Origin of the sequence: Pseudomonas sp. OTU750018 (assembly GCF_011636575.1) — a bacterium.
Lineage (GTDB): Bacteria > Pseudomonadota > Gammaproteobacteria > Pseudomonadales > Pseudomonadaceae > Aquipseudomonas > Aquipseudomonas peli.
This window is the reverse complement of record NZ_JAAPAU010000004.1, coordinates 54,068-111,738: the sequence shown is the minus strand read 5'-3', so window position 1 is coordinate 111,738 and position 57,671 is coordinate 54,068. Positions and strand designations below refer to the sequence as shown.

At 62.5% G+C, this 57,671-nt stretch carries 44 protein-coding genes, 1 pseudogene and 2 riboswitches (2 of these 47 running past the window's edge); of the genes and pseudogenes, 22 read left to right on the top strand and 23 right to left on the bottom strand.

Annotation, left to right across the window (positions count from 1 at the left end):
* From HCI85_RS19280 to HCI85_RS19270, 3 genes are all read right to left on the bottom strand, one after another.
* On the bottom strand, positions 1 to 8,390 hold the 5' portion of the coding sequence (locus HCI85_RS19280) for a leukotoxin LktA family filamentous adhesin (RefSeq protein WP_167147244.1). The gene continues 11,122 nt to the left of window position 1, outside the view; only the first 8,390 of its 19,512 coding nucleotides appear in the window; it begins with the start codon at positions 8,388 to 8,390; the stop codon falls past the left edge of the window.
* 125 nt (positions 8,391 to 8,515) lie between these two features.
* Complete coding sequence (locus tag HCI85_RS19275; RefSeq protein WP_167147241.1) at positions 8,516 to 9,232, bottom strand: response regulator transcription factor; 717 nt, start codon at positions 9,230 to 9,232, stop codon at positions 8,516 to 8,518.
* Between the two features lie 60 nt (positions 9,233 to 9,292).
* On the bottom strand, positions 9,293 to 11,971 hold the full coding sequence (locus HCI85_RS19270) for an ATP-binding protein (protein ID WP_167147238.1): 2,679 nt from the start codon (positions 11,969 to 11,971) through the stop codon (positions 9,293 to 9,295).
* 183 nt (positions 11,972 to 12,154) lie between these two features.
* Here HCI85_RS19270 and HCI85_RS19265 point away from each other — a divergent pair, with 183 nt between their 5' ends.
* A complete protein-coding gene (locus HCI85_RS19265) occupies positions 12,155 to 12,925 on the top strand; it encodes a sulfite exporter TauE/SafE family protein (RefSeq protein WP_167147235.1) in 771 nt (256 codons plus the stop codon).
* Positions 12,926 to 12,928: 3 nt separating this feature from the next.
* Here HCI85_RS19265 and HCI85_RS19260 read toward each other — a convergent pair whose 3' ends face one another.
* Complete coding sequence (locus HCI85_RS19260; protein WP_167147232.1) at positions 12,929 to 13,921, bottom strand: AraC family transcriptional regulator; 993 nt, start codon at positions 13,919 to 13,921, stop codon at positions 12,929 to 12,931.
* Between the two features lie 172 nt (positions 13,922 to 14,093).
* Between HCI85_RS19260 and HCI85_RS19255 the strand changes: the two genes are divergently transcribed.
* The 7 genes from HCI85_RS19255 (at position 14,094) to HCI85_RS19225 (ending at position 18,702) form a co-directional block, all read left to right on the top strand.
* On the top strand, positions 14,094 to 14,948 hold the full coding sequence (locus HCI85_RS19255; protein ID WP_167147229.1) for a MaoC family dehydratase: 855 nt from the start codon (positions 14,094 to 14,096) through the stop codon (positions 14,946 to 14,948).
* Positions 14,949 to 15,061: 113 nt separating this feature from the next.
* Positions 15,062 to 15,823: a hypothetical protein gene (locus HCI85_RS19250; protein ID WP_167147226.1), complete on the top strand. Its 762-nt coding sequence runs from the start codon at positions 15,062 to 15,064 to the stop codon at positions 15,821 to 15,823.
* A gap of 76 nt (positions 15,824 to 15,899) precedes the next feature.
* Positions 15,900 to 16,220 (top strand): nucleotide pyrophosphohydrolase, encoded by a 321-nt coding sequence (locus tag HCI85_RS19245; RefSeq protein WP_167147223.1) that lies wholly within the window; start codon positions 15,900 to 15,902, stop codon positions 16,218 to 16,220.
* Complete coding sequence (locus HCI85_RS19240) at positions 16,213 to 16,962, top strand: methyltransferase (RefSeq protein ID WP_167147220.1); 750 nt, start codon at positions 16,213 to 16,215, stop codon at positions 16,960 to 16,962. Before HCI85_RS19245 ends, HCI85_RS19240 begins: the two co-directional genes overlap by 8 nt.
* A gap of 29 nt (positions 16,963 to 16,991) precedes the next feature.
* Positions 16,992 to 17,585 carry a DUF4136 domain-containing protein gene (locus HCI85_RS19235; protein WP_167147217.1) on the top strand — a complete coding sequence of 198 codons (594 nt, stop codon included), beginning with the start codon at positions 16,992 to 16,994 and terminating at the stop codon, positions 17,583 to 17,585.
* Between the two features lie 24 nt (positions 17,586 to 17,609).
* Positions 17,610 to 18,173: a DUF4136 domain-containing protein gene (locus tag HCI85_RS19230; protein WP_167147214.1), complete on the top strand. Its 564-nt coding sequence runs from the start codon at positions 17,610 to 17,612 to the stop codon at positions 18,171 to 18,173.
* 40 nt (positions 18,174 to 18,213) lie between these two features.
* Complete coding sequence (locus HCI85_RS19225) at positions 18,214 to 18,702, top strand: GNAT family N-acetyltransferase (protein WP_167147210.1); 489 nt, start codon at positions 18,214 to 18,216, stop codon at positions 18,700 to 18,702.
* Between the two features lie 5 nt (positions 18,703 to 18,707).
* On the opposite strand, the gene HCI85_RS19220 is transcribed toward HCI85_RS19225, so the two are convergent.
* Complete coding sequence (locus HCI85_RS19220) at positions 18,708 to 19,607, bottom strand: LysR family transcriptional regulator (protein WP_167147206.1); 900 nt, start codon at positions 19,605 to 19,607, stop codon at positions 18,708 to 18,710.
* 99 nt (positions 19,608 to 19,706) lie between these two features.
* Here HCI85_RS19220 and HCI85_RS19215 point away from each other — a divergent pair, with 99 nt between their 5' ends.
* From HCI85_RS19215 to HCI85_RS19205, 3 genes are all read left to right on the top strand, one after another.
* A complete protein-coding gene (locus tag HCI85_RS19215; RefSeq protein WP_167147204.1) occupies positions 19,707 to 20,579 on the top strand; it encodes an MBL fold metallo-hydrolase in 873 nt (290 codons plus the stop codon).
* A complete protein-coding gene (locus HCI85_RS19210; RefSeq protein ID WP_167147201.1) occupies positions 20,570 to 21,268 on the top strand; it encodes an SDR family oxidoreductase in 699 nt (232 codons plus the stop codon). Before HCI85_RS19215 ends, HCI85_RS19210 begins: the two co-directional genes overlap by 10 nt.
* Before the next feature lie 61 nt (positions 21,269 to 21,329).
* On the top strand, positions 21,330 to 21,779 hold the full coding sequence (locus HCI85_RS19205) for a DMT family transporter (RefSeq protein WP_160089286.1): 450 nt from the start codon (positions 21,330 to 21,332) through the stop codon (positions 21,777 to 21,779).
* Here the strand turns inward: HCI85_RS19205 and HCI85_RS19200 are convergent.
* Positions 21,776 to 22,729, bottom strand: coding sequence for an SdiA-regulated domain-containing protein (locus tag HCI85_RS19200; protein WP_167147198.1), 954 nt, complete (start codon positions 22,727 to 22,729; stop codon positions 21,776 to 21,778). The two genes, HCI85_RS19205 and HCI85_RS19200, sit on opposite strands and share 4 nt — an antisense overlap.
* 439 nt (positions 22,730 to 23,168) lie before the next feature.
* Here HCI85_RS19200 and HCI85_RS19195 point away from each other — a divergent pair, with 439 nt between their 5' ends.
* On the top strand, positions 23,169 to 24,656 hold the full coding sequence (locus tag HCI85_RS19195) for a SulP family inorganic anion transporter (protein WP_167147195.1): 1,488 nt from the start codon (positions 23,169 to 23,171) through the stop codon (positions 24,654 to 24,656).
* A 146-nt stretch (positions 24,657 to 24,802) separates the two neighbouring features.
* Positions 24,803 to 25,924: a GGDEF domain-containing protein gene (locus HCI85_RS19190; protein ID WP_167147192.1), complete on the top strand. Its 1,122-nt coding sequence runs from the start codon at positions 24,803 to 24,805 to the stop codon at positions 25,922 to 25,924.
* A 33-nt stretch (positions 25,925 to 25,957) separates the two neighbouring features.
* Here HCI85_RS19190 and HCI85_RS21395 read toward each other — a convergent pair whose 3' ends face one another.
* The 3 genes and pseudogenes from HCI85_RS21395 to pbpC all read right to left on the bottom strand — a co-directional run bounded on the left by HCI85_RS21395 (position 25,958) and on the right by pbpC (position 30,434).
* Positions 25,958 to 26,686: a methyl-accepting chemotaxis protein gene (locus HCI85_RS21395; protein ID WP_428835340.1), complete on the bottom strand. Its 729-nt coding sequence runs from the start codon at positions 26,684 to 26,686 to the stop codon at positions 25,958 to 25,960.
* A gap of 141 nt (positions 26,687 to 26,827) precedes the next feature.
* Positions 26,828 to 27,844, bottom strand: a pseudogene (locus HCI85_RS21390) (HAMP domain-containing protein); the annotation flags it as partial.
* 208 nt (positions 27,845 to 28,052) lie between these two features.
* On the bottom strand, positions 28,053 to 30,434 hold the full coding sequence (gene pbpC / locus HCI85_RS19180) for a peptidoglycan glycosyltransferase PbpC (RefSeq protein WP_167147186.1): 2,382 nt from the start codon (positions 30,432 to 30,434) through the stop codon (positions 28,053 to 28,055).
* Positions 30,435 to 30,572: 138 nt separating this feature from the next.
* Between pbpC and HCI85_RS19175 the strand changes: the two genes are divergently transcribed.
* The gene (locus HCI85_RS19175) at positions 30,573 to 30,866 is read left to right on the top strand and encodes a hypothetical protein (protein ID WP_090377189.1); all 294 of its coding nucleotides are present in this window, start codon (positions 30,573 to 30,575) and stop codon (positions 30,864 to 30,866) included.
* Between the two features lie 193 nt (positions 30,867 to 31,059).
* Here HCI85_RS19175 and HCI85_RS19170 read toward each other — a convergent pair whose 3' ends face one another.
* The gene (locus HCI85_RS19170) at positions 31,060 to 35,982 is read right to left on the bottom strand and encodes an alpha-2-macroglobulin family protein (protein ID WP_167147182.1); all 4,923 of its coding nucleotides are present in this window, start codon (positions 35,980 to 35,982) and stop codon (positions 31,060 to 31,062) included.
* A gap of 389 nt (positions 35,983 to 36,371) precedes the next feature.
* Between HCI85_RS19170 and HCI85_RS19165 the strand changes: the two genes are divergently transcribed.
* The 8 genes from HCI85_RS19165 (at position 36,372) to HCI85_RS19130 (ending at position 48,145) form a co-directional block, all read left to right on the top strand.
* Complete coding sequence (locus tag HCI85_RS19165; protein ID WP_167147893.1) at positions 36,372 to 37,742, top strand: MATE family efflux transporter; 1,371 nt, start codon at positions 36,372 to 36,374, stop codon at positions 37,740 to 37,742.
* Positions 37,729 to 38,757: a sensor domain-containing diguanylate cyclase gene (locus tag HCI85_RS19160; RefSeq protein WP_167147179.1), complete on the top strand. Its 1,029-nt coding sequence runs from the start codon at positions 37,729 to 37,731 to the stop codon at positions 38,755 to 38,757. Before HCI85_RS19165 ends, HCI85_RS19160 begins: the two co-directional genes overlap by 14 nt.
* A 28-nt stretch (positions 38,758 to 38,785) precedes the next feature.
* Positions 38,786 to 39,241, top strand: coding sequence for a DUF2214 family protein (locus HCI85_RS19155; RefSeq protein WP_167147176.1), 456 nt, complete (start codon positions 38,786 to 38,788; stop codon positions 39,239 to 39,241).
* A gap of 102 nt (positions 39,242 to 39,343) precedes the next feature.
* Positions 39,344 to 39,589: an exodeoxyribonuclease VII small subunit gene (locus HCI85_RS19150; protein ID WP_090255704.1), complete on the top strand. Its 246-nt coding sequence runs from the start codon at positions 39,344 to 39,346 to the stop codon at positions 39,587 to 39,589.
* Positions 39,586 to 40,473, top strand: a complete 888-nt coding sequence (ispA, locus tag HCI85_RS19145) for a (2E,6E)-farnesyl diphosphate synthase (protein WP_167147173.1) — start codon at positions 39,586 to 39,588, stop codon at positions 40,471 to 40,473. The genes HCI85_RS19150 and ispA overlap by 4 nt, the downstream gene beginning before the upstream one ends.
* Positions 40,474 to 40,585: 112 nt before the next feature.
* Positions 40,586 to 43,873: a carboxyl transferase domain-containing protein gene (locus HCI85_RS19140; protein ID WP_167147170.1), complete on the top strand. Its 3,288-nt coding sequence runs from the start codon at positions 40,586 to 40,588 to the stop codon at positions 43,871 to 43,873.
* Positions 43,874 to 43,958: 85 nt separating this feature from the next.
* Complete coding sequence (gene dxs, locus HCI85_RS19135; RefSeq protein WP_167147167.1) at positions 43,959 to 45,854, top strand: 1-deoxy-D-xylulose-5-phosphate synthase; 1,896 nt, start codon at positions 43,959 to 43,961, stop codon at positions 45,852 to 45,854.
* 66 nt (positions 45,855 to 45,920) lie between these two features.
* Positions 45,921 to 46,134, top strand: a riboswitch (cobalamin riboswitch).
* A 100-nt stretch (positions 46,135 to 46,234) separates the two neighbouring features.
* Positions 46,235 to 48,145, top strand: coding sequence for a TonB-dependent receptor (locus HCI85_RS19130; protein ID WP_241693819.1), 1,911 nt, complete (start codon positions 46,235 to 46,237; stop codon positions 48,143 to 48,145).
* 38 nt (positions 48,146 to 48,183) lie between these two features.
* Here the strand turns inward: HCI85_RS19130 and HCI85_RS19125 are convergent, their stop codons facing one another.
* The 13 genes from HCI85_RS19125 to nrdR all read right to left on the bottom strand — a co-directional run.
* The gene (locus tag HCI85_RS19125) at positions 48,184 to 48,981 is read right to left on the bottom strand and encodes a cobalamin-binding protein (protein WP_167147164.1); all 798 of its coding nucleotides are present in this window, start codon (positions 48,979 to 48,981) and stop codon (positions 48,184 to 48,186) included.
* Positions 48,981 to 49,397 carry an MFS transporter gene (locus tag HCI85_RS19120; protein ID WP_090255718.1) on the bottom strand — a complete coding sequence of 139 codons (417 nt, stop codon included), beginning with the start codon at positions 49,395 to 49,397 and terminating at the stop codon, positions 48,981 to 48,983. Before HCI85_RS19120 ends, HCI85_RS19125 begins: the two co-directional genes overlap by 1 nt.
* Positions 49,394 to 50,014 (bottom strand): GTP cyclohydrolase II, encoded by a 621-nt coding sequence (gene ribA, locus HCI85_RS19115; protein ID WP_090255721.1) that lies wholly within the window; start codon positions 50,012 to 50,014, stop codon positions 49,394 to 49,396. Before ribA ends, HCI85_RS19120 begins: the two co-directional genes overlap by 4 nt.
* A 112-nt stretch (positions 50,015 to 50,126) precedes the next feature.
* Positions 50,127 to 50,774: a retropepsin-like aspartic protease family protein gene (locus HCI85_RS19110; protein ID WP_160089314.1), complete on the bottom strand. Its 648-nt coding sequence runs from the start codon at positions 50,772 to 50,774 to the stop codon at positions 50,127 to 50,129.
* Positions 50,775 to 50,791: 17 nt separating this feature from the next.
* Positions 50,792 to 51,520, bottom strand: coding sequence for a substrate-binding periplasmic protein (locus HCI85_RS19105; RefSeq protein ID WP_167147161.1), 729 nt, complete (start codon positions 51,518 to 51,520; stop codon positions 50,792 to 50,794).
* Between the two features lie 16 nt (positions 51,521 to 51,536).
* Positions 51,537 to 52,067 (bottom strand): phosphatidylglycerophosphatase A family protein, encoded by a 531-nt coding sequence (locus HCI85_RS19100; protein ID WP_090255725.1) that lies wholly within the window; start codon positions 52,065 to 52,067, stop codon positions 51,537 to 51,539.
* Complete coding sequence (gene thiL, locus HCI85_RS19095) at positions 52,060 to 53,028, bottom strand: thiamine-phosphate kinase (protein ID WP_167147886.1); 969 nt, start codon at positions 53,026 to 53,028, stop codon at positions 52,060 to 52,062. The genes HCI85_RS19100 and thiL overlap by 8 nt, the downstream gene beginning before the upstream one ends.
* Before the next feature lie 7 nt (positions 53,029 to 53,035).
* Positions 53,036 to 53,527 (bottom strand): transcription antitermination factor NusB, encoded by a 492-nt coding sequence (gene nusB / locus HCI85_RS19090; protein ID WP_169852851.1) that lies wholly within the window; start codon positions 53,525 to 53,527, stop codon positions 53,036 to 53,038.
* A complete protein-coding gene (gene ribH, locus HCI85_RS19085) occupies positions 53,524 to 54,000 on the bottom strand; it encodes a 6,7-dimethyl-8-ribityllumazine synthase (protein ID WP_090255729.1) in 477 nt (158 codons plus the stop codon). Before ribH ends, nusB begins: the two co-directional genes overlap by 4 nt.
* Before the next feature lie 184 nt (positions 54,001 to 54,184).
* Entirely contained in the window at positions 54,185 to 55,279 is a 1,095-nt protein-coding gene (ribBA, locus tag HCI85_RS19080) for a bifunctional 3,4-dihydroxy-2-butanone-4-phosphate synthase/GTP cyclohydrolase II (protein WP_090255731.1), read from the bottom strand.
* A gap of 10 nt (positions 55,280 to 55,289) precedes the next feature.
* Complete coding sequence (locus HCI85_RS19075) at positions 55,290 to 55,952, bottom strand: riboflavin synthase (protein ID WP_090255733.1); 663 nt, start codon at positions 55,950 to 55,952, stop codon at positions 55,290 to 55,292.
* Positions 55,953 to 56,119: 167 nt separating this feature from the next.
* Positions 56,120 to 56,278: riboswitch (FMN riboswitch) on the bottom strand.
* A 100-nt stretch (positions 56,279 to 56,378) separates the two neighbouring features.
* Positions 56,379 to 57,497, bottom strand: coding sequence for a bifunctional diaminohydroxyphosphoribosylaminopyrimidine deaminase/5-amino-6-(5-phosphoribosylamino)uracil reductase RibD (gene ribD, locus HCI85_RS19070; RefSeq protein ID WP_090255735.1), 1,119 nt, complete (start codon positions 57,495 to 57,497; stop codon positions 56,379 to 56,381).
* A protein-coding gene (gene nrdR / locus HCI85_RS19065; RefSeq protein WP_090255738.1) for a transcriptional regulator NrdR crosses the window boundary here: on the bottom strand, positions 57,497 to 57,671 show its end. 290 nt of this gene lie beyond the right edge of the window; 175 of the gene's 465 nt are visible here — the last part of the coding sequence; its start codon lies beyond the right edge, outside the window; it ends in the stop codon at positions 57,497 to 57,499. The genes ribD and nrdR overlap by 1 nt, the downstream gene beginning before the upstream one ends.

Here is a 57,671-nt window from a genome sequence, read left to right as displayed (position 1 = left end):
TCAGTGGTGGTTTCCACAACCTGCACCAGCGCCGAACCGGCTACCGCGCCACCACCTGCCGCAGCGCCCACCAGATTGCTGTGCAGTTCCGTGTTGCCACGGGCGCGAAGCGTAACGGAGCCTGCCTGTACACGGCTGTCGGCCAGTGTATTGGCAGCATTCAATGCCTCGCCGACCCAGGCACGGGTCACCGCCTGATTCAGCACCAGGCCGAAGTTGGCCCCCACACCCACCAAACCACCGGCCAGGGCCAGCGCATTGGCACTGAACTGTTGCAGCGCATCCGCGCTGACCAACAGACTGCCGACCTGCAGCTCACTGCCTTTATCCACCCGTGCTTCAGTGGTGCCTTTGGCAATCACCAGGGTGGCGTTGCCAGCCGTCCCGACAATGCCACCGCCGGCACTGGCCAACAGGCTGCTGGCGAACTGAGTAGACGCCGCCCGCACCTCGGTAGCGGCGCGGCTGGCCAGCAAGGCACCGCTAATAAAGGCGCGGGTTTCACGCTGAATCACCGTGGTGTCCAAGGCTGCCGCCACCGCCGCCACGCCGAGGCTGAACGACGCACTGGCCAGATAGCTGGCGCTCAGCGCATGGCTGGCGGCACCGACCAACACCTGTTGCGCTGCAGCCGCACCGGGTGCCTGATTGATCTGCGCCGACTCGATGCTGGCATGCGTGAGGCCACCGATGACGTTGCTATTGCCCAGGCCCGAGACCGACGCGCTGTAGAGGGGAACAAACGAAATCGAACCGGCCGCGGCCAGTTGACCAATCTGCTGCACCGAACTGACCTGCACCGCCAGACCACGGAACTGCCGCGTACCCAAGCCCAGGTTAGGAATCGGGTTGAACTGCTCCGCATCGCTCCACAGGCGGTCTGTGGCGTTGGGACCATTGAGCAACACGCCGTTATCAATGTTCGCCGCCGCGCCCTGAGCCAGTGCGCTGACCTGCGTCTGAGCGCCCGTGATCCCTGCAGTGGTCTTGTTCTCAATCACGTTGACCGTGGCCGAACCACCGACCGACGCCGTGCCGCTGGCCATAAAGGCACCCGCGGCACCACTGATCTGGTCCAGCGTCCGCGCCGAAACCGTGACGTTGTTCTGCGCGACGACCCAGGCCCCTTGCTCGATAAATGCCCGCGCAGAACTCTGGATCACGTTGGTGGCGGCCGAACCGCCCACCGAGGCAGTACCCGAGATCGCACCACTGATCGACGCCGAACGGATGGTCGAGTTCGAGTGTGCGGCGACAATCAGGTCGCTGAGCAGCCAGCTCTGTGCCGCCTTGCGCCCTTGCACGCGGGCTTCCAGTTGGCTGGCCACGCGATTGACCGAGGTCGCCGCACCGACAGCCGCCGAGCCGCCAGCGGCCGCACCGCCGGACAACGCCGCGATGCTTGAGGTGTCCAACGCCTTGACGGTGACCACGCCGGCCGTTCCCGCACTGCCATCAATCTGCGCGCGGGTCACTGCGCCGATGTTGTTGCTGGCATTGGACAGGGCCACACCACCGCTGCCGCCAATGCTGCCGCTGACCGCCAGGGTGCGAATGGTGCCGGCGCTGGTGGCCAGCACATCGACTGCCGAGGTGCCGGCCGCGATGGTGCTGTCGAGAATCCGCGCAATCCGCTGCTGCTCGATGGTGCTGATGGCGACCGCGCCGGTGCCGGAACCGCTGCCGCCCACCTGTACGTTACCGGCGGCGGTGTAGATGTCCGCCGCTCCATCGGTCACCTTGACCTCTACGCCCTGAGCACCGCTGACGGTGCTGCTGTCCAGACTGGCGCGCTCTTCGCCCTTGATCACATTGATCGCCAGCGACGCACCAACGGCCGCCGAGCCGGCACCGCCGGCACCCACCGCCAGCGAGCGGATACCCGATGCGCCACCACTGCGCAGACTCAGCGCGCCATTGAGCAGCAACTGACTGCCGCTGACTTCAGCAATGCGCTTAGCCAGAATGATGTTATTGGCGTTGGCCACCCCCACCGAGACGTTGCCGGCCCCGCCCACGGTACCGGCCAGGCTCCAGATTTCCCGGTTGCCACGGCTGGCATTGAGCTCAAGACGACCCAGTTCAATGCGGCTACCCGTGATGCTGGCCGTTTCGCTGCCTTCAATCACGTTGCTGGTGGTCGAACCGGAAATAGCCGCCGTGCTGGCACCGGCACCGGAGACGGCGGCGGCGTAAATGGACTGATCCAGGCCGGCAGACAGCGCACCGCTGGCAAAACCACGGATATCACTCTGCGCAATCGAGGCACTGCGCTGGGCGCCAATGCGGTTGACCGAGAACGCGCCACCGACACCGGTATTACCCGAACCGGTCACTTGCCCGGACAGCGAGGCAATCAGCATGCCTTGCCCTTGTGCCGCGTCCAGCGTGAGGCTCTTGCCACTGCCGCTGGTGCGCAGGTAACCGCCACTGACGCCGGCGCTGTCGCTGCCGTCGATGTTGTTGACCACCACCGAGCCGCCAACCCCAGCCGTACTGCCACCGACTGCATTGACCCCAACGCCCCAGATTTCGCCATCCAGCCCCGACAACACGCTGGCCGAACCGCGCAGGTCCACTTCACTGTCATTGACCTCGGCCTTGCGCGTGGCTTCGACCAGGTTGATCGCTACCGCCGAACCCACGCCGGTGTTGCTGCCACTGGCGGCCAGGTTGAAGGCCAGCGACCAGATGCTCGCGCCCAGACCGGCCTGCGTGGTGCGAATGCTCAGGTCATCCGCCAGCACCTTGGCATTGCGCAGGTGTGCCAGGGTAGTGTCGGCAATCCGGTTGAAGGTCATGGCCCCGCCCACGGCAACATTGCCGGAGGTCACGGCCGCTGACAGGGCCGCACTGATGATGCGGCTCTGCTGGGCTGCATCCAGGGTCAGGTCGCCGCCCAGTTCATAGCGGCCTTTTTCCAGCAGCGCTTCAACGCGCTGCTGCATGTCACTGATGCCCACCGCACCGCCCACCGCCGTGGAGCCGCTGCTGCCGGTGATATTGCCCGCCAGCGAATAGTGCCCGCCGCTGCGCTCGGCGCTGATGCGCAGGTTATTGGCTTTGAGCGTGCGATCGCCCATGTCCAGACCCGCCAGCACATTGCCGCGACCAATCAGCGCCGTGGCCGAACCGGAAACCCCCACCTCGGTGCTGCCCGCACCGGAAACCGCAGCCGCCAGCACGTCGGCACTATGCCGCGCGGCAATCGTCAAATCGCCGCTCAAATCGACATTACTGTTGGCCAGTTGAGCAGTGTATTCGCTGCCTGAATACACCAGCGCCATTGAACCGCCCACCCCGGCCTTGCCGCCGGAGGCCCCCAGACTGCCGGCCACCGCCAACACCGCTTCACCGGCGATCTGACCCTCGAACAGGTTGCCGGGACCGTTCTTGCCGTTGAGCAAATCCTTGTCCACTTCACCACTGACCTTGATCGCCGACACGGTATTTCCGCCGCCCAGATCAAGACCGCTCTCCAGCAAGGTGCCTTCGGCGGCCGTGGAAAACAGACTGTCCAACGGCGAAGCGCCGGATAGGCTTTGCGCCGACAGGTTCAGCGCCCCGCCTTGCAGTGAAGACAACAGCGCCGGAGACGTGGCGTTCGGCTTATAAGCGTCGACACGCGACTGAATTTTGTTAGCCAAAACCAGTGTCAGCAGCGAACCGGCACCCGCGCCACTGTCGCTGCCCGTGCTGACGGCACCGCCCAGCGCACCGGCCAGCACCCGTGAGGCGCTCGCCGCCGTGACATCCATGCGGGCGAAATCGCTCGCCTCACTCCCCAGCCATTCCGCCGCCAGGGTATTGGCCAGCACCCCCACCACCAGCGAGCCGCCGGCACTGCCGCCGTTACCCTTGCTGCCGGCAAACGCGCCGCCGCCGAGCATCACCCGTGCGCGGTCGTAGGCGTTGACGGCGATCTGGCCGGGTGCCGCCTGGCGCTGTTGCACCTGGCTGTTCTCCACCAGCGCGCGGGTACGGTTGCCCATGTACGCGGCCGAGCCGGACAGCGAAACCGCGACATTTTTATCGGTACCGGCGGTGGCCACGGACAGACCAAGACCGAGCGCGATCTGATCACCAGCACTGAGGGCCTGCACCTGCAGCAGGTCGTTGCCACGCAACAGCACATTGCCCACCCGCGCATCGGTTTCATTCATCAGGTGGTTGTAGGCCAACGCCCCCGAGAGGGCAGCACTGGATTCACTCTTCTGCTTGCCTGCCAGGGTCAGCGCGCCGGCACCAGAACCACTGAACTGGTGCGTCTGATTGAGGGCCAGCACGTTGACCTTGCTGCCACCGTCGGCGGGGTCACGCGGATCGAGCACGATATCGCCCAGATCCGCCTTGCTGCGCTGACGCGACACATTGAGGCTGGCCGAGCCGGCAGCCGCCAAGGCGAAGCCCTTGCCTGAGCCGCCCGAATCGTCACCACCGCCATCCGGGCCACCACCGGCGTCGCTTTTGCTGAACAGCTTTTTCATGCTGTCCCAGCCACTCGAAATCTTCTGCGGGGCTTCAGTCACCGCATCCTTGATCTTGCCGGCCGCACTGGACAAGGCACTCAGCGCCGGGGTGACATTGATCACACCGACGGTAATCGACTGCAGCAACGCCTGACCAAAGCTGTCGGCCAGCTCTACCGTGGGCTTGCCGATATCACCAGCCTTTTTCGTGCCTTCGTCCTGTTCTTTCTGCTCATCCTTGCCTTTGGCAATGGCTCCGGCAATGGCAAAGGCTCCGCTCTGCCCTGAACTGAGCGCCTGCACATCCAACACGTTGGCCTTCCATAGACCTTTACCGCTGACCTCCAGACCTTGGCCCAACGCTGTGGGTCGCCAGTTCAGGTTATTGCCCACCAGCGCATTGACGTCGGTGGTCAACACATTCAGCGCCAGCCCACCGCCCACCCCGGCGGTGCCGCCCAACGCCACAGCCCCCGCAGCGGTCCACAACCCCAGGCGGTGCTCGGCCTGCACACCAATGCGCTTGGCGTCCATGCTCGCGGTGTTATGAATGGAGGCATTGACCGTCGAGGTGAGGGTATTGGCCACGGCGGCACCATTGGCCGCCGCACTCACCCCATTGCCGGCAGACGGGCTGAGGGCCAGGATCAGGTCATCCTGCAACGCCTGGACCTGGACCCCGCCCGCCTTGACCACCGCCTGCGCGCCGATACCGGCCACGGCCTTGCTGGAGACAGTCTGAATATTCAGCGCACCGCCAAGGGCCGAAGGCTTGGAATTTTCACCCGGGGCCGACTCGCCTCCTACAGCAGTGCCGAAGAGGAACATGCCAATGTTGCCGGCAATGGCCAGTTGACCGAGTTGATTGCCCGCGGTCACCGTGATGGGTTGTGCCCACTCCCAGTTGCGGTTGGCCACCATGGCGCTAGGCGGAATCAGCAAGCCCTGGGCATCACGCAACCCGACCAGGGCATCCAGCGGCCTGCTCTGCCAGGCGAGTTCATCATTGACCAAGGCTTCCAGGCGAACCCGGTCCCCAACCCAGGCGCGGGTATCAATCAAATTAGTCAGCACCGAGATGGAGCCGGTGATCGCCAGCTCATCGGAGGTCCCCTGGGAGTTGGCGTACTGGGTGGAAAACTTACCGGCCAGATCACTCGGCCAGCCCCCCAGGCTCATCATGTTCTTGCCGATGTCACTCAGCGAACTCCAGCGGTCAAAACCGCCGAGACTCAAGGGTTGGATGTATTGAGCGCCCAAGCCAATGCGCTGGGCAGTGATCTGCGCGCCATCACCAACCAGCGCGCGAGTGCCCTGATTCAGGGTGGCAATCGCCACGGCCATGCTCAGCGAATAGTCATTCTGGTCCTCGCCCCTCTTGGAGCCGTTGACGGTGCTGTTGACCAGATTGTGCAACTCGCGAATCTCCTGCAGCGCCGTGAGCCCAAGGTTGCCGCTCAAATTGAGTTGCGTGCTCTGGCCGATGCTGGCCTCGGCTTGCTGATCACTGACCACCAACCCCAGCGAGGCGGCCAAACGGAATTTGCTGTCCGTCGGCTGAGTCGGATTCACGTCCTTGAACTTGCTCAGCACATAATTCTTGATCGGATCGACTGTGCCAATCGCACGAAACTTAAGGAAATCCGCCAGGCCTTTACCGGCCTGCGAGGTCGCCTCATTTTGCTGACGAGAAATCAGGTTAGTGGCGCTGACATCCAGATGACGCGAGCCGCTCAGGTTGGCATTGAAGGCTGCCTGGGTATTGCTGTTGAGCACACTTAAGGCCAGCACGGCACCGCCGGCAGCACCGTTACCCAACGACTTGAACACCGCCTTGTTACGGATCGCTTGCTCGGTCAGCGCCAGCAGGCTGACATCGCCCCGCGTGTTTAGTAGCGCACCGCTGTTGACCTTGGCCGAGGTGGTCAGGCCCGTGTTGGCCATGGCAAAAGCAAAGCCGGTGGTGGTGGCTTGCTTGCCTTCGGCGTCGTGCCCATTGGTGGCTTCCGACTCTACAGTCAGAGTGTTCTGGCTATGCGCCTGCAGTGCGATGCCCTGCTCACCCTTGAGCGTGGCACCCGACTTGACCTCCACGCTGGTGGCGCCGCTGATGCGGCCAAAGGCCATGCCAGCGTTGAACGGAATCAACGATTGCACCACCGGAATGGAGAAGCTCTCCGTTGTCACCGCGCGCGTACTGTCGGCCTTGACCAGCAACTTCTGGCTGGCATGCAGGTTCGCGCCGTCAAGCACTTCAATCTTGGAATCAGCATGACCGATCGAAACGGCCAGGAAGGGAATCAGCGCCGACAGCTCACTCAGGTCGGCGGGGTCTGCACCCAACGCCTTGAGCTGGTCGGGATTGCTCAGCGAGCCAATCCCGGTGATCGGGTCCATGATGTCGCCGATGATCTTTTTCCAGGCCTCTTCATCGCTCCAGCCGTTTTCATTCTTCATCTTCAGAATGTCGGCTTTGATCGCGGCACTGTCGAACAGCGAGCTCAGCAAGCCTGGGTCAACAACCGCCACGGCATTGCTGTTCAGGGCGATATTGCCGCCCTTGAGCGTGCCGGCGACCTTGACGCTGGCATCGGCCGCCGAATAACCGCCCAGTTGCTTGCTGATGGCGGTGGCGCTGACCTTGATGTCACCTTCACGGAAGTCATCGGCGTGGCTGGCATCCAGTACGGCATTTTTCTCGATATTGACGCTGGCAACGCCGCGGTCAGGTGCCAGCAGCGAGTTCGGCTTGGTTTTTAGCGTCTGGGTGATTTCGTCGACGGTCTTGGCATCGCCGCCTTCGCAGAAGGTGCAGGCACCATCACTGATGGCGCTGACCTGAATATCCCCGGAGCGCCCACTGCCGGTGGCCCGCGTATCGACCACAGCACCGCTGCGCACATTGATGGTGCTGCCTTCTAGCGTCACTTTGCCACTGTTTTTGCCGGCCTCGCCCTGGCTGCGCACGCGGGCGGATGCCGTCAGCTCCAGGCTTTGCCCGCCCGAGACCGAAACACTGGCCCCACTGCCATCAGCCATCAGCGCCGCCAGTTCACCGGAGATTACCGCCGAGTCACGGCCGACGATGCGCACCGCACCATCGGCTCGCTGCGCGGCCTGTCCCACGGACAAACCGGCGGTATTGACCGTGCCTTTGAACACGGCATCAGCAACGTCCTTGCCGCCTGCAACGCCAGCCCCTTGAGCCACCACCGCCGCAGCACCAAAGATATTCACCGAGCCTACGGCATTGATCTTGCCCTTGATCTCAACCTTGCCGCGCTCTGCACCCGGCAGATCGGTCAAAACGCCCGCGTCGTTGTACTGGCCGCTCTTCAGGTCGTCGACCAGTTGGCTTGCGCCTTCGGGCGTGACCACACCCACCGCCGAAGACAGCTGCTGCATCTGCTGCGCCGAGGGCGTGGTGATGGTCAAACTGCCGACGTTGATGACGCCGGTGCTGCCCACCACCATGCCATGAGGGTCGGCAAAGATGATGTTGCCGCCAATTCGGTTGCCATCGGTCAGCACACCATTGAGCGTGCCATTGATCACCACCCGTGAGTCATGCACCAGGTTGACCAGATTGCTGGCTCCGCTCGGCACATAGAGGTTTACGGTATTGCCGTTGCCGACCTGGAAATGACTGAAGGAGTTAAAGCCAGTTTGCCCACGCACCGTGCCGGTGGTGATATCCGTAACATTGCCCTTGACCGCAATATTGGTTGCCGTGCCTGGAAGCTGCACCAAGGCATCGCCCACCTGGTAGGTGCCACCGGCCGCAACGATAGTGTTCGTGTCCGCCCAGACCGCAGGCACGCCCATACCGACCAGAATGGCCGCGGCCAGGCGCGTGGGCTGAAACGGTTGCTTGGGCTGTTCACGAAAGGTCGAACGAGGGGCGGGGCGTTTGACCAACATGGCGGACCTCACTGTCACGATTAGAGATATCACGAGTAGTGAATTCTCTGGTTTCGCTATATGTGAGTGCTAGGAAAGGCCATTCACGCTTGTGAACCCTTGTTCACAATTGGCCAGCAAACGACTTACTGACTGATTTCAGCCTCATTGGCCAGGCGGTAACCCTTGCCGTAGACGGTCATGATCAACTGGGGGCGGTTGGGCGAGACTTCCAGCTTGCGCCGCAAGCGCACGATCAGGGCATCCACCGTGCGCACGTCCACGTCTTCAGCATCTTCCTGGCCCCGGCGCAGAAATGTCAGCAGCTCATGACGATTGACCGCATGCCCCCGGCGCTCAATCAACCCGATCAAAACAGCAAACTCGCCCGGCGTCAGGCTGACATCCACGCCGTCCTGATTGACGATATGACGCCGCAACAAGTCGATACGAAAACGCCCCAGGCTCAGGCTGTAGTCAGACTCCCGTTCCCCCCCCCCGCATCGGCGCAGCAGGCTGCGCACCTGGGCCAGCAGAATGCCCAGGTTAAGCGGCTTGGTCAGGTAACAATCGGCTCCGGCCTCCAGCCCCACGACACGGTCGTAATCCTCGTCACGCACCGTCACCAGAATCACACCCAGGTTAGGCTGGTTGCGCCTTAACTGAGCCGTCACAGTCAGCCCGTCCAAATCCGGCAGGCCAATGTCGAGCAGCACCAGCGCAGGTTTAAGGCGCTCCACCATGAGCAGGCATTGCCGGCCGGAGTCGGTGGAATAGACTTCAAACCCCGCGTTCTGCAGATACAGCACCATCATCTCGCGAATCTCTGGCGCATCTTCGACCACTACAAGCCTGTCAATCATTGACCGTGCACTCCCCAAGACTGGCGCGGATTCTGACGCAAAGATCAAACAGTGCGCCAGCTATTCACGATGACCGCCAGACGGCTGCTGTTCTTGCAGGACACGCGCACGCAACAGTTGCAGGTGCCGTTCAATCGCGTGCAGCAGGCCTTCGATCTGATCGGTTTCATGCGTGGCATCAGCAATCCGGGCGAGATTATCCAGGCCGAAGTTCAGGGTGCTGCCGCGCAAACGGTGGCAGAGCACGCGCAGTTGATCGCGCGCCTGCGGGCCTTGTGGCAACTGGGCCAAGGCGTCGTAGGTTTGCTGCAGGGAGTCCACCAGCGTGGGCAGCAAACGATCGAACAGCGCCGGCCCCAACCAACCGCGCAACACCTCCAGTCGCGCTTCGGAGATATCGTCGCACTCGCCGCTGGGCGATGCCGGCAGGGCGTCCCAATCCTCCAGCACGCGGAGCAGGTCATCGCGGCGCAGGGGTTTGGCCAATACGGCACTCAGCCCGGCATGACGCCACTGCGCGGGATCAAGATCGCTGGCATTGGCGGTCAATGCCACCAGTTTTGGAGCGTTTTGCGGATCTTGCTGGCGAATCAGCCGACTGGCGGTCAAACCGTCGATATCGGGCAGGCGCATGTCCATCAAGACCAGGTCGAAGGTGTTTGCGGCACAGGCCTGCACGGCATCCCGACCGGTGCTGACGGTGTGCACAAGACAGCCCCAGCGTTCCAGCAACTCGGCGGTGACCAACCGGTTGATCTCGACATCCTCCACCAGCAACACGCGCAAGCCCTGCAGCAGCGCGGAATCCTCCAGGACCAGCCCGGGCGCTTGCGCATCCGGGAACGGTAAGGCGACATCGATACAGGTTCCACGCCCAGGTGCGCTGTCCAGCGCAATCACAGCGTCCATCAGATCGACCAGCCGGGCGGTGATGTACAGCCCCAGACCAATACCGGGCTCAGCCCGCTGCGCATCCCTGACAAAGGCATCAAAGATATGCGGCTGCAATTCGGTGCGAATACCGGCGCCAGTGTCCTTGACCCTTAGCGCCAGTCCCGCACCCCGTCGCGTGAGAGTAATTTCAACATAGCCTTCTTCGGTGAATTTAAGAGCGTTGCCCAGCAGGTTGTACAAGACCTGCCGCAGCGGTTGCGGATTACCCAGCACATACGCCGGCAGCTGAGGATCACAGCGCGTGAGCAGACTCAAGCCACGTGCTTCGGCTTGTGGCCGGAAGATCGCAGCGCAGTCCTCGATCAATTGCACCGGGGAAAACACTTCGCGCGGCGGCGGCTCCAGCTTTTCAGCGCGCGACAGCAGCATCAATCCGTCCAGCACATCGGTCAGGCTCTGCGCGGCCACCTGCACCGTATCCAGCCGGCGTTGTTGCTCGGATTGCAGACCATCGCGGGCCAGCAGTTGCAAGTGGCCTTGAATGGCCACCAAAGGGGTCCGCAGCTCATGGCTGAGCATGGCCTGCCGTTCCAGTGACTGACGGGCCTCGTGTAGGGCCTGATCGCGCGCCACGGCCAGCGCCTGGGTGCGTTCATCCACACGCGCTTCAAGTGAGGCGTTCAAGCGCTGCAGGTCTTCGCGCAGTTCATCACTGCGACGCAGCGCAGCCGTCACCCGGCTGCCGACCACTAGCCCATGGGAGAGCAAGAAGAGCAAAACGCCCACAGGAATCAGGTTCAGCGTTGGCACGTTCAACGAGTACATCATCAGGTCGTTAACAATGGTCACATCCAGCGCCACCATGCCCAACAAAACCACCGCCGCTCCGGCGCGTTTGCGATAAGTCGCCAGGCACAGGCACCCGAGAAAATACAGCTCGCAAAGCAGCAACCAGAGGGCGCACGGATCACGCAGCAGGGTGAAAAATGACGCTGGCATAAACAACGTAAGCGCGGCCCCCAGTACTCCGACGCCGATCATCACGCGCAGCACACGTAAGGACAGCTCGCTCGGGAACAGCCGCAACAGCAATACCCCGTAAGCAGGCGCGAACAAATGCCCCGAGAGGTATTCAATGCGATAGATCCACAAGGCAGGCAGCTCGAGGTAGTAGTCCAGCAACTCGCCACTGGAAGCTGCACGCATACCAGCCAGCACCAAAATGGCAGCAAACGGCACACCACCCAGAGAACGGGCCGCGCTGCGATCCAGCAACACCATGAACAACGCCATCATCAACGTGGCGCCGACACTCACCAGGTACAAGGCTTGTTGACGGCTGACATCCAAGCGCACGTTATCCAGCGTGCCTGCACGCACGACCATGTCGATACCGCCTTCATGGTGAAAGTGGTTGGACAACTCCACGCGCAGCGCCACGCGGACGTGCCCCATCGGCAAAGGCACGATGGCAGATTGCAAGCGGGCCACCTCATGTTCGGCATTACCGGGGCGACCGCGTTCCAACACCAGCACATCATCGACCCAGACCCGCGCCGCTGATTTGAGATCGTCGAAATACAGCGCTAAGGGTCGCGAATGCTCAGGCAGCAGCACGACCGTACGCAGTTCGATATGACCAAAACCCACCTGTCCCCAGGGCTTGGCTGTGCCCTCCGACCAGGTGAACGGCAGTTGGATCAGGCCTGCTGCACGCTGTGGTTCAAGCCATTGCAATTGCCACTGTCCCGCCAGCACCTGATAGGGCTGCTGGGCGGGCTCCCAATGGCGCAGGTCATTAACGGCCGCGGCCTGACCGTGGGCGGTAAAAAACAGCAGAGCCAAGGCTAAAAATGCATAGAATCCCAGCCTGTACCGCGCTCGTCCGTTCGCCATCGTCGCCTGCCCTGTGCCAAAAAGCCGATTATAGGAACGCCAATACAGTGCCAGGCAATAACGGCGGGCATTAAACAAGACAACCACAGCAGGCGTTGACCCCGTCACCTGCCGTTAACCCGATGAAGCCTTATGCCACTCAACGAAATGCTGCTGTTGCTGCTCGCCGGCTTCGCCGCCGGCGGGATGAATGCCCTGGCCGGTGGTGGCACCTTTTTCTCCTTTCCGGCGCTGCTGGCGGCCGGGTTGCCGCCGGTGACGGCCAATGCCACCAATGCCGTGGCGCTGTGGCCGGCCAGTTTGGCGGGGGCGTGGGCGGCGCGGGCTTCGTTGCGGCCTTTGGGGCGTTATCTGCTGCCTTTAATGGCGGCTGGATTGGCGGGTGGTTTGCTGGGTGGGCTGTTGCTGCTGCTCGGCGGCGACGCGGTGTTTGCCACGCTGATTCCCTGGCTGTTGCTGGCCGCCACCGCGCTGTTTGCCGCCAGCCCCTGGCTGAGTCGCTGGCTGGCCGCGCGCCGTGCCGAGGCCGCGCAACCGCCGCACAGCCCGCTGTCGCTGGGCGCGCACATTGGCGTGTCGATCTATGGCGGTTACTTCGGCGCGGGCATGGGCATTTTGCAGTTGGCGGCGTTTTCCATCGAAGGCCATCCGCTGGCCCGTGCCAATGCGTTAAAGAACCTGATCTCAGCGGTGATCTACAGCGTGGCCACGGCAACCTTTGTCATCGCCGGGCGGGTCAGTTGGTATGAACTGGTGATTCTGCTGGTGGGGGCCACGGTGGGCGGCTATGTCGGCGGCGCGCTGGGCCAGCGCTTGCCAGCCAAGTTCCTACGCATGCTGGTGATTGGGGTGGGCAGCGGCATGACGCTCTATTACTTCTGGGCGACCTATTTCGCCCAGTAGCCATTATGGTTTGCCGCGTTTGCGAAACTCCACAGGCGTTTCACCGACCCAGCGTTTGAAGGCACGGTAGAAGGTGCTCGGCTCGGAGAAACCGGTGCGCTCGACGATCACTTCGATGCGCTCGTCGGTGTTGAGCAGCAGGTCTTTGGCCAACCGGCAGCGGTAATCGGTGACCAGATCGTTGAAGCGCACCCCGGCCATGGCCAGGCGCTCGCGCAGGCGACGGGCCGGCATGTTCAAGCGCGCGGCGACCTGCTCCAGGGTCGCGCCGCTGTCGACCAGCAACTCGCCGATCAACTCACGCACCTTGCGCACCAGGTCCAGCCGTTCAACTTCGGCCAGTTGCCGACGGGCCAGGGACTCGTGCATGCGCAGCAGTTCCGGCGCGGCATGCCGTGAGGTTTTCTCCAGCACCGAGGCATTGAACACCAACGCATAGCGCTCGCTGCCCAGTTGCGCCGGGCAACCGTAGACTTGCTCATAGCGTTCGGCCGGCGCGCCGTCGGCATGCATAAACTGCACTTCGTAGGGGATGAATTCGCCTTCGGTCAAGGCATCGAACAAACGGATCACCGCACCAGCGAGCATTTCCGGGAAGTGCCGGGGCGTGCCCGGAATCAGCCCGAGCACCAGCACCGCACGCTCGCCTTGCACCTCCAGCTTGGCATTCAAGGTGTCAGACAGCAGGCGCACATAGCGCAGGGCATGGCGCAAACCTTCGCCGAAGGTTTCGCTGGAGAGGAACAGGTATTCCAGCAGCAGGCCATGAAAGGCTGGCAGGTGCTGGGCCAGATAGAGGCCCACATGCTCTTCGCCGCATTCATCGATTGCGGCTTTCCAGAACAGTGCTTGAGCCGCGTGGGGGAAGCGCCCAGCAGGCAAACCACCCGGCGGCAGGCCCACCCGCGCCAGCACCCGATCCGGATCGGTACCGCTGGCACGCAGGGCGTCTATCACGGGGCGCATCAGCGCCACGTCGTCAGTCAGGTCACGCATATTGAAGAGTTCTTATTGTGTGCGAGGCGCGGCCATCTTAGGCAGCTTTAGGCCATGCGCTCAAGGCGTGAATGCAGGCAATTGACTGCCCCGCCACATAACCAGGCAGCACGGCCAATGCAGATACAGGCGCGCCATCTAAGCTGCTGCCACCGTTCTGAGGAGTGACCCCATGGCCATCGACTGGCTCGACCTGCCCGCCCCGCCCGCGCTACCTGGTCTTTTTCTGCGCGCCGCCCTGCGCCGCCGTGTGACCGGCCGCAGCCTGCCCGAGCTGGGCGTGCGCTGCCAGGTCACGGTAGACCCCAAGCACCTGGCGCGCTATCGGCAGATCTGCGGCTTTAGTGATGAGCATCGGCTGCCCGCACCCTACCCGCATATTCTGGCGTTTGCCCTGCAAATGCAGTTGCTCACCGATACGCGCTTTCCCTTTCCGCTGCTCGGCCTGGTGCATCTGGAAAACCATATTCGCGTGCTGCGCCCCCTCGGCGGCCTCGGGCCCTTTTCCGTCAGCGTGCAGGTGCAAGACCTGCAGCACCATGACAAGGGCGTGACCTTCAGCCTGATCACCCAGCTGCACGACCAGCTCGGCCTGCTCTGGGAAGGTGATAGCCGTATCCTCTGCCGCGCCCTGCGCCTGGACGGCAAACCGGCCGAACGCGAAACCGAAACGGTACTTGCGCAAACCACACTGGCCCACTGGCGCGCCCCTGCCGATATCGGCCGTCGCTATGCGCGCATCGCCGGCGACTACAACCCGATCCATCTGTTTGCCGCCACCGCCAAGTTGTTCGGTTTTCCCCGCGCCATTGCCCATGGCCTGTGGAACAAAGGCCGCGCCCTGGCCGAACTGGGCGCACGCCTACCGGATGCCGGTTACAGCGTGAGCGTGCGCTTCCAGAAACCGGTGCTGTTGCCGGCCGAGGTGCGTCTGCTGGCCAGCGAGCCCGGCAGCCATGGCCAGTTCAGCCTCATCGGCCAGAATGATCTGAGCCATATGAGCGGCAGTTGGCAGCCGCTGGACTAGGCGCACCGCAAGGCTTGGCGTTTTTGCGGGGGGACGATTATCGTGTCGACTCCTGCGCCCACGCGGTCATGGTTGACCCGCACGGCAACTCCAATGGATCAGAGAGCCTCAGCATGAAAAACACCGCCGCACTTGCCACGTCCTTCGTCCTCGCCTGCAGCGCACTGCAGGCCCATGCCCTGGACGCGTCCGGGCAGCGCTATGTCAATCAGCTGGTGCAGGGCGGCCCGGTGTCGATTCGCGAGGCCGCGCAGAGCATCTACCACAGCGGCTATCGTGACCAGGAAACCCTCGACGTCGCCGCCGAAGTGCTGCTGCAGAAGTACCGCAGCGCCTCTGACAACACCACCTCCGACGCCCTCGCCTGGGTCTGCAAGGCCTTGGCCAGCTCGGGTAACGGCCGCTACAAGCCGGTGCTGAGCGAAGTGGTGGCCAAATCCGACAACCGCAAGCTCGACCGTCATTGCGAGAAAGCCGCTGACAGCCTTAGCGCCGGTGGCGCGCCTTACACCGCAGGCAGCGTCAACCTGGACGCCTACCGCGCCGGCCAGGGCCAAGCGGCTACTAGCACACAAACGCTGACGCCCGCTGCTGCACCAGCGACCGCCGCCCAGGGCAGCGGCTCGTTCAACGATATACGCACCGGTATGAGCATGGATGAAGTCAATGCGCTGCTCGGCGCGCCGACCGCCACCTTCTCGCACCAGACAGGCAAGGCCTGGATCCCGTTCAACTTCAAAGGCAAGGACGTCGCCCGCGTGGTGTCGCTGTACAAAGGCAAGGGGCGCATCACGTTTTCCCAGGAAAGTGTCTATGCCAACGTCTGGCGCGTGCTGGAAGTGACTAACAACCCGAACGAAAGCGGCTACCCATAACCTGCGGTATCGGTTTGCCGGCTTGAAGACCGGCCGGCAAACCCCGAAGCTATGCTCCTCTTTGCTGGAGCGCCTGATGAACCTCGCCGAACTGACCACCCGCATGCACGCCATTCGTGATCACAACGACTGGCGGCCATTCCACAGCCCGAAGAACCTGGCCATGGCGGCCAGCGTGGAAATGGCCGAGCTGGTGGAAATCTTCCAGTGGCTGACCGAAGCGCAGTCCCGCGAACTGCCAGCTGAACAACTGGCCCATGCCGGCCAGGAAATCGGCGACGTGATCCTCTACCTGGTGCTGCTGTGCGGCGAGCTGGGCCTGGATATGGAACAGGTGGTGCGCGCCAAGCTGGCCGACAACGAACGGCGCTTCCTCGGGAGCGCATCCAATGAGTGATCGTCACTTCGACGAACTGGCCACGCGCTTTGCCGAGAAGATCTATGGCGGCGCCAAGGGCGCAATTCGCCTGGCCGTACTCCAGGCTGACCTGGCCGAAGCGCTGCCCGAACGCCCACTGCGGGTGCTGGATATCGGCGCGGGCCTCGGCCATATGTCGCTGTGGCTGGCCGAGCGTGGCCATCAGGTGACGCTGACGGAACCCGCCGAGCCGATGTTGAATGGCGCCCGCGAGCGCTTTGCCGCCGCTGGACAAGACGCCACCTTTATCCAGACACCTTGGCAGGACCTGCTCGGCCAGCTTGAGCAACCCTATGACCTGGTGATCTGCCATGCGGTGCTGGAATGGTTAGCCGAGCCACACAGCATCCTGCCGGTATTGCACCAGCTGTGCGCGCCCGGCGGCTGGTTATCGCTGGCGTTCTACAACAAGGATGCGCTGATCTACCGTAACCTGCTCAAGGGCCACTTCCGCAAACTGCGCAAGGCCGAGTTCGCCGGGGAAAAACAGAGCCTGACCCCGCAGATGCCGCTTGATCCGCGCGAGCTGGCGGCGCAACTTGAGGCTAATTGGCAGGTCGAAAGCCAGAGTGGCGTGCGGGTGTTTCACGACTATATGCCGCAACCCTTCCAGGCCAAGGCCGAGCTGATTGATCTGCTGGAAATGGAGCTGGCCTACCGCCGCCACCCGAGCTTTGCCGGGCTGGGCCGTTATCTGCACTGGATCTGCCGGCCTCGCTGATTGCCCTCTCACTGGAGGCTGAACACTCAATGAAAAGACTGGGCGCATTACTGCTACTTGCGAGCCTCGCAGCCTGCCAGAGCGACAACCCGTATACCGCCGAAAGTAAGCCCCTGCCGCCTGCACCCGCACAGGCGGCCCATGAATTGGATCTCAGCGCCTATCCGGCAAAACCACGCGACTTCGGCCGCTACCGCACCTGGAGCTGGCAACGCCTGCCTGCCGGCACGGCCTGGGCCAGCTCCGAGCAGGTGCAGGAAGCCCTCAGCAATGCCCTCGACCAACGCGGCCTGCGCCCACATCGCGCCGGTAAAACCAGCGACCTCAAGGTCAGCGCCGAGCTGCGCCTGGAGCAACGCCTGCGCCAGGTCACCGAACACTACGGCAGCCAGTACGGTCACAGCCGGTATGGCAACGACTACGGCATGTGGGGCAGCGCGCCGCTGGTGCGCAGCTATACCGAAGAAGTCATGGTGGTGCGCATCGAACTGTTCGACGGCCAGGATGGCCAACCCGTCTGGAGTGCCAGCGCCGAAACCCTTAGCAGCGGCAGCCAGAGTGAACGCGCCGCCGCGCTGCGCAATGCGGTCCAACAGGCCCTGGCGGCGTATCCGCCAAACTGATTGCTGAACCCAAGGAGAGCACCCATGCGTGCATCACTGCTGTTACTGCCCCTGCTGTTGATCCTCAGCGCCTGCCAAACCGCGCAGCTGCAGCGCGACTTCGACCCTAACCGGGATTTTGCCGCCTACCGCAGCTGGAGTTGGCAGGAGCCCGCCGTGCAGTACAAACCCGATGACCCACGCCTGAAAAGCGACCTGACAGATCAGCGCATCCGCACGGCGATCAGCCAACAGCTCGATCAGCGCGGTCTGCGCCCGGCAGCGGCAAACACGCCAGGCGATCTCAAGGTGCAGGTGTGGATGATCGTCGACAATCGCCAGCAGCAGGTCAGTACCCAGCTCGGCGGGGCCTGGGGTGATCCCTGGAGCGGCGGCTTCTGGGGCGGCCCGAGTTACGTGGAAACCCGCACCCTGGACTATCAGGTCGGCACCCTGCAGATCGACCTGCTCGACGGCAAGGATGGCAAACTGGTCTGGCGCGGCAGTACTGAACAGGTGCTGCGCAATCCACATCCCAGCCCGAGCGAGCGCGAGGCCGCGATTCGCCGCAGCGTGGAGGAAGTGTTGAGTCAGTACCCGCCTCAATGAGCAGCCGCGTGCCCACCCCGCTGACCTACAAGGATGTTGCATGAGCCCAACCCCACACCTCAGCCATCGCCCCGCTGCGGCGGCTGATCTGGCCGAGATTGTCGGTTTCCCGCAGAACGCTGATGAACTGTTTTTCTGTTACCCCAAGGCCGACTGGCCGCTGAGCATCGGTCAGCTGGCCGCCGCCATGGCTGAGCGCCGCGACAGTACCGTGGTGCTGCTGGATGGCCGGTTAGCCGGCTTTGCCAACTTCTACCAATGGCACTACGACGACCACTGCGCCCTCGGCAACCTGATGGTCGCCCCCTGGGCCCGTGGCCATGGCGTGGCGCATTATCTGGTGGCGGTGATGGAGCAGCTGGCGCGCGAGCATTACCACGCCAAACGCATGCAGGTGTCGTGCTTCAATGCCAACAGCGCCGGGCTGCTGCTCTACCCCAAGCTCGGTTATGCCCTCAGCGGCGTGGTCGAACGCCGCGACCCCAAGGGCCAGCGCGTCGCGCTGATCCAGTTCAGCAAACCCCTGTAGACCGTTTACAGATCCCAGTCCGGCCGATCCGCCAACCGCTGGATCAGAAAATCCAGCAGCGCGCGCAGCGCCGGCGGCATCTGCCGGCGCGTGCCATACAGGGCGTGAATACCCAATTGCTGTGGCTCGTAGTCAGGCAGCAACTGCACCAGCGCCCCGGAACGCAAATGCGCGCCGACCGAATAGCGCGGCTGCAAACTGATGCCGATATCGGCCAGCACGGCTTCCAGCAGCACCATGGATTCATTGGCGCTGAGGTTGCCGCTGACCGCCACAGCATGCGGCTCACCAGCACGGCTGAACTCCCAGATGCTGCGGCCAAAATAGGCATAACTCAGGCAATTGTGTTGCGTCAGGTCCTCGGGCCGCTGCGGCGTGCCATGCCTGGCCAGGTACGCGGGTGTTGCGCACACCACCGAACGGCACACCGCCAGCTGGCGGGCGATCAGGTTGGGGTCGAGCTGATTGGTGATGCGCAGGGCCAGGTCGATACGCGCTTCCACCAGATTGACCGCCTGGCTGCCCACCAGCAGGTCGACGCTGACCTGCGGATACAGCCGGGTGAAGTCATCCAGCGCGTGCACCAACCAGGCCTGAGCCAGCGACTGGCTACAGGCGATGCGCAAAGTGCCGCGCGGCGCAGCCTCGTCCGTACGGCTGACGCTCTGCATGGCGTCGGCCATGGCCAGCATCTCGCGGCATTGCCCCAGCAGTTGCTCACCGGCACCGGTCAGGCTCAGCTTGCGCGTGGTGCGGTGCAGCAGGCGCGCGCCGACCCAGGTTTCCAGCTCGCCGAGGTAACGCGAGACCATCGCCCGCGACATCTCCAGCGCATCGGCAGCGGCGGTCTGGCTGCCACGCTCCACCACTTCGACAAAGACCCGCGTAGCCGTCAGGCGATCCATAATTAGCCTATTTAACGCAACAAACATGCGCAGATTACGGGGCTTTTTGATCGATTTAAAGCAACTAAGATGAGCTCATTCACTCAACAGGAGTTCCCCATGTCGCTCATCACTCACCTGCGCAGCCTGCTCACCAGCGCCAGCCTGCTGACGCTGGCCACCACCGCCCTCGCCCAACCGCTAACCCTGGACGTCTACAACCCAGGCGACAAGGCCATCTTCCCGGTAACCTCGACGCTGATCAGCGGCGAACGCGAGACCATCCTCATCGATGCGCAGTTCTCCAACCGTGAAGCGCAGGAGCTGGTCGAGCGCATCCAGGCCAGCGGCAAAACCCTGACCATCATCTTTATCAGCCACGGCGACCCGGATTTCTACTTCGGCCTGGACACCCTGACCCGCGCCTTCCCCAAGGCCAAAGTCCTGGCCACACCGCAGACCATCGCCTATATCGAGAAAAGCCGCGAACCGAAGCTGGCCTACTGGGGCCCGATCCTTAAGGACAGCGCGCCGGCCCGCACAGTGGTGCCGCAAGCGCTGCAAGGCGACCATCTGAGCCTGGAAGGCCAGCGCATCGAGCTGATCGGCCATGACCCCAAGCACACCAGCCTATGGATTCCGAGCATCAAGGCGGTGGTCGGCGGCGTGCTGACCTACGCCAACATCCACCCCTGGATTGCCGATGCACAAACCGCAGAGGCGCGTAAATCCTGGCTGAAATCCCTGGATGAACTGCAAGCGCTGCAGCCGAAAACCCTGGTACCGGGTCACTTTATGGGCCAGCCCAAGCTGAACCTGGATGACCTGCGCTTTACCCGCAACTACCTGAATGACCTGGAAGCAGCACTGCCCAAGGCCCAGAACAGCCAGGCACTGATCGAGACCATGAAAGCCAAATACCCACAGCTGCTCGACGCCAGCAGCCTGGAACTCAGCGCCAAGGTGCTCAAGGGTGAAATGCAGTGGCCGTAAGCCGCCATATCCTGATCACCGGCGCCTCACGCGGCATTGGCCTGGGTTTGACCCAGGCCTTTGTGCAGGCGGGCTGGCAGGTGCACGCCGTGATCCGCAACCTGGCGGGTAGCCATGAATTGCAGGAGCTGGCCACGCAATATGGTCAGTGCTTGCAGCTGATCGAGTGCGACCTGGAGCAACGCGAAGCGGGCCCGTTGATTGACCGCGCCCTGGGCGACCAACCACTGACCTGTGCGCTGTTCAATGCCGGCGTCTATGGCCCAGCGCATCAGGACCCGCGCCAGGCCAACAGCGCGGAGATCGGTCAGCTGTTTCTCGCCAATGCGGTCGCGCCGATCAGCCTGGCGCAACAGCTTGCCGGTCGAATCGAAACCGGCGGGGTGATGGCCTTTATCAGCTCGCAGATGGCCAGCCTGCAACTCAACCGTGCCCTCGACATGCCGCTCTACGGTGCCAGCAAAGCGGCGCTGAACAGCTTGCTGCTGAGCTGGAGCAGCCACTATGCCGAGCTGCCCTGGAGCTTGCTGGCCCTGCATCCCGGCTGGGTGCGCACGGCCATGGGCGGCGCGGATGCCCCTTTGAGTGTGGCGGACAGCGCAAGCGGTCTGTGTCAGGTGATCACCGCAGAGCTGGGTCGCCGACGCTGCACATTCCTCGATTACCAAGGCCAGGCGTTGCCCTGGTGAGGCTGACGGCGTGGGGCGCATTTGCGGCATAATCGCCCCTTGCCCACCTGGAGATATGCCCATGCCTGCCCCCATCTGGTGGTTGATGGCCCTGCCCTTCGTTGCCGGCGCCTGCCTGCCGCTGCAAGCGGGCATCAACGGTCAATTGGCCAAACAGGTGTCGAGCGTGATGGCCGCCGCGCTGGTGTCCTTTGCCGTAGGTACCCTTGCGCTGCTGATTCTGGTGCTGGCCCAGCGCGAGTTCCCCAGCCTCGGTGCGCTGAAAGGTCTGACCTGGTGGCACTGGAGCGGCGGCCTGCTGGGGGTGATGTTTATCGCCACCGCCGCCTTTGCCGGCCCCAAGGTTGGCGCCGTGCTGTTTATGGCCCTGGTGATCGCCGGGCAACTGAGCATGGCCCTGACCTTGGACCACTTCGGCTGGGCCGGCTTTCGTGAAGCGCCGATCACGGCGGGCAAAGTCGGCGGCCTGCTGCTGATCGTCGCCGGCATCTGGCTGATCAGGCGCGGTTAAGCGCCCGGCCGACTCTCGCGTTCAAAGCGGTAGAACAGGTTGGGTTCGCTGACCAGATAGAGATTGCCCTGATCATCCAGGGTCAGACCCTCGCCCTGCGGCACGCTGCCTTGCAGCCCGGCGAAGCCACTGAGCAGCGAGCGGAAGCTGATCAGCTTACCGTCCTCGGCATCCAGTTCGATCAGCACCTTGGACTCATCGCTGAGCAGGGCCAGATGCCCGGTCTGCTCGTCGTAATGCACCGATGACAAGTCCGTGGCAAACACCTTGTGATCGATCCAGGCCTGGCGATCGATTACCTGCAGGTTGAAGTCACCCTGGAAGCTGGATTTCAGGCCACGCACTTCATAGAGCTTGCGCGGTGAATGCTCCTTGACCACATACAGCCGGTCACCCGCACGGTCGTAGCCCACTCCTTCAAAGCCTTGGTTGCCGCCCAGATCAATGCCCAGAGTCAGCGCCCGGTAATCCTCGCGAAACAGAGCACCGGGTTTTTCCGGCAGCTCGACCACCACCAGCGCCTGGTCGCGCTCTTCAGCAAGCAACAAGAGGTTATCGCCCAGGTAAGTGATGCCTTCAACATCGCTGAAGCCGCTGAGCGGATAACGCGCCAACAGCTCACCCTCCTTGCTCAGCGCCAGCAGCTCCTCGGGGTTATTGACCACCGCCCAGAGCTGGTCGCGGCCTTCGTCGTAGGTCAGGCCGGACAGGTTGTTGCTCACTCCGGCAACCGGCAGCGCATCGATGCGCACCTGGTACTCGGGCAGCCACAGACTGCGGCTTTCCCATTCGGTTTCATGCCAGGAGGTCTTGATCCAGAAATACAGACGGTTATCCAGGTGCTGCACGCCTATCTGGTAAACCAGTGTCAACGCCAGCAGTAACAGCGCCCATTTCCATGGGCTTACATCAGGTAGCCGTCCTAGCACCCCTTTCGCAGCGGACATCATGAATAGTCATACTCGCGTGCTTACGGGAAACAGCAGTGTGCTGCGTGAACATGACAGCACGGCTGTGCGGGTGCCGAATGGTCGGGCCAGACGCTGGGCTGCGGGTGTAGGAGTGCACGCCTGCTAATGAGTTCAACTCGCAGGGCCTACAACCCGCGGGCTGCGACGGCCGGGAGGCATGTGTTAAGGTGAGCGCCCTTTTCGCCCGAATGGATCGAGACAGGTCGATATGACACTGGCCCAACCATCCCGCTGGCTGCCTACGCCGCCATAGCGCTTCGCCCCCTCCCTGCATAGCCCGGCCGGCTTACCCGCTGCTGTAGCTCTGCCCCTGCGCGCTGGCCGCAAGGCTGCGTTGCTATCGTTGTACCGCGCTTTTTATTAGCCCATCCGCCCTGCCCTTGCGTGCATCTGCGGACCCCAGTTTTTGGAATTGACCATGCTGCAAAGCCTGAAAAACACCTGGTTCTTTAACATCCGCGGCGATGTGCTCGCCGGTCTGGTGGTGGCACTGGCGCTGATCCCGGAAGCCATCGCCTTCTCGATCATCGCCGGGGTCGACCCCAAGGTCGGCCTGTATGCCTCCTTCTGTATCGCCGTGGTGATCGCCTTTGTCGGTGGCCGCCCAGGCATGATCAGCGCCGCCACAGGCGCCATGGCTCTGGTCATGGTCACCCTGGTGAAAAACCACGGCCTGGAATACCTGCTGGCAGCGACCCTGCTGACTGGCGTGCTGCAGATCGGCGCCGGGTACCTCAAGCTCGGCTCGCTGATGCGCTTTGTCTCGCGCTCGGTGGTCACCGGTTTCGTCAACGCCCTGGCCATCCTGATTTTCATGGCGCAGCTGCCGGAGCTGACCAACGTCACCTGGCAGGTCTACGCCATGTGCGCGGCGGGCCTGGCCATCATTTACCTGTTCCCCTATGTGCCGAAGCTCGGCAAGGTGATCCCCTCACCGCTGGTGTGCATCCTGTCGATGACTGCCGTGGCCATGTATTTCGGCCTGGATATCCGCACCGTCGGTGACATGGGCGAGCTGCCGGACACCTTGCCGATTTTCCTCTGGCCAGATGTACCGCTGACGTTTGAAACCCTGGCCATCATCTTTCCCTACGCCGCTGCACTGGCTGTGGTGGGCCTGCTGGAGTCGATGATGACCGCGACCATCATTGATGACCTGACCGACACCAACAGCGACAAGAACCGCGAATGCAAAGGCCAGGGCGTGGCCAATATCGCCTCCGGCCTGCTGGGTGGCATGGCCGGCTGCGCGATGATCGGCCAGTCAGTCATCAACGTGAAATCCGGCGGCCGTGGGCGGCTGTCGTGCCTGGTGGCCGGCGTGGTGTTGTTGCTGATGGTGGTATTCCTCAGCGACTGGGTCAGCCAGATTCCCATGGCCGCGCTGGTGGCGGTGATGATCATGGTGTCGATCGGCACCTTCAGCTGGGACTCGTTGCGCAACCTGAAGCACTACCCGCTCTCCACCAATATCGTCATGCTCGCCACCGTGGCCGTGACCGTTTACACCCACAACCTGGCCTACGGCGTGTTTGTCGGGGTGCTGCTGGCGGCCATGTTCTTCGCCAACAAGATTGGCCACTTCCTCTATATCAGCGCTGAACTCGACAGCGAGGGCCGCCAGCGTACCTACAAGGTGGTTGGGCAGGTGTTCTTCAGCTCTGCCGACAAATTCATCGCCGCCTTTGATTTCAAGGACACCGTCCGCCAGGTCACCATCGACCTGTCCCGCGCACACTTCTGGGACATCACCGCCGTTGCCGCCTTGGACAAAGTGGTGATCAAATTGCGCCGCGAAGGTATTGAGGTCCACGTTCTGGGCCTGAACGAGGCCAGCGCCACCATCGTTGATCGTTTCGGCACCCATGAAAATCCTGAAGCGATTGAGCGGGTACTCGGCCACTGAGTTCGGCGCGGCGATCATGCTGTAACCCCGTGCTGGCGCATGCCAGCTCGGCATTGGGTGTCGCCCAAGGCGCGATAGCAATGTGACAGCTTTTTCAAAAGCAAAGAGTTATGCTGCTATAACGCTGCTATTTGTGATCACAAGCCATGGCTGAAGCCCAAGTACCTCGCCAACCACACGCCTTCGCCCTCTGGCGCGAAGCGCAAGACACACGCATTCGCTCGCCACTGGGTGGCATCTATTACCTGCTGGCCTGGCTGCTCACGTGGGCGTTCAGCAATGACCCGGGCGCTCTGGTGCTACCGGGTGTCGTCGGCATCGCCCTATTTGCCCTGCTGCTGGCTCTACGCCTGCTACACCGCCTGCCTCAGGAGCAGAGCAACGATTCACTCAGCCGCTGGCTCAACCTGCATTGGAGCCTGATTCTGATCACCGCGCTGAGCTGGGGCGCTGCCCATGCCCTGGCGCAGCACCATCCGCTATTCAGCAGCTCAGCGATTATCGCCACCCTCAGCACCATCGCCTTTAGCACCGCCCTGGCCTTTAACTTCGCCATGCGCAAAAAGCGCGCGCTCCTGGCATTGCTGCTGATTTACCTGCCGGGGCTGCTCACGCTGGCACTGGCATGGCGCGAGCAGTACGCCCTTCTTATTACCCTGAGCTTTTACCTCAGCTACCTACTATTGGCGTTGAACCGCAGCCACCGCGAATACCACAACACGCTCAAGCTGGAGTTGCAGCTGCTCGACCAGCAGGAGCGCCTCGAACACCTCAGCCGCACCGACAGCCTGACCCAGCTGGGCAACCGCTATCAGTTCAACAGCCTGTTCCCGGTGATGGTGGCCAATGCCCAGCGGCAAAGTCAGCCGCTGTCACTGGTGCTGCTGGACATCGACTTCTTCAAGAGGATCAACGACGAGTACGGACATGCCTGTGGCGATAGCTGCCTGAGCGATTTTGCCGAGCGCATGCGCCAGAACTTCCGCCGCGACAGCGACGCGCTGCTGCGCCTTGGCGGCGAAGAATTCGGCATCCTGATGCCCAACACCCCGCTGGAACAGGCACGCCTGCTGGCCGAGCAGTTTCGCCTGGAACTGGAGCGTGAAGGCTTCAATGTACCGGGGGCAATCCTGCCGCTGACCACGAGCCTTGGGGTGGGCTGTTACGACATGCGCCGTGACGGCAGCGCTGAAAGCTTCTTCAAGCGCGTCGACGATGCGCTGTATCAGGCCAAGGCTGCCGGGCGTAACCGCCTGGAGCTGGCCTGAGTCCGGCGGCACAGGCGTGCCGCCGGCATACGCCTACAAACGGAAGCTGCTCATCTGCTTGGCCAGGTCATCCGCCAGACCGCGCAGGGTCTTGCAGTCCTCTTTACACACCTGCACCTCGCCGGCGGTGGCATGCGCCAAGTCGGCAATGCCCTGCACGTTGCGGTTGATCTCCTCGGTCACCGATGACTGTTCCTCGGTCGCGGTGGCCACCTGGGTGTTCATATCGCTGATGCGTTCAATCTGCTCGGTAATCGCGCTAAGCGACTGACCCGTACGCTGACTGGCTTGCACACCAGTACCGGTCGCACGTTGACCGGCATGCATGGAACTCACGGCGGTTTCCGCGCCCTGCTTGAGGCGCTGGATCATCTGCTGAATTTCATCAGTCGAACTCTGCGTGCGGCTGGCCAGAGTGCGCACTTCATCGGCTACCACAGCAAAACCACGGCCCATCTCGCCCGCGCGCGCCGCTTCGATGGCCGCGTTCAGCGCCAGCAGGTTGGTCTGCTCGGAAATCCCACGAATCACCGCCAGCACCTGATCAATCGAGGCCACCTGCTCGGCCAGCTCACTGACTGCGGCGGCGGCATTACCAATATCAGTGGACATGCTCTCGATATGCCCGATGGATTGGCGCACCTCATTGCGCGCGCCCTGCGCCTCGTCCCGCGCGCTTTGCGATGACTGCGCGGCGCTGCTGGCGTTACGGGCAATCTCCTGCACGGTCAGGCCCATCTCGTGCACCGCCGTGGCGACCATATCGGTCATTTCTTGCTGCTGGCCGGAACGCCCAGCAGTGTTGTCGACCACCTGCGCGACTTGGCTGACCGAGGCACGCAAACGCTCGCTGGTCGCCAGCACATCGCTGATCAGGCTGCGCTGACCACCGATAAAGCGGTTGAAGCCACGGGCTAGATCGCCCAGCTCATCCTCGCGGGACTCATCCAGGCGACGGGTCAGGTCGCCACCGCCGCCGCCAATTTCCACCAGTGCAGCGGTCACCTGACGGATCGGCCGCACCAGGCCACGCGCCAACAGCACCACTAGGCCGAGGAACAGCAAGGCTACACCCACCCCAATGGCGCTGGTCATCAGCAGCGCCTGACGCGCTTCGGCATAGACTTCCGCTTCCGGCACCTCACTGACCAGCAGCCAATCCAGGCTGGACAGCTTCTGTGCCACCGCCAGGTAGGTTTCACCATCACGCTCGAAACGTACTGCCTTACCACCGCCGCTCAACAGTTCATCCGCCGGCGCCTTGCCAAACAACTCGGCGAGGCGGCCACTGCCACTCAGGTCGGCCTGTGGATGCACCTTGACCTCGCCCTGGGCATCGATCAGAAACACCTGACCGCGCTCACCAAAACGAAAGTCGCGGATCATTTCCGACATGGCTTTGAGGCTGAACCCCAAGCCAGAAACACCGAGGGTTTTGCCGCCCTGCTTGATCCGCTGGTTGATAAACAGGGTCGGCAGTCGTGTGCCCTTGTCGATATCGATTTCCAGCACCTGATCACGGCTGCTGTCGACCAGCTTGTAGAACCACTGGTTTTCCGGCTGATCACGGCTGATCACCCGGGCCAGGCCCTCGCCGGTGAAGTAGTTGCCGCTTTCCAACACAGCAATCGAGGTGGTCATGGCGTTCTGCTGCGTACGCACGCCCTCCAGGTAACGCGCCACGGCGTCGCGCTGGCCTTCTTCTTCGCCAGCGGCCAGCCAGTCCTGAATAAAGGTATTGGCGGCAATCCCGGCGTTGGCGGTGATCGGTGCCGTCAGTACCCGTTCCAGGTCGTTGCGGATCGCCAGCACCCTCGCCGGCAAGGCCTCTTCCACCAGAAAGCGTTCAGTCAGGCGGTTAACCACTGCCGAGTAAACGCCCACGACGATCAAAATACTGGTGAGCAGGGCGGCGCCCATGCTGAGAATCAGCTGCCACTGAATGCTGCGCTTCCACAAACCCATGGGGATACCCTCTCGTTATTATTCGAAGAGCCAATTGAATACAATTTTGTATACAAACTCAAACGCTCGCCGATGTATAACCCTATCGACCCGCAACCCGGCGTCTTGAGCACCTTGGCACAACAGGGCGTTGATTTTTCAACGTGGCCCTTCTGGGCAACACTCACGGCAATACGCTGAAACTCAGCTTGGCGGTCTGACCACTCTCGTCGAGGACACTGAGTTGATAGCGACCGGGGCGAGAGAACAGCTGGTTCAGCGCCACGTCGGCCGTGGTTTCCGCCACCGGCTGGCCGTCGACAAACCACCAACGCCGGCCACTGCCACCCAAGGCCGAAAGACGCAAACGCAACGGTTCGGCGCTGCCGGCCGGACGGCGTAAACGGTCGCCTTCGCGCACACCGACTATCGACAGCGGCGCGGCAACGGGTACATGCCGTGGTGGGCACTGCGAATCAACCGCCGGCAGGCGCGCACTGCGCCGCTCACGGCGCGGCAGCCAGGGCTCCAGCGGCGCCGGCCACAGCGCCAGGCTCTGTGCATTGGCCCCCGGACAACTGGCATCAACCCGCAGCCCGGCGGCATTGACCCAGATGCTTTCCTGCAACCCCAAGCCCAGCGGTTGATCCTGCGCCGGCAAGGTTGGTGGTGTGGTGCCATCCAGCGTCCAGGCAAAACGCTGGCGCCGGCAGTTAGGGTCGTCACTGTCGAGCGGCTGGCCCAGTGGCCAACAAATCGCGGCTACACCGACTGAGCTCGGTTGCGGGTCAATCGGCAGGGCAATACCGCGCTGGCTGTCGCGGTTGACCAATAGATCATGCACCTGCAGCAGCAGCGGTGCAGCCGAAGCCAGGCCGAACTGCCCGGATACCGGGGTGCCGTCCGGCCGACCAATCCAGATGCCAATGAGGTAACGCGGGGCCACACCAATCGCCCAGGCATCGCGAAAACCGTAACTGGTGCCGGTCTTCCAGGCGAGGCTCGGGCGCTGCACCAGCTGCGCGCGCGGGTCACGGTCCGGTCGGGCCTGGCCGCTGAGAATACGCCGCACGATCCAGGCCGAGCCAGGCGACAGCAGGCGCCGCTCATGCAGCCCATCCTGTGGCTGCAAACGCAGACGTGCGGCCATGCCGCCACGGGCAAAGGCGCTGTAACCGCTGACCAATTCCTCCAGGCGGCTGCCGGCACCGCCGAGAATCAGCGCCAGATTAGGTTCGGCCAGCGGCGGCAGCAGCAACGGCACGCCGGCACTGCGCAACTCGCCGGCAAAACGCTTCGGCCCGTAGGCTTCCAACAGTTGCACAGCGGGTAGATTGAGCGAGGTGGCGAGGGCCTCGCTGGCGGACACCGCGCCGCTGAAACCGGCAGCAAAGTTGCCCGGGCGGTAATCGCCATAACGCCGTGGCACGTCCTGCAGCAGTGATTCGGAATGGATCAGCCCCTCGTCCAGCGCCATGCCGTAAAGAAAGGGTTTCAGGGTCGAACCCGGCGAGCGTACAGCGTTGATCATGTCGACATGGCCAAAGCGTTTGGCATCGCTGATATCCACTGAGCCCAGGTAGGCGCGCACCGCCATGCTGGGTTGCTCGACCACCAGAATCGCCGCCGAGGTGCGCTCTGGCAGCCGCGCCCGCCAGCCCAGCAGCAGGTCTTCCAGGCGGCGCTGCAAGGCGGCATCGATCGTCGTGCGAATCAGCGGTGGGCTGCCCGCCGTATTCAGCCGCCGCGCCAGCAACGGGGCCAGCCGCGGTTCCTGACGCGGCGCCAGCAGCACCGGTTCTTCCAGCGCATCGTTGATTGCCGACTGCGGCCAAATCTGAAAACCGGCCAGGCGCTTGAGCACTTTGTCGCGCGCCGCCTGCGCTCGCTCGGGGTGGCGATCGGGGCGCAAACGACTGGGCGCTTGCGGCAGCACAGCGAGCAGAGCGGCTTCGGCGCGGGTCAGCTGGCTCGGCGACTTACCCAGATAAGCCCAACTGGCCGCCGCCACCCCCTGCAGCGTGCCGCCAAACGGCGCGCGATTGAGGTAAAGGGTGAGGATTTCATCCTTGGACAGATGCCACTCCAGCTGCAGCGTGCGCCACAGCTGCTTGAGCTTGCCGCTGTAGCTGCGCGCATGCGGATCGAGCAGCCGCGCCACCTGCATCGACAGGGTGCTGCCACCGGACAATACGCGCCCACCACTGAGGTTCTGCCAGGCCGCGCGGCCCAGCGCCAACGGGTTGACCCCAGGATGCTGATAGAACCAGCGATCCTCGTAGGTCAGCAGCGCGTCCAGGTAATAGGGCGACACTTCACCGGGGCTGATCGGATAACGCCAGACGCCATCACGGTCGGCAAAACGCCACAGCGGCGCACCGTCCTCGGCCAGCACCACGCGGGCCAGGTCATCGCCTGGCAAGGGCAGCGGAAACAGCCGGTCGGCCACTAGCAGAATCAGCAGCAGACACAGCGGAAGCCCCAACCAAGGACGCCGTAGCAGCGGCCACAGACGGTTACGCCACACGCGCAGAGCCAACCAATACAACTGTTTAACGCGGGTCATGCGCTGATCCACTCCTTGCATCGCGGAGCTGTAACCACAATTAACGGCCCAACCGGCCAACAGCGCTGCCATTCTGCCAAATGACTGGCACACTGGCGCGCAGTAGCCATCAACGCAGGGTCGAGTGGAACGAGAACTATGGGTGTAGAAGGTTTTTTTGAATCCCTTGGCGAGGCAGTCGGCTCGGTGATCCGCTTTATCGTCGAGGGCTTGAGCGGCTTTTTCGGCATGCTCGGCGGCGCGGTCAGCAGCTTTATCACGGGCATGTCCAAGGCCTTGGGGGTAACGCCATCATTGCTCAGCATCGTGGTTCTGCTGGCTGGTCTCTGGTTGCTGTACCTGGCGGTACGCGCCTTTATCCGCCGCTCGATCATTGCTGGGGTGATCTGGCTGGTGCTCGGATTGTGGCTGCTGAGCGGTCTGATCAGCTAAGAACCCGTCTACGACCTGCTGCGCTTCGGCCCTGCTGCGTTAAAAGCAGGCTCGGAATGCTCATGTACAACTCGTACACTCCGCTTCCTCGCCTGCTTTTGCCTTGCATGACTCTAGCTCGCGAGATCGCAAACAGGTTCTAAGCACACCGGCTAAACAACAAGGCCCGCCAATTTGGCGGGCCTTGTGCGTTCTAGCGCTCCTTGACCACCAGACGCCCCGGCGTGGTGCCCAGGGCCTGCCAGTTCGGTCGGTACATCGACTCCACTTGCGGTGGCGGCACGCGGTAGCTTCCCGGGGTGACGGCGCGGGCCAGGTACAGCAGGTGGGTGGTGTCGTAGCCGTTTACATCCAGCGCCGCGACGTAGCGATCACCACGGAACTCCTGGTGCTTGATCGCTGCGTTCTGCATCGACTCACGCCACTCTTTCACTGCACTGCTGGCGTCATCCAGGCTGGCCGAGCTTTGCGCCAGGTTCTGGTTTTCCAACTCCAGGCCCGCTGGCAGCAGATCAACCACCAAGGCATCCGGTACGCGCTGCTGGGCCGATACGGCCAGATGCACCAGCACCAGCTCGCCGCTTTGCAGGTTGCTCAGGTCCAGTTTCTCACCGTCCATACCTAGGTATTCACGGTAGATACTGAGGTTTTCACCACCGGCAGCTGGGGCCTGACTGGGATAACCGGACAGGGTCAGCTGCTGATACAGCGGGGTATCACCCGGCTTGCTTGCCGAATTACGGATGCTCAACGGCGCAGTAAGGTCGCTGCCATCGAGTTTGAGCCCCGGCTGCGCATTGCTCAGCTCGAAAGCCAAGCTGCCGCTTTGCAGCGCGGCGCTCCAGCTCGGCTCCGGCTTGCTCAGCAGGTTGCGCCCGGCCAGGTACAGCGAGTTGCGCTCCTGGGTCGACAGCCACTGCTGCCCAGCCACTTCATCGGCCAGGTTGAACAGCCGCTCTTCGCGGCGATTGCCGGCCAGGTCGTGCTCTTCCAGCAGCGCAAGAATCAGCGCCTGATCGCGCAGCGGGCTGCCGTAGTCGGCCAGCCAGTTATTGCTGTCACGACCACGGGCCAGGCCGGCGGTCAGCAGCTCGTCGGCACGCGGCTGGTCGCCCATTTTCTGCAGGGCCACAGCCAGGTGTATCAGCGGCAAGCCGGACAGCGCATCGCTGCGCCGCTCATACAGACTGCGCAAGGCACCCAGCGGCGCCTGTTGGCTGCGCGCCAGCACGTAACCGGCGTAGGCCTGCACGGCAAAACGGCTGTGTTCGGCGTTGTCGCTGTAGTTGACCTCAATCAGGTGGCGTTCCTGCAGGTAGCGCAGCAGGCGTTCGTTGGCCTTTTTCAGCGCCTCTTCCGGTACGCCAAAGCCCTGCTCGCGGGCACGCAGGAGAAAGTCGCTGACGTAAGCGGTCAGCCAGTATTCCTCGTCGCTGTCCGCACCCCACAGGCCGAAGCTGCCGTTGTAGCGCTGCATGCTCAGCAGACGCTCGATGCCCAACTCGATGGAGCGCTTGCGCTGCTCATCCGGCTCGGCTTCTACGCCCAGGCGTTTCAGCGTGGCAGCATCGGCATACAGCGACGGGTACAGACCACTGGTGGTCTGCTCCAGGCAGCCATACGGATACGCCTTGAGAGCACGAATCTGCTCACCCAGGTTGAGCGGCGGACGACTGGAAATCACCAAGCGCGCTTCCAGACCCGCCGTTTCAAAGGCGCTCAAAGCATCCGCAGGCAGCAGCCAGGCTTCGTCTTTCAGCACCGCGCGGAAATGCTGCAGCTGCGCAGGGTAGGCCGGGCGAATGCCCAGCGTCCACTCACGGCTAAACGGCGGCAGATCCTCACCGGGCAGGGCCAGGCCGTTGACACTGACCTTGAAGCGCCCTTGCCCGTAGCCGCCCAGCGCGGTCACCGGAATGCGCAAAATGGTGCGCTGACCATCTGCCAGGGTGATCGGTGCAACCGCAGCACCCGGATTCTGCGCCAGACGCAGCTGGCCTTCGGCGCTCAGTTGCACATCCAGTTTCTGCTCGCGCCCGGACAGGTTGCTCAGGTCCAGGGCCAGGGTGGTTTCATCACCGCCAGCGAGGAAGCGCGGCGCCGACAGCTCGGCGATCAGCGGCGCAGCGACCACTGTCTTGCCTTCGCCCATGCCGTAGTGCTCATCGGTCCAGGCTTGCGCCATCAGCCGCAGTTCGCCGTTGAAGTCAGGGATATTCAGGCTGACTTCGCCTTCACCCTGCTCGTTCAATTTCAGCGGCTCACTCTGCAGCGCGACGATCAACACGCTGGTGTCCGGACGCTTGCCGCCACCGGCCAGCGCCGCGTCACCGCCGAAGGCCAGTTTGGCCACCCGGCCCTGGCCGGCTTCGATCAGTTGCCCGTAGATATCCAGATGGTCCGCGCCATAGGCCTTGCGGCCGAAGAAGTTGGCGAATGGATCGGGTGTCGCGTACTCGGTGATATTGAGGATGCCGACATCCACCGCGGCTACCAGCACCTGCGCCTGTTTCGGGATGCTGCCGTCGGCGTTGCGCGCCTGCACCTTGACCTTCAGTGGCTGATTGGGGCGCATCTTCTCCGCAGCGGTAAGGGTCAGTGCCAACTTGCGCGGCGCACGCTCCAGCGGCAGGTGCAGCAGGCCAACCGCACGTTTAGGCGTGGCATTGCTCTTGCGCTCGCCGGGACGGATCACCAGGGCGCTGACATACAGGTCATGCCGCGCCCAGTCCTTGGCAATCGGGATGTCGAAGGTCTTGCCCTCGGCCGGCACGTCGATCTCTTCCCACCACAGCGGCCCTTCACTGGACTCCACCATCAGGTAGCCCTTGCCCGCAGAAGGCGGGGTGACGGTGACCTGGGCAGTATCGCCATCGACGTACGCCGGTTTATCCAGAGCCAGCTTGACCTGATCCGGCCGCACCGCACCGCCGTCGGCGTTATCCTGCCAGCGGTAGCCGGCCCAGAAGCGCATGCTGCTGAGCATGCCAGTCTGCGCATCAATCACTTCGACGCGGTACGGGCCCCACTCCACCGGGAAGCTGATCTTGGCGGTGCCGCCAGCGCTGACCTTGAGGGTTTCTTCATTGAGGGTAAGGAATTTCTCGGTGTAGTTATGGCTCCAGCCATCGCTTTCGGAGAAGTTCCAGAAGTAGTCACGGCGCTCACGGATCAGGCGCACGCTGAGCTGATCGGCCGCCAGCTTGTTGCCCTCGGCATCGGCCACCAGCACTTCGAACTCGGCCAGGCTGTCGGCGTCGACTTCCTCGCCATCGAACAGCCCGCGCACACCCGGCAGACGCTCGGCTGGCCAGACCGGCTGGATAATCCGCCGGGTAATCGCCCGGCCGCCGGACTCCTGCAGGCTGGCTTGCAGGATCAAACGCAGCGGCGATTTGGCATCGCTCCAACGGCTTTCGATATCCAGATTTGCCTTGCCCTGCTCGTCGAGGCTGGTTTCATCCAGCTCGATGTCCTCGCTCAACTCTTCTTCGGTAACCGAACCGAACTGATAGCCCGGCAAACTCGCCACCGCTTCACGCAGCGGGCGCACATAGAGTTGCCCGCTGAGACGATTGCCAGCGGCCGGTGCGCCGTACAAGTAGCGTCCCGTCACATCGAACTGGGCATTTTCTGCCGGGCTGTAAGGCACATCGCTGCCCTTGAGTTCCAGGGCCATGCGCTCGGGCAGGAAGTCTTCCACGGAGAATTCATACAGCTGCTGGCGGCCATCGCCGAGGTCGAACAGCAGCTGCCAGCGCCCGGTCGGCGCTTCGTCGGCCAGTTGCAGCTGGTACTGATACAAACCGGCGTCATCGGCCTGCCAGACGAATTTGCGGCTGACCTGCTCATCCGGGCGACGCACTTCGACATTCACCGGCTGGGCTTTTACCGCGCGGCCATCGGCATCGCGCAGCAGGCCGTTTAGCAATACGGTTTCGCCGGGGCGATAAAGATCACGCGGGCCGAACACGAAGAACTGCAACGGATGAGCGACGGGGCCGGCGATATCAAACTCGGCCAGGTCCAATGCCGCAGTGTTCAGGCGCAGCAGGCTGGTCTGTTCGCCCTGGTGGGCCAGCAGCACTTCGGCCTTGGGCGGCAGCGGCAGTTCGCCATGGCCAGCGCCATCGGTCTTGCCTTCGGCCAGCACCTGGCCTTCGGCATCAAGGATTTCCAGGCTTACATCACCCAGGGCATCACCGCCGGCTAGGGCCTGGGTGAACACATCGATACGGTTCTGGTAGCGCCGCGCGGACAGGCCAATATCACTCAGGGTGAACAGCGTGGCCGGTTGCGAGTAGTTGTAGCTGCCGGCTTCACGCATCACCGCCAGGTACACACCGGGCTGCTTGAACGGCTCCAGGCCGGCAATCGGCAGCAGCAAGGTTTCGCGGGTGTTGCGCGCAGGGTTCAGATCGAAACGGCCGCCATAGACCAGATCGGCCATCGGCAACAGACTGCGGGCTTCCCAGTTGTCCAGATTGCTCGCGCGGCCCCAGCGGTTAAGGAAGGCCGGTAACGATTCAGGTTTGATGCGGAAGAACTCGACATTCACCTTGTCGACGTTCAGTGCGATCACCGGCAGGCCTTCAGCGAGGCGTGTGGGCAACAAGGAACCACGGCTGGCGAAGCCGACACTGGCTTGCAGGTCGCGGGTTTCCAGGCGGGTGACCTGCTCGGCAGCGAGGCTCTTGCCATTCAGCCCGAGCAGACCGGCATCCACGGTCAGCACCAGTTTGCGCTGCGGCTCCAGATGGCGCAGGCGCACCTCCATCAGATTGTCGGTCAGTTCCCAGGCGCCATCGACCTTGCCGTCTTTGCTGTCGACCAAGTGTAGACGCTCGGCGAGCTTCTGCTCGGGGTCGAGAGGCACCGAGAAGCTGATAGACAGCGTGCTGGCACCATCCAGCTGCACCTCCGAGACATCCACCACGGTCAGTTCGCGGCCCGCGTAACGCTCGGCCAGCGCCTTGCGATCAACCGCCGGCTTGGCAGCCTCGCTGCTGACAGTAGTGGTTTGGGTCGCCGTCACTTCGGCGGGCTCAGGGGTGGATGAATCACAGGCGCTGAGCAGGCTCAGGACAAGTGCCAGAAGCAGTCCATTCTTCGGCATTGCGGGGCTCCAACAAGGGTAGGTGCAGAGGCCTGACACTATAGTCGAGGCGCTCACCGACAACTAAGAACCTGTTAACGATCTGCTGCGCGTCGGCCCTGCGGCGTTAAAGTCAGGCTCGGATGCTCATGTACAACTCGTACACTCCGCGTGATTCGCTTCGCTCACCCTACGGGCCAGCCGTTGGCTGTTACTCCGCTACGCTGCGTTTCTCGCCTGCCTTTGCCTTGCAGGGCTCTAGCTCGCAAGACCATAAACAGGTTCTACGCGTACACATGCAAAATTGCTTGGCAGCGCACGCCTGTCGATCAGTGTTTAATAACCCGCCTGTGACACACGCCCGCGCATTTCGTTGCAGCTACCGCCAATCAAGTTTGAGAGCACATTTGATAAACGCCTTACGCGATGCCTGGCAGCACTCGCCTACCCATAAACGGGTCTGGGCACTGGCTGCGCCGATGATCCTCTGCAACCTCTCGGTACCCCTGGTGACGCTGGTCGACAGTGCGGTGGTCGGCCACTTACCGCACGCCCATCAATTGGCTGCAGTGGCGGTGGGAGCGAGCTTGTACGGCTTATTGGTCGGCAGCGTGGGTTTTCTGCGTATGGGCACCACGGGATTTACCGCCCAGGCTGCTGGCCGCAGGGACGGCAGTGCGCTGCGCCAGGTGTTGCTACAAGCCTTGTTGTTGGGCGGCGTACTTGCCTTGGCGCTCAGCCTGCTGATGCGCCTGCTCAGCGCACCGATATTGGAACTGATGCAGCCTTCAGCGCAGCTCGACGCCCTAGCGCGTAGTTATCTGCATATTCGGCTATTCGGCCTGCCGGGCGCGCTGGCCAGTTATGCCCTGGTCGGCTGGCTACTGGGCACACAAAACGCCCGTGGCCCGTTATTGATCATGCTTGGCACCAACCTGCTCAATGTTGCCCTGACCCTGCTGTTCGTCCTCGGGCTGGGCTGGGAAGTGGCGGGCGCAGCTTGGGGCTCGGTACTGGCTGAATGGAGTGGCGCACTGCTCGGCCTTTACCTGGCGCGCCAGACAATCAAGCGCCAGGCCGGACGCATCAATTGGCCCGCACTGCGGCTATGGCGGAACTGGCGACCTTTGCTGGCGGTAAATCGCGATATTTTTATCCGCACCATGGCGCTGCAAGCGGCATTTTTTCTCATCACCGTACAAGGCACCCGCCTAGGTGATGCCACAGTGGCGGCCAACGCTCTGCTGATCAATGGACTGATGCTAAGCGCCTTCGCCCTAGATGGCCTCGCGCATGCGGTCGAGGCGCTCGGCGGACATGCGCTGGGAGCGGGGGATCGCCAGGCACTGCGGCGCAGCCTACTGGTGGCGGGAGCCTGGTCCTTGCTGGCAAGCGTAGGATTTGCCTTACTTTTCTGGCTGGGTGGACACTGGTTTATCGGCCTGCAGACCGATATTGCCGCCGTGCGCAGCATGGCCCTGGCCTATTTACCCTACCTAGCTCTGTTGCCACTCATCGGCGTCTGGAGCTACTTGCTCGACGGCCTGTTTATCGGCGCAACCCGCGCCCGCGAAATGCGCAACGCCATGCTCCTTGCCCTGCTGCTAAGCCTGCCATTGGCATGGTGGCTGCAAACGCTGGGCAACCACGGGTTGTGGCTGGCCCTGCTGGCCTTTATGGCCCTTCGCGGTCTGTGCCTAGGTGGCTATGCTTATCGTCTGACACGTACCAATCAATGGTTCGCCCCCAGTCAATCAGGAACACCCCATGCTCAGTCCTGAAATGCCCTGCGATGAAGTGCTGCGCCAGCAGATTCTCGATGATAACGAGCTGGTCGATACCCCGGCCGACGCCTACCTGGACACGCTGGTGCGGGTAGTACGTGAAGTTTTCGGGGTGAAGACCGTGCTGATCAGCCTGATCGACCATGACCGCCAGTGGTTCAAGTCGCGCATCGGCCTGGAGATCACCGAAACCCCACGAACCATCTCCTTTTGTGCTCACGCCATTCTTGGCACTCAACCTTTTATCGTCGAAGACACGCACAACGATCTGCGATTTCACGATAACCCGGTAGTGATCAACAACCCGCAGATTCGCTTCTATGCCGGACAGCCGTTGCTCTCCGAAGAAGGCCAGCCACTGGGTACGCTGTGCATGATCGACCCGGAGCCCCGGCAGCTCACCGCCAAACAATTGCGCTTGTTTGTCGACATGGCTGTGCTGGTGGAGGGTTACCTGAAGCTGCGCCATGTCAGTGCCCAGACGGCAAAACTGCGCGAGGCCCTGAGCCGCGAGCAACGCAAAACCATGCTCGATCCGCTGACACAACTTTGGAACCGTGCCGGCCTGAACCACTTCCTGCTCAAGCAGGAACAACAGGCAGACGAACTCGGCCTACACCTGGGTGTACTGTTCTGCGACCTTGATCATTTCAAACGGATTAACGACCAGTACGGGCATGCCGCAGGTGATCAGGTGCTGTGGGAAACTGCCCGGCGCATCAATGCGGCCGTGCGTCCGCACGATATCGTCACCCGCAGCGGCGGTGAGGAGTTCGTGGTGCTGCTGCAGGTACACGATGAACAGGAACTGCTGCACATTGCCGAGCGGATTCGCAACACCCTGAGCAAAGAGCCCATTGAACTGGATGAGCAGCAGCTCAGCCTGACCATCAGCATCGGCGCAGCCCTGCGCACGCCTAGTGAGACGCCAAACGAAGCCATGAACCGCGCTGACCAGGCGCTGTATCAGGCCAAAGGCAATGGCCGTAACCGGGTCGAGCTGGCCAGCTGATCACACACCCCAAAGAAAGGACGCAACCATGGGCCAAGCCATTGCCGCCTACCTGCACTACCTGTCGATATTTCTGCTGTTCGCCCTGCTCAGCATCGAGCATGTGCAATTCAAACTGCCGCTGGACGTGCGCCGCGCGCGCAGCCTGATCATCACCGACATCGCCTACGGCATCTGCGCCGGCGTGGTGCTGTTTACCGGTCTGGCGCGGGTGCTCTGGTACGGCAAGGGCCTGGACTACTACCTGGGCAACAGCCTGTTTCACGCAAAAGTCGGCCTGTTCATCCTGGTCGGGCTGATTTCCGTGGTGCCGACCTTTGTCTTCCTTAACTGGCGCAACAGCCTCAAGGCCGGCGAAGTGCCACAGGTCAGTCCAGCCAAGGCGCGCCTGGTGATCATGGTGATTCGCCTGGAACTGTTGCTGCTACTGGTCATCCCATTACTAGCGGTGCTGATGGCACGCGGCCACGGCGTAATCGGCTGACAGCCAGCCGCCAGCCACCTGCCGCGCTGATTTGCCCGCGCGGCATGGCTCTGCTAGTGTCGCGCCGGTTCCGACTCCCCGATCTACCCCGAGATATCCGCCATGGCCGCCCGCAAAAAAGCCGCGCTCGACTTCGAGCAATCCCTGACCGATCTGCAGAACCTGGTCGAGCGTCTGGAAAACGGCGAGCTGTCGCTGGAAGACTCGTTGACCGCCTTCGAGCAAGGCGTGCGCCTGACCCGTGATTGCCAGGCGGCCCTGGCCCAGGCCGAACAGAAAGTGCAAATCCTCATGGAGCGCGACGGCGAGCTGGAGGAAGCCCCCTTCGACGCGGACCAACAGGCATGATTGCGGCCTACCAGAGCGACTGCCAGCGCCGCGTCGATGCTGCCCTGGAAACTCTCCTGAGCAGCCCACGCCCGGAACTGGAACGCCTCTACGCCGCCATGCGCTACAGCCTGTTCAATGGCGGTAAGCGCGTACGCCCGCTGCTGGCCTATGCTGCCTGTGAAGCCCTCGGCGGCACTCCGGAGCGCGCCAATGCGGCCGCCTGCGCAGTGGAGCTGATCCACGCCTATTCCCTGGTCCACGATGACCTGCCGGCAATGGACGATGACGACCTGCGCCGCGGCCAGCCGACTACCCACATCGCCTTCGATGAGGCCTGCGCGATTCTCGCCGGTGATGGCCTGCAGAGCCTGGCGTTTGAAGTGCTCAGCGATGCCGCACACAACCCGCATGACGCCGACCTGCGTCTGGCCATGCTCAGCGCCCTGGCGCGCGCCGCTGGCCCGGCCGGCATGGTAGGTGGGCAAGCCATCGACCTCGGCTCAGTGGGCCAGACCCTCGACCAGAACGCCCTGGAAATCATGCACCGGCACAAAACCGGCGCGCTGATCGAAGCCAGCGTACAGCTCGGTGCCCTTGCCAGTGGCCGGGCTGATGAACACGCACTAAAAGCCCTGCACATCTACGCCCGCGCCATCGGCCTGGCCTTCCAGGTACAGGACGACATCCTCGACGTGGAAAGCGACACCGCCACCCTCGGCAAGACGCAGGGCAAAGATCAGGCCCACGACAAGCCGACCTACCCGGCCCTGCTCGGCCTTGACGCGGCCAAGGCCTATGCCCTGGAACTGCGTGACCAAGCCCTGCATGCACTGCGCCCATTTGATCAGGCAGCAGAGCCGCTGCGCGATCTAGCGCGCTATATCGTCGAGCGGCGCAGCTAACCCAGCGGCCCTTATCACCCGCATCAATAGCCCAACCCTCACCCGCTAAGGCTTGGTTTACCTCGCGCACAGAGCGCCTAAGATGGCTGCAGAATAAAAATCTGGAGCCATCATGCCCATTACGACTGCGCCCTTCGCCGCCCTACTGATCGCCAACCGGGGCGAAATCGCCATCCGCATCGCCCGCGCAGCCAGTGAGCTGGGTATCCGCTCGGTCGCCATCTACGCCGAAGACGATGCTGCATCCCTGCATGTGCGGCAGGCCGACAGCGCCGTGGCGCTCAAGGGCCGTGGCGTACCGGCTTACTTGGATATGGACCAGCTGATCGAGATTGCCCAGGCGCAGGGCTGCGATGCCGTTCACCCCGGCTATGGTTTTCTCGCGGAGAACGCCGAATTCGCCCGTCGCTGCCTGGCCGCTGGGCTGTGTTTTGTCGGCCCCAGCAGCGAGGTGCTGCAATTGTTTGGCGACAAGGCAGCGGCGCGGGCGTTAGCCGAACGCTGCGCCGTGCCGCTGGTGGCGGGGATCAATCGGTCGATCAACCTGGAAGAAGCCCATGGCTTTCTCGCTGAACATGGCGCCGTCATGCTCAAGGCCCTGGCCGGTGGCGGTGGTCGCGGCATGCGCCCGGTATTCGCAGCCAGTGAGCTGGACGAGGCCTTTGCCCGCTGCCAGTCCGAAGCCCGCGCCGCCTTCGGCAATGATGCGCTGTATATCGAACAGCTGGTCAGCCAGGCCCGGCATATCGAAATTCAGGTACTGGGTGACAGCACGGGCGCGGTCAGCCATCTGTGGGAGCGCGACTGCAGCCTGCAACGTCGCCAGCAGAAGCTGGTGGAAATCGCCCCCAGCCCGGACCTGCCCGCTGCCACCCGCGAACGGATGATCGCGGCCGCGCTGAAACTAGCCGGCGCGGCGCAGTACCAGGGCCTGGGCACGTTCGAATTTCTGCTGGATGCCGAGCAGCCAGAACGCTTTTACTTTATGGAAGCCAACCCGCGCATTCAGGTCGAGCACACCGTCACCGAGCAGGTCACCGGCGCCGATCTTCTGCACACCCAGCTCAAGCTGGCGGCGGGTCAGTCGCTTGAGCAACTCGGCCTGCTGCAGCCACCTCCGCTTAATGGTTGCGCCGTACAGCTGCGCATCAACCTTGAAAGCATGAGCAGCGATGGCAGCACCCGCCCAGCCGCCGGCACCCTGACAGCCTACCAACCGCCCAACGGCCTGGGCCTGCGCGTGGATGGCTACGGTTACGCCGGCTACCCGGTCAGCCCCAGTTACGATTCACTGCTGGCCAAGCTGATCGCCCATGCGCCGGACTACCCCAGCGCCCTGCGCCGCGCCTACCGCGCGTTATGCGAATTCCGCCTGGAAGGTGTGGCGAGCAACCTGCACCTGCTGCAGAACCTGCTGCGCCTGCCGCAAGTGGCGAGCTATCAGCTAACCACGCGCTTTGTCGAAAACCACCTGGGCGAGCTGCTGGCGGCGGAAACTGATGCCCATCCGCATCGATTCTTTGCGGCTGCACAGGCAACCAGCCATAGCGCTGAAGAGGTTGCTGATGCGCCAGCAGGTTGCCTGCCGCTGCTGACTCATAGCACCGGCGTGGTGGTCAGCCTGGAGGTGGCCGAAGGCGATGCGGTGGCTGTCGGCCAAAGCATTGCTGTGCTGGAAGCAATGAAAATGGAGTTTGTCGTCACCGCCAACCACAGCGGCATCGTCCGCCAGTTGGCCGTGCAGGTCGGCAGCGCGCTCAATGAAGGCCAGCCGCTGCTGTTTATCGAACCTGCAGAGGTCGACGCCGCCGCCAGCCAGAGCGAGCAGAGCCTGGATCTGGATCATATCCGTGCAGACCTGGCCGAAGTGTTCGAACGCCACGCGCTCCTCACCGATGTACGCCGCCCTGCCGCCGTGGCCAAACGACGCAAGACGGGTCAACGCACCGTACGCGAGAACCTGGCGGACCTGCTGGATGATGGCAGTTTCAGCGAATACGGTGCGCTGGCGATTGCCGCCCAACGGCGTCGGCGCTCGCTGGCCGAACTGATTGAGCAGAGCCCGGCCGATGGCCTGGTGGCCGGCACCGGTACGGTCAACGCCGAAGCATTCGGCAACCAGGCAGCACGCTGCCTGGCCATCGCCTACGACTACACGGTCTTCGCCGGCACCCAGGGGGTGATGAACCACAAGAAGACCGACCGCATGCTCGGCCTCGCCGCGCAGTGGCGGTTGCCGGTGGTGCTGTTTGCCGAGGGTGGCGGCGGCCGGCCGGGCGATACCGATTTTGTCGGCGTGGCCGGGCTGGACTGCCACACCTTTGTTGGCATGGCCAAGCTCTCGGGTCTGGTACCGCTGATAGGCGTGGTGTCCGGGCGCTGCTTTGCCGGTAACGCCGCATTGCTCGGCTGCTGCGATGTGATTATCGCCACCGACAACGCCACCATCGGCATGGCCGGCCCGGCGATGATCGAAGGCGGCGGCCTCGGCAGCTTCAAGCCTGAGCAGGTCGGCCCGGTCAGCGTGCAGGGCCCCAATGGCGTCATCGACGTACGGGTGGCCGATGAAGCCGCAGCGGTGAAGGTGGCCAAGCAGTACCTGAGCTACTTCCAAGGCGTGCTCAGCGAGTGGGACTGCGCCGATCAGCGCGAGCTGCGCCAGCTGATCCCGGAAAACCGTTTGCGCGTGTATGACATCCGCAAAGTGATCGCCACCCTCGCCGACAGGGACAGCGTGCTGGAACTGCGCCGCGAGTTCGCCCCAGGGCTGATCACTGCCTTTATCCGCATCGAAGGCCAGCCATTCGGCCTGCTGGCCAACAACCCAGCGCACCTCGGCGGCGCCATCGATGCGGTTGCCGGCGACAAGGCTGCGCGCTTTATGCAGCTGTGCGATGCCTTCGATATTCCGTTGCTGTCGCTGTGCGACACCCCCGGCTTTATGGTCGGCCCGGAGGCGGAGAAACAGGCCACGGTGCGCCATGTCTCACGCATGTTTGTCGCCGCCGCCAGTCTGACCGTGCCGTTTTTCACCGTAGTGCTGCGCAAAGGCTACGGTCTAGGTGCCCAGGCCATGGCGGCCGGCAGTTTCCATTCGCCGCTGTTCACCATCGCCTGGCCCAGTGCCGAATTTGGCGCCATGGGCCTGGAAGGCTCGGTACGCCTGGGGTTTGCCAAGGAACTGGCCGCCGTCGAAGAACAGGAGGCACGCCAACAGCTGTTCGACAAGCTGGTGGCCAAGGCTTACGAGAATGGCAAGGGCATCAATATGGCCAGCTTCCTGGAGATCGATGCGGTGATCGACCCCGTGGAAACCCGCGCCTGGCTGCTGCGCGGCCTCAACGCCACGCCTAAACCCGCTAAGCGCGAAGGCAAGAAACGCTCAGTCGACACCTGGTAACAACCGTCTGCCCGAACCTTGTTTGGGCAGTTTCCGACGCTTCGGGTAAACTGCCGCATCTTTTGCACCGATAACGATCTGCCTGATGCCGACGACCTTCCACGAGATTCCCCGTGAGCGCCCGCTGACGCCCCTTCTAGACCGTGCCAACACGCCGGACGAGCTGCGCCGTCTGGGTGAAGCCGAGCTGGAAATTCTGGCCGACGAGCTGCGCCAGTACCTGCTGTATACCGTTGGGCAGACGGGCGGACATTTTGGTGCCGGCCTGGGCGTGATCGAGCTGACCGTGGCCCTGCATTACGTCTTCGACACCCCGGATGATCGCCTGGTGTGGGACGTGGGCCATCAGGCCTACCCACACAAGATTCTCACCGGCCGCCGCGAACAGATGGGCAGCCTGCGTCAGAAGGACGGCATCGCAGCGTTCCCGCGCCGCTCGGAAAGTGAGTACGACACTTTTGGCGTCGGCCACTCCAGCACCAGCATCAGCGCCGCACTGGGCATGGCCATCGCCGCGCGCCTGCAGAACAGCAAACGCAAGGCCGTTGCCGTAATCGGCGACGGTGCCATGACTGCCGGCATGGCCTTCGAGGCACTGAACCACGCCAGCGACGTGGGTGCCAATATGCTGGTGATCCTCAACGACAACGACATGTCGATCTCCAAGAACGTTGGCGGCCTGTCCAACTACCTGGCCAAGATCATCTCCAGCCGCACCTACTCGAACATGCGCGAAGGCAGCAAGAAGATCCTCTCGCACCTGCCGGGTGCCTGGGAAATCGCGCGCAAGGTCGAAGAACACGCCAAAGGCATGTTGGTGCCCGGTACCCTGTTCGAGGAACTGGGCTGGAACTATGTCGGCCCGATCGACGGCCACGACCTGCCCACCCTGCTCGCCACCCTGCGTAATATGCGCGACCTCGACGGCCCGCAGTTCCTGCATGTGGTGACCAAAAAAGGCAAGGGCTTTGCCCCGGCCGAAGCCGACCCGATTGGCTACCACGCCATTACCAAGCTGGAGCCGATCAACGCGCCGGCCGCTCCCAAACAAACCAGCGGCCCGAAATACTCCAGCGTGTTCGGCCAATGGCTATGCGATATGGCCGCGACAGATCCGCGCCTAGTCGGTATCACCCCTGCGATGAAAGAAGGCTCGGACCTGGTGGCGTTCAGCGAACGTTATCCCGAGCGCTATTTCGACGTGGCCATCGCCGAACAGCATGCCGTGACCCTGGCGGCCGGCATGGCCTGCGACGGTGCCAAACCGGTGGTGGCGATCTATTCGACCTTCCTGCAACGCGCCTATGACCAGCTGATCCACGATGTGGCCGTGCAGCACCTCGATGTACTGTTCGCCATTGACCGCGCCGGCTTGGTCGGTGAAGACGGTCCGACCCACGCCGGCAGCTTCGACATTGCCTACCTGCGCTGCATCCCCGGCATGCTGGTGATGACACCCAGCGATGAGAACGAACTGCGCCGTATGCTCACCACCGGTCACCTGTTCAATGGCCCGGCCGCCGTCCGTTATCCGCGTGGTAGCGGTCCGAATGCCGCCATCGAGCCGGGCCTGGAACCGCTGGAAATCGGCAAGGGCATCGTTCGCCGCAACGGCAAAAAAACCGCCCTGCTGGTCTTTGGCGTACAACTGGCCGAAGCCCTCAAGGTCGGCGAAGTGCTGGATGCCACGGTGGTCGATATGCGCTTTGTCAAACCGCTGGACGAAGCCCTGGTACGCCAGCTGGCGGCCAGCCATGAACTGCTGGTGACCATCGAAGAGAACAGCGTGATGGGCGGTGCCGGCAGCGCGGTCAGCGAGTTTCTCGCTCACGCCGACATCCTCAAGCCGGTGCTGCATCTGGGGCTGCCGGACTACTACGTCGAGCACGCCAAGCCCGCGCAGATGCTCGCCGAATGTGGATTGGATGCCGCCGGTATCGAGGCTGCCGTCCGCGCACGCCTTGCCATGCTTTCTGCATGAGCACCGCTCATCCAGAGCTGAGCCAGGCTTGCTTGTAATTCATTCACCCGCGCATTAAGGTGCGCGGCGTTTTACTTCCGCCAAGGTGCGCCCTTCCACAGTGAAGCGGCGTTAAACGGGAAGCCGGTGCGCTCACGAAGAGCAACCCCGGCGCTGCCCCCGCAACGGTAATCGACCGCAGAGTCGTTCTGCACGTCACCTCAACGCCACTGGGTTATCCCGGGAAGGCGAGGCGGCGCACGTCGAGAGCCCGGAGACCGGCCTTGCTGGATGTGACTGGTGTTGCGGAGGGCATCACCGTCAAGCTCAGGCTGCGCCAGCGCGCCCGTTCTTGCCCCTGCCCTCCTCAAAAGTCGTTTGATCTTTTGAGGATTCTCTACGTGAAATTGTCCCGTCTTACCCTGGCTGTGGCGCTTGCACCTGGCCTGGCGCTGGCTGCTGAAGCGACGCAGCCCTATCAAGCCCAGCCGCTGGTGATTACCCGTGCCACACCGCTGCAAACCCCGGCACCGGCTAGCGTCGCCGTGATCAGCCGTGAGCAGATCGAAATTAGCGCTGCCAGCAGCTTGGTGGATGTGCTGCGCACCCAGGCGGGGCTGCAAATTCAAGACACGCTCGGCGACGGCAATCGGGTCTCTTTGAGCTTTCGTGGCTTCGGCGCTAATGCGGCGAATAACACCTTGGTATTGGTGGATGGCCGCCGGCTGAACAACCCCAGCCAGGAAGCCGCCAACCTCAATAGCGTGCCGCTGAGCAATATCGAACGAATCGAGATTATCCGCGGCGCCGGCAGCGTGCTGTACGGCGACCAAGCCGTGGGCGGGGTGATCAATATCATCACCCGTCAGCCCAGCGAGAATGAAGGCTACCTTGAGACCAGTCGCGGCAGCCATGATCTGGAAGCATACCGTGGGCATTTCAACCAACAGCTGGGGCACGGCTTATCGCTCTACGGCAGCGGCGAGTCCCGACATACGGATGGCTATCGCGACAACAACAATGCCAGCTACAGCAATGCCTTTGGCCGCTTGCGCTACGACCATGACAATGGCTGGGCGCTGTACGAGCAGCAGAGCATTGATGACGAGTTGCGCTACCCAGGCCGCCTGACCGAAACGCAACGCCGCGCTGACCGTAAAGCCGCAGGCTCACCGCAGGACTTCAACGACAGCAAGACTCAAGTGCAGCGCCTGGCCTTCCAGCAGAATCTGGGTACGCACTGGACCGCCGACTTCGACTACAGCTACCGCGATAGCGATGGCGTCGGCGCTCTGTTCGCATCACCTTTTATCCAAGGCACTCGGGTGGAAAGCCTTAGCCCGCGCCTGACCGGCCACTGGAATAGTGACTTCGGCCGTGGTGAGTGGCTGCTGGGCCACGACCACATCAGCAGCGATTACGAACTCAGCTCAGTGTTTGGCGACACCCGTTCCCGCCAGACGCTACGCGACTGGTACAGCCAACTGAGCCAACCGTTGTATCGGGATCTCACGCTTACCCTGGGCTACCGCACCAGCGAGGCAGAAGACCGTGACAACGCCGTGGCGCGCGCCCATACCGACCGCGAAGACAGCAGCAGCATCGGCCTCAACTGGCAAGCCGCCCGCCAAGTCCGGCTGTTTCTCAAGCGCGAAGACGTACTGCGCTTCGCCAACGTCGAGGACAACGCCTTTACCCTGCCGGACGTCGACTTCCTCAAACCGCAAACCGGGACGTCCTGGGAAACGGGGGCCGAATGGCAGGATGGCGTACAACGCTATCAACTCAGCCTGTACCGCCTCGACCTTGAGGATGAGCTGCTGTTCGACCCACTCAATTTCGTCACCATCAACCTGGACAAGACTCGCCGTGACGGCCTGTTGCTGGAAGGCCAGCGCCAGCTCACTGAACGCTTGAGCCTCAACGGGCAATACAGCTTCACCGACGCACGCTACCGCGCCGGCGCATTCGAGGGCAACGACGTGCCATGGGTTGCGCGACATACCGCTGGCATGAGCCTGAGCTATCAATTGCTGAAAGGACTGACAGGCTATGTGGAGAGCAACTACACCGGGCCACGCTACCTGGCTGGAGATGACGGCCATGCCCTAGGCCGCGAAGGTGGCTACACCCTGTTCAATCTTGGCCTGAACTACGACTACGAGCAGTTCAGCGCCAAGCTGCGCGTCAACAACCTAACCGGTAAGCGCTACGACAGCTACGCCTCCTATGCCGACTGGCTACCGGGTGGCAAAGGCCTCTATTCCGCCACCGAAGAAGACGTCCAGCTCAGCCTGGGTTATCGCTTCTGACCATCGAGAGCGGGCCTAACCCATAGGCCCCTTCTCAATCATCGCGCCCGCTGCAATTGCTGGCAGAGTTTCTTCACCGCCCCCAGCATCTGAAAGCTTGGCCGCTCCAGTCCCGCATCCGGCACCAGCCACAGCTGCTTGCGCTCAACCGCCGCCACGCCCGGCCAGATGCGCCAGGCATCTAGCTGCTCTTGCACACTGGCCAGAATCACCTCGGGGTTTGCTTGCAGTACCGCTTCCACACTGACCTGAGGCGCCGGCAAGCTGAGTTCGGCAAAGACATTCTCGGCGCCGCAGATACGCAGAGCATCACTGATAATCTGCTCGCCGCCGATGGTGTACAGCGGCGTATCCCAGACCTGATAGAACAGCCGCAAAGGCTGTTCACGCTGATAGCGCTGACGCAACTCGGCCAGGCCGTTATTGAATTGCTGTTGCAGCGCTCGGCCCTTATCGAGGCGGCCGATACGCGCGCCGATTTCGACGAAGTTCTCCGCCAGATCAGCCAATTTGCGCGGTTCCACAATCAGCAGGGGAATCCCGATGCGCTCTAGCTGCTGGCGTTGCGCACGGCTGATGCTGTCAGGCCAGAGCAGCACCAGGTCAGGCTGCAATTTGAGCACGCTTTCCAGCTCAAGCTGGCCATAGCGGCCCACCGAAGGCAGTTGCGCCACCGCTGCCGGGCGCTCACCGCCATCGAGTAAGCCAACCAAGAGTTCGCCCGCATCCAGCTCCAGCATGATCTCAGTCAGGGACGGGGCCAGGGTGACCACCCGCTCGACGGCTGCTGCGGGTAACGCCAGCAACAGCAGCAAACAGAGAGTGGCAGCGCGCATCAGCCGAGTTGGCGTGGAATACGATAGAGGTACAGCAGAACGATGCTGGAAATCGCGAGAAGGATCAGCGGGATCGCTTCCAGACCGGCGAAGACTGCGATAGCGGCAACCCAGGCTGGCAACGCTGCGCCGAGAAAGGCCAGGCGGCGCACACGCGCCAGTTCCAGCCAGGCATCGTGTTCAGCGGCAGTGTCGAGCGCTTGTTCCGTGGCCACCAGCGCGCGCTTGTAGCCACTGAACAGCGGCAGGCTAACAAACATTGAGGCCAGGCCGGCGATAAACAGCGGCATGGTCAACAGACCGGTTTTCTGTTCGGCGCCAAACAGCAGATTGAGCACGAACAATGGCGCCAGGGTCACGGCCAGTTGCCGCCACCACTCCAGCGCCAGTCGACGGCGCACCTGGCCGCGCGTCACAGGCTTTCCTCAACCTCGCCCTGGTGCAGGCTGCCGAGCATATGCCCGAGTTTGCCGGCCTTGGTCGCGAGATACTTTTGGTTGTGCGGGTTGTGGTCGATCTGCAACGGTACACGGGTCGCTACATTGATACCCATGTCGCCCAGCGCCTTGACCTTGCGCGGGTTGTTAGTCATCAGCTTGAGCTGGCTGATACCCAAGTGATCGAGCATCGGCAAGCAGATGGCGTAGTCACGCTGATCCGCGCCAAAGCCCAAGCGCTCATTGGCTTCTACGGTATCAGCGCCGCCATCCTGTAGCTCATAGGCGCGGATCTTGTTCAGCAGGCCGATGCCACGGCCTTCCTGACGCAGGTAGAGCAGAACGCCACGGCCTTCATGGGCAATCGCACGCAGCGCCGCTTCGAGCTGGAATCCGCAGTCGCAACGCAAGCTGAACAGGGCATCGCCCGTCAGGCATTCGGAGTGCAAACGGCCCAGTACGGGCGCGCCATCGGCCACATCACCAAAGGTAAGGGCTACATGTTCCTTGCCTGTGGCCTCTTCGAGGAAGCCATGCATGGTGAACACGCCAAAAGGCGTAGGCAACTGGGAGGCGGCGACAAACACGACGGACACCGGATGCTCCTAAAGAAAATGGGCAGGAATAATCAGGCCGGCATTGTAACAGCAGGCCCTGGCAGCCGCTTAGCTTGAATTACTGATGATAAGAATCGAACCAACGCAAGAGCTAGTATTTGGACTCCAGCACCAGCACATCCTGTTCAACCTTCCAGCCAACGCGACCGAGAAAGCTCATGCCAAGCAGCGCCTCGGTCGGCGAGCCGCCTTCCAACACCACGGCATCAACGCCCAGCACTTCCAGCTCACCAACCTTCACCCGATCCAGCGTCACGCGCCAACCGCGCGCAGTACCGCTGGCAGTGTTGACTTGCAAAGGCGAACCCATCACCCGGTAATCGATCCCCAGACGGCGCGCATGCTCATCATTCAGGGCCACCGAAGTGGCGCCGGTGTCCACCAGGAACTGAATGGACTGACCATTGACCGAACCTGCAATCCAGTAATGCCCACCGATGCCCTTGGCCACACTGAGCTGTTTCTTCTGCGCTTCGGCAAAGCCATCGCTGTACTCACGACTCAAGCTGTAGCTGCGCTCCACGCCATCGACACGCAACACCGCGCCACGGCTGTCAGCACTGACCACCATGACCCCACCTGGACCAACCTGACCGACCTTGACCAGCTTGCGCTGACCATCGACATTCAACACCGCAGCGCCAGGGAACAGGCCGACAACCCGTACCTGGGTGGCCGCCATGACGCCACTGCTCAGCAGTAGCGGCAGGCTCAACAACAGTACTTTCAAGGCGTACATGGAGCGTCTCGCACAGGTTAGTCAAATGGATAAGGTTGCTGCCAGCGCTGAAAAATCGGCCGTAGGCTGCCGTCAGCCACCAGGCTGTCCATGCGTTTATCGAACAGCTCAGCCAGCGCCCGGCCACGCGGCGTATCGGCAAAACCCAGGTAAGTCGGCAGGTCGGTCAGCTGAGTAACACGGTAGCGCTCAGGCTGGCTGGTCGTGCGCAACACATCGTCAACTTCGGCCAGGGCATCGATATAGAAATCCACATGGCCCATGTCCAACATACGCAGGATACCGCCGCGACGCAGCACTTCGCGGTACTGGTGCAAATTTGGCAGATAGCGCTGGTATTCATAACCGCGCATCCAGACCAGGCGGAATTCGCCAAGGGTCTGCTGGGTCGGGATAGGTTTGTCCAGCAAACCCAGCGCAGAAATCTGATCGAAGTCGTAGTTCCAGCGTGGATAGAACACGCCTTGCTCGACTTCGTTAAGGTAAGAACCCACCCAGGCATCGGCAGCGCCGCGCTGCACCAGACCGATGGAGCGGGTGTAAGGGACCGTCTGGATATCCAGCCTCACGCCAGCAGGTTCGAACACCGTGCGGAAAATCTCCCACACCATACCGCTGCCATCAGGATGAGTGCGGCCTTCCCAGGTGTCACTGGCTATACGGATCTGCGTAAGCTCAACGGCGCACAGCGGCCCGCTGACAGCACTTATCACCAGCCACAGCAACCACCGACAGCAGCGGCCCATTTTCAATCCCTTCTGATTACCAGCCCAGCGCAGCGGCCAGCCCATTGCCCCAACCCCAGACAATCAGTTGCAGAGCCATCCAGGCAAACACACCGGCAAGTACGTCATCAAGCATGATGCCGACACCGCCATGCACATGCCGATCAATCCAACGAATCGGCCACGGTTTGAGGATGTCGAACACACGGAACAATAAAAAGCCTAGCAGCAGCCAGCCCCAGCCGTCGGGGACTAACCAAAGCGTAATCCACATGCCGACCATTTCGTCCCAAACGATACCTTCATGGTCATGCACCCGCAGGTCATCTGCCACTTTGCCGCATAGCCAGAAGCCAAACAACATGGTGATGCCAAGCATCAGCCAGTAACCCCAGTCGGGCAGCATCTGAAACAACGGCATGAAGGGCAGCGCCACCAGCGACCCCCAGGTGCCCGGAGCTTTCGGCAAAGTACCAGAGCCAAAGCCAAAGGCCAGGAAATGCCAGGGGTTGCGCCACACCGAAGGTGGTACGAACTCGGCGGGAACTTGCTTGGGATGATCAGTCACTGACACGTCCAAAATGTTGATAGCCGCTAAACGGCAGCTTTACGGGCTGACCTTGCGCGTCCAGCAGGGTAACGCCCTCACCGGCCACAACACGACCAATAACACGTAACGGCCAACCGGCTTGCTGTAAATCCGCCAGATGGGCCGTCGGCAGGGTAAATGCCAGGCGGTAATCATCGCCACCGCTCAATGCGCACTGGAGCGCCGCTGACTCACCCGCAAAGGCCAACAGGGCGGCAGACATCGGCACCCGTGCCTGCTCGATGATTAACGCTACGCCAGAGGCGGCGGCGATATGACCACAATCGGCCAGCAAGCCATCGGAGATATCCAATGCAGCTGTGGCTTTGCCGCGCAGTGCCTGACCCAAGTCGAGCTGCGGCATAGGTGACCAGTAGCGCGCCAGCAACGGCTCGGCCACTGCGGGCTCGGTTTCCCGTTGCCCCAGCACCAGTGGCAAGGCACCCGCCGCATCACCCAACTCACCGCCAACGCAGAGCAGATCACCGACCTGCGCACCCTTGCGGGTCAGCGCCATGCCAGCTGGCACGCGGCCAAATACGGTCAGCGTGAGGCTCAAAGGCCCCCGGGTGGTATCGCCACCGATCAGGCGGATGGCGCACTGCTGGGCCATCCGGTCCAGACCAGAGGCGAACGCCTGCAGCCAGTCGGCATCAGCACTGGGCAGGGTCAAGGCCAGGGTAAAGCCAACAGGCGTCGCGCCCATCGCGGCCAGGTCGCTGACCGATACGCCCAGCGCACGTTGCGCCAGCAGAAACGGGTCAGGCGATTCAGGGAAATGCACCCCGGCAACCAGGGTGTCAGTAGAAATGGCCAGCTGCTCGCCGACCGGCACCTGCAACAAGGCACAATCGTCGCCGATCCCCAATGCCACGCCTTCGCCGGCCTGCGCACAAGACGCAGCGGCGAAGTAATGACGGATCAGCTCGAACTCACCCAAAACAGGCTTAACGCTTGTTAGCGCGAACTTCATCCGCGCGCAGGCGCGGTGCCAGCTTGTCCAGCACACCATTGACGAACTTGTGTCCGTCGGTTGCACCAAACACCTTGGCCAGCTCGATGCCTTCGTTGATCACCACGCGATAAGGAATATCGATGCGGTTTTTCAGCTCGAAGGTCGACAAGCGCAGGATCGACAGTTCAACCGGGTCGATCTCATCCAGCGGACGATCAAGCAGCGACTCGAACGCGCCATCAATCTCGGTTTTCTGCCGCGGCACGCCGTGCAGGATTTCATGGAAGTAGGCACCGTCCACCGCCGTGAAATCATTGTCGACACGGAACTGTGCTTCGATCTCGTTCAGCGACTGGCCAGCCATGTGCCAGGAATACAGCGCCTGCATGGCCAACGTACGTGCCTGACGGCGCGCCAGCGTCTTGGTGCTGGGGCCTTTTTTGGGTGCTTGAGGCTGCTGCCCGTTACCGTCGTGCTGGCTCACTTGGCCTCCAACTGCGCCAGCAGGCTGACCATTTCCAGGGCGGACAGTGCTGCTTCCGCACCCTTGTTGCCGGCCTTGGTGCCGGAGCGCTCAATGGCTTGCTCGATGGAGTCGACAGTCAGAACACCGAATGCAACCGGCACGCCGAATTCCATGGACACCTGAGCCAGACCCTTGGTGCACTCGCCTGCCACGTACTCGAAGTGCGGAGTGCCGCCACGGATGACCGCACCGAGGGCGATGATGGCGTCAAAGTCACCGCGCTGGGCGACTTTCTGCGCGACCAGCGGAATCTCGAAGGCACCCGGCGCGCGAATGAGGGTGATGTCGCTTTCGCTCACACCATGGCGCACCAGTGCATCCACCGCACCGCTGACCAGGCTTTCAACAACGAAGCTGTTGAAACGGCCGACAACCAGAGCAAAACGGCCCTTGGGGGCGATAAAAGTACCTTCGATGGTCTTCAGGGTCATAAAACAATTCTCATATAGCGTTAAAGAGCCAGGGGGCAAAAAAGTTATAGCCCAACGGAACAGCGCGTAGCGAGCGCAGGACAGGTGAGGCGGAAACAGGTAAGGCCGCGACATTTACCGAGGTAAAGGACAAGCCAAACCTGTTTGCAACGCCATGTATCCATGCGCAGTAGCGCGGCGGTCGTTATTCAGCGGGCAGGTATTCTACAACTTCCAGGTCGAAACCGGATATCGCGTTGAACTTCATTGGCGAGCTGAGCAAGCGCATCTTGCGCACGCCAAGATCCCGCAGAATCTGTGAACCGGCACCCACCGTGCTGTAGGTCGCCGGGCTGGCTGACTTGCTTTCTGCACTCTGGCTGCGCTCCAGTTGAGCCAACAGCTCCGGACCATTGATCGGATTGCCCAGCAACAGCACCACACCGCTACCAGACTTGGCCACTTCGGCCATGGCCGCACGCAAGCTCCACCGTCCAGCCTGCTTGACCATCAGCAAGTCACGCAGCGGATCAGCGTTGTGTACGCGCACCAAGGTTGGGGTCTCGGCGCAGATGGCGCCCAGGGTCAGGGCCATGTGCACGCTGTCATCCAGGTCATCGCGGTAGCTGACCAGGTTGAACTGGCCCAGCTCGCTGTCGATCGTCTGTTCGCTGACACGCTGCACAGTGCGCTCGTGGATCAGCCGGTAGTGGATCAGGTCAGCGATGGTGCCAATTTTCAGGCCGTGCTGCTCAGCAAACACTTCCAGCTCCGGGCGACGAGCCATGGTGCCGTCGTCGTTCATGATCTCGCAGATCACTCCGCTCGGCTCGAACCCGGCCATGCGCGCCAGGTCACAGGCCGCTTCAGTGTGCCCGGCACGAGCCAGCACGCCACCAGGCTGAGCCATCAAAGGAAAGATGTGGCCAGGGCTAACGATATCGTCGGCGGTCACATTCCGCGCCACCGCAGCCTGCACGGTACGCGCACGGTCAGCGGCGGAAATACCGGTCGTCACGCCTTCAGCGGCCTCAATCGAAACGGTGAATTTGGTGCCGAAACCAGAGCCGTTGCGCGGCGCCATCAGCGGCAGCTTAAGCAGCTCGCAGCGCTCACGGGTCATGGGCATGCAGATCAGGCCGCGAGCGAAGCGGGCCATGAAGTTGATGTGCTCGGCGGTGACGCATTCCGAGGCAATGATGATGTCGCCTTCGTTCTCACGATCCTCGTCATCCATCAGGATGACCATCTTGCCGGCGCGGATGTCTTCGATCAGTTCTGCTGCGGTATTCAGGGCCATGCGGGCGATCTCACTTATTCAGGTAGCCGTGTTCGGCAAGAAAACTGGCGGTCAGGCCCGAGGCGGCAGGTTCAGCGGCTTTGTCACCGAGCAACAGGCGCTCCAGGTAACGCGCAAGCAGATCCACTTCGAGGTTGACCTGACGGCCAGGGCGGTAATCGAGCATGATGGTTTCGGCCAGGGTGTGCGGCACGATGGTCAGCTCAAATTCGGCGCCGTTGACCGCATTGACGGTCAGGCTCGTGCCGTCGACGGTGATCGAGCCTTTGTGGGCAATGTACTTGGCCAGTTCGCGTGGTGCACGAATGGTGAATTGCCACGCCCGGGCATTTTCCGCCATCGAGACGATCTCACCAACACCGTCAATATGCCCACTGACCAAGTGACCACCCAAACGACTGGTGGGTGTCAGGGCCTTTTCCAGGTTGACCTTGCTACCGGCCTTGAAGTCGATAAACGCAGTACGAGCCAAGGTTTCGCGGCTGACATCAGCCCAAAAACCATCGCCAGGCAACTCAACTGCAGTCAGGCACACGCCGTTGACCGCAATGCTGTCGCCCAGCTTGACGTCTGCAAGGTCAAGCTTGCCGGTTTCCACATACACCCGCACATCGCCACCCTTAGGTGTCAGGGCACGGATACTGCCAATAGCTTCGATTATGCCGGTAAACATGCCACCCCCTGTATCGCAGCCACGGCAAAGCACTGGCGCACAACGCCAGTAGCCTGAGGCTTGGTATAAAAATCAGACATCTAGACCAACTCCTGTTTTATAAAAAACAGGGCGTGATTGATCGATAGGGATTTCGAGGCACGCCTGAACGCGCCTTCTTGAGGCAATCCCGCTCTCTCTTTATCCGGACTTTAACCGTCGGCCCCGGAATCACACCGGGTCTGCTGACCTTGCCAAGCGGTTTACGCCACCGGGCAAGCGCTCGCGGGCTAGGCTGTGCAGCCATTACCGCCGGTGGGGAATTACACCCCGCCCTGAGAACGTTACGGCCGCTTGCGCAGCCGAGACGCGTTTTACCACATATTGCACACGCCCTGCACCGGCAAACGACCGCCTGAATGGCGGGCCATTGCGGATAACGGCTGGTTAAACAACCGGCTGTGGCACCGCGATAATCCGCCAGTCATCACCGACTGCGCGCATCTCAACAATTTTCAACGCTGGCGCATCGGCCATGCGCGCCAACGGCAGGTCAAGCAGCGGCCGCGCGCTGGACCCCAGCAGCTTGGGCGCGACAAATAGCTGGTACTCATCCACCAGGCCCAGACGGGCAAACGCCCCGGCCAACCGCGGCCCAGCTTCCACCAGTACTTCGTTGGCACCACGATTGGCCAGCTCGACCAGCAGACGACGCAAGTCAACATGCCCGTTACTGCCGGGAACGGCCAATAGTTCGTGTCCATCGTCCAGATAGCGATCACGCGCCGAAGCCGCTGCGCACGTCGCCACGAGCGCAGCGCCAGCCTGAAAGAACGGCACGCTGAGCGGTACCCGCAGGCGTCCATCAACCAGCACCCGCAGGGGTGGTCGCGCCTGCGCCAGCGCACTCAGTTCTGCCCCAAGGCCCAGCTCGTCAGGGCGTACCGTCAGCCGTGCATCATCGGCCAGCACCGTGTCGGCGCCGGTCAACACCACGCTGGCGCGCGCGCGCAGCCGCTGAACCGCCGCTCGGGCGGCGGGCCCGGTGATCCACTGGCTTTCACCACTGGCCATGGCGGTGCGCCCGTCCAGGCTCATGGCCAGCTTGACCCGCACAAACGGCAAGCCCTTCTCCATCCGTTTGATAAAGCCGGCATTCAGCGCCCGCGCCTCGGTTTCCAGCACGCCGCTCTGCACGGCGATACCGGCATGCATCAAGCGCAGCAGGCCATCACCACCGACTTGTGGATTGGGATCCTGCATAGCCGCCACCACACGGGCAACGCCGGCATTGATCAAGGCATCGGCACACGGCGGTGTGCGCCCATGGTGGCTGCAGGGTTCCAGCGTGACGTAGGCCGTTGCGCCACGAGCCTTGTCGCCTGCCTGACGCAGCGCGTGCACTTCCGCATGCGGTTCACCGGCTCGGGCATGCCAGCCTTCGCCGACGATACGCCCGTCACGCACGATCACGCAGCCCACGCGCGGATTAGGGTGAGTGGAGTACAAGCCTTTACGGGCCAGCTCCAGCGCGCGCGCCATAAAGGCGTGATCTGAATTCATCATCAACCTTTAATAGGCTCGCGGGACAGTCGATCGATTTCCTCGCGGAACTCGTTAAGGTCTTGAAAGCGTTTGTACACCGAGGCAAAGCGGATATAAGCCACTTCATCGAGCTTTTGCAGCTCGCCCATCACCAGCTCACCCAGAACCAGCGATTTGATCTCGCGTTCGCCAGTG

Coding starts and splice junctions, on each gene's coding strand:
- HCI85_RS19275 (WP_167147241.1), bottom strand. CDS start 9,232: ATGATTGACAGGCTTGTAGTGGTCGAAGATGCGCCAGAGATTCGCGAG.
- HCI85_RS19265 (WP_167147235.1), top strand. CDS start 12,155: ATGCCACTCAACGAAATGCTGCTGTTGCTGCTCGCCGGCTTCGCCGCC.
- HCI85_RS19260 (WP_167147232.1), bottom strand. CDS start 13,921: ATGCGTGACCTGACTGACGACGTGGCGCTGATGCGCCCCGTGATAGAC.
- HCI85_RS19255 (WP_167147229.1), top strand. CDS start 14,094: ATGGCCATCGACTGGCTCGACCTGCCCGCCCCGCCCGCGCTACCTGGT.
- HCI85_RS19250 (WP_167147226.1), top strand. CDS start 15,062: ATGAAAAACACCGCCGCACTTGCCACGTCCTTCGTCCTCGCCTGCAGC.
- HCI85_RS19245 (WP_167147223.1), top strand. CDS start 15,900: ATGAACCTCGCCGAACTGACCACCCGCATGCACGCCATTCGTGATCAC.
- HCI85_RS19240 (WP_167147220.1), top strand. CDS start 16,213: ATGAGTGATCGTCACTTCGACGAACTGGCCACGCGCTTTGCCGAGAAG.
- HCI85_RS19235 (WP_167147217.1), top strand. CDS start 16,992: ATGAAAAGACTGGGCGCATTACTGCTACTTGCGAGCCTCGCAGCCTGC.
- HCI85_RS19230 (WP_167147214.1), top strand. CDS start 17,610: ATGCGTGCATCACTGCTGTTACTGCCCCTGCTGTTGATCCTCAGCGCC.
- HCI85_RS19225 (WP_167147210.1), top strand. CDS start 18,214: ATGAGCCCAACCCCACACCTCAGCCATCGCCCCGCTGCGGCGGCTGAT.
- HCI85_RS19220 (WP_167147206.1), bottom strand. CDS start 19,607: ATGGATCGCCTGACGGCTACGCGGGTCTTTGTCGAAGTGGTGGAGCGT.
- HCI85_RS19215 (WP_167147204.1), top strand. CDS start 19,707: ATGTCGCTCATCACTCACCTGCGCAGCCTGCTCACCAGCGCCAGCCTG.
- HCI85_RS19205 (WP_160089286.1), top strand. CDS start 21,330: ATGCCTGCCCCCATCTGGTGGTTGATGGCCCTGCCCTTCGTTGCCGGC.
- HCI85_RS19200 (WP_167147198.1), bottom strand. CDS start 22,729: ATGATGTCCGCTGCGAAAGGGGTGCTAGGACGGCTACCTGATGTAAGC.
- HCI85_RS19195 (WP_167147195.1), top strand. CDS start 23,169: ATGCTGCAAAGCCTGAAAAACACCTGGTTCTTTAACATCCGCGGCGAT.
- HCI85_RS19190 (WP_167147192.1), top strand. CDS start 24,803: ATGGCTGAAGCCCAAGTACCTCGCCAACCACACGCCTTCGCCCTCTGG.
- HCI85_RS21395 (WP_428835340.1), bottom strand. CDS start 26,686: ATGGTCGCCACGGCGGTGCACGAGATGGGCCTGACCGTGCAGGAGATT.
- pbpC (WP_167147186.1), bottom strand. CDS start 30,434: ATGACCCGCGTTAAACAGTTGTATTGGTTGGCTCTGCGCGTGTGGCGT.
- HCI85_RS19175 (WP_090377189.1), top strand. CDS start 30,573: ATGGGTGTAGAAGGTTTTTTTGAATCCCTTGGCGAGGCAGTCGGCTCG.
- HCI85_RS19170 (WP_167147182.1), bottom strand. CDS start 35,982: ATGCCGAAGAATGGACTGCTTCTGGCACTTGTCCTGAGCCTGCTCAGC.
- HCI85_RS19160 (WP_167147179.1), top strand. CDS start 37,729: ATGCTCAGTCCTGAAATGCCCTGCGATGAAGTGCTGCGCCAGCAGATT.
- HCI85_RS19155 (WP_167147176.1), top strand. CDS start 38,786: ATGGGCCAAGCCATTGCCGCCTACCTGCACTACCTGTCGATATTTCTG.
- HCI85_RS19150 (WP_090255704.1), top strand. CDS start 39,344: ATGGCCGCCCGCAAAAAAGCCGCGCTCGACTTCGAGCAATCCCTGACC.
- ispA (WP_167147173.1), top strand. CDS start 39,586: ATGATTGCGGCCTACCAGAGCGACTGCCAGCGCCGCGTCGATGCTGCC.
- HCI85_RS19140 (WP_167147170.1), top strand. CDS start 40,586: ATGCCCATTACGACTGCGCCCTTCGCCGCCCTACTGATCGCCAACCGG.
- dxs (WP_167147167.1), top strand. CDS start 43,959: ATGCCGACGACCTTCCACGAGATTCCCCGTGAGCGCCCGCTGACGCCC.
- HCI85_RS19125 (WP_167147164.1), bottom strand. CDS start 48,981: ATGCGCGCTGCCACTCTCTGTTTGCTGCTGTTGCTGGCGTTACCCGCA.
- HCI85_RS19110 (WP_160089314.1), bottom strand. CDS start 50,774: ATGTACGCCTTGAAAGTACTGTTGTTGAGCCTGCCGCTACTGCTGAGC.
- HCI85_RS19105 (WP_167147161.1), bottom strand. CDS start 51,520: ATGGGCCGCTGCTGTCGGTGGTTGCTGTGGCTGGTGATAAGTGCTGTC.
- ribH (WP_090255729.1), bottom strand. CDS start 54,000: ATGACCCTGAAGACCATCGAAGGTACTTTTATCGCCCCCAAGGGCCGT.
- ribBA (WP_090255731.1), bottom strand. CDS start 55,279: ATGGCCCTGAATACCGCAGCAGAACTGATCGAAGACATCCGCGCCGGC.
- HCI85_RS19075 (WP_090255733.1), bottom strand. CDS start 55,952: ATGTTTACCGGCATAATCGAAGCTATTGGCAGTATCCGTGCCCTGACA.
- ribD (WP_090255735.1), bottom strand. CDS start 57,497: ATGATGAATTCAGATCACGCCTTTATGGCGCGCGCGCTGGAGCTGGCC.